The organism is Streptomyces sp. Xyl84 (genome assembly GCF_059731885.1).
On the sequence record NZ_AP029182.1, the window covers coordinates 2,287,107 to 2,344,777 of the forward strand.

The 57,671-nt window shown below is 73.7% G+C and carries 42 protein-coding genes and 2 pseudogenes (2 of these 44 cut by a window edge); 22 read left to right on the forward strand and 22 right to left on the reverse strand.

Features of this window, described 5'->3' with window-relative positions; translation table 11 throughout:
* Both AC6I72_RS09705 and AC6I72_RS09710 read right to left on the reverse strand, forming a co-directional pair.
* A pseudogene (locus tag AC6I72_RS09705) lies at positions 1-409 on the reverse strand (NADPH-dependent F420 reductase) (its annotated part extends 266 nt beyond the left edge of the window); the annotation flags it as partial.
* 197 nt (positions 410-606) lie between these two features.
* Positions 607-819, reverse strand: coding sequence for an EF-hand domain-containing protein (locus tag AC6I72_RS09710; RefSeq protein ID WP_366725544.1), 213 nt, complete (start codon positions 817-819; stop codon positions 607-609).
* Positions 820-977: 158 nt separating this feature from the next.
* Here AC6I72_RS09710 and AC6I72_RS09715 point away from each other — a divergent pair, with 158 nt between their 5' ends.
* A complete protein-coding gene (locus AC6I72_RS09715) occupies positions 978-1,652 on the forward strand; it encodes a GNAT family N-acetyltransferase (protein WP_498000427.1) in 675 nt (224 codons plus the stop codon).
* Here AC6I72_RS09715 and AC6I72_RS09720 read toward each other — a convergent pair.
* The 6 genes from AC6I72_RS09720 to AC6I72_RS09745 all read right to left on the reverse strand — a co-directional run bounded on the left by AC6I72_RS09720 (position 1,619) and on the right by AC6I72_RS09745 (position 8,302).
* On the reverse strand, positions 1,619-2,821 hold the full coding sequence (locus AC6I72_RS09720) for a YncE family protein (RefSeq protein WP_498000428.1): 1,203 nt from the start codon (positions 2,819-2,821) through the stop codon (positions 1,619-1,621). The genes AC6I72_RS09715 and AC6I72_RS09720 overlap by 34 nt on opposite strands.
* A complete protein-coding gene (locus AC6I72_RS09725) occupies positions 2,821-3,657 on the reverse strand; it encodes a polysaccharide deacetylase family protein (RefSeq protein ID WP_498000429.1) in 837 nt (278 codons plus the stop codon). Before AC6I72_RS09725 ends, AC6I72_RS09720 begins: the two co-directional genes overlap by 1 nt.
* Positions 3,658-3,921: 264 nt before the next feature.
* Entirely contained in the window at positions 3,922-4,425 is a 504-nt protein-coding gene (locus AC6I72_RS09730; RefSeq protein WP_498000430.1) for an ATP-binding protein, read from the reverse strand.
* 241 nt (positions 4,426-4,666) lie between these two features.
* Positions 4,667-5,434, reverse strand: a complete 768-nt coding sequence (locus tag AC6I72_RS09735; protein WP_498000431.1) for an enoyl-CoA hydratase/isomerase family protein — start codon at positions 5,432-5,434, stop codon at positions 4,667-4,669.
* Positions 5,435-5,557: 123 nt separating this feature from the next.
* Positions 5,558-6,736, reverse strand: coding sequence for a L,D-transpeptidase (locus tag AC6I72_RS09740; RefSeq protein ID WP_498000432.1), 1,179 nt, complete (start codon positions 6,734-6,736; stop codon positions 5,558-5,560).
* Positions 6,737-7,081: 345 nt separating this feature from the next.
* Complete coding sequence (locus AC6I72_RS09745; protein ID WP_498000433.1) at positions 7,082-8,302, reverse strand: L,D-transpeptidase; 1,221 nt, start codon at positions 8,300-8,302, stop codon at positions 7,082-7,084.
* A 163-nt stretch (positions 8,303-8,465) separates the two neighbouring features.
* Here AC6I72_RS09745 and glgX point away from each other — a divergent pair, with 163 nt between their 5' ends.
* From glgX to AC6I72_RS09760, 3 genes are all read left to right on the forward strand, one after another.
* Positions 8,466-10,790, forward strand: coding sequence for a glycogen debranching protein GlgX (glgX, locus tag AC6I72_RS09750; RefSeq protein ID WP_498000434.1), 2,325 nt, complete (start codon positions 8,466-8,468; stop codon positions 10,788-10,790).
* 148 nt (positions 10,791-10,938) lie between these two features.
* Positions 10,939-11,505: a TetR/AcrR family transcriptional regulator gene (locus tag AC6I72_RS09755; RefSeq protein WP_498000435.1), complete on the forward strand. Its 567-nt coding sequence runs from the start codon at positions 10,939-10,941 to the stop codon at positions 11,503-11,505.
* Positions 11,506-11,639: 134 nt separating this feature from the next.
* Complete coding sequence (locus tag AC6I72_RS09760; protein WP_498000436.1) at positions 11,640-12,686, forward strand: medium chain dehydrogenase/reductase family protein; 1,047 nt, start codon at positions 11,640-11,642, stop codon at positions 12,684-12,686.
* Between the two features lie 18 nt (positions 12,687-12,704).
* Here AC6I72_RS09760 and AC6I72_RS09765 read toward each other — a convergent pair whose 3' ends face one another.
* The 4 genes from AC6I72_RS09765 to AC6I72_RS09780 form a co-directional block, all read right to left on the reverse strand.
* Positions 12,705-13,346: a response regulator gene (locus AC6I72_RS09765; protein WP_498000437.1), complete on the reverse strand. Its 642-nt coding sequence runs from the start codon at positions 13,344-13,346 to the stop codon at positions 12,705-12,707.
* Positions 13,336-14,604 carry a sensor histidine kinase gene (locus AC6I72_RS09770; RefSeq protein WP_498000438.1) on the reverse strand — a complete coding sequence of 423 codons (1,269 nt, stop codon included), beginning with the start codon at positions 14,602-14,604 and terminating at the stop codon, positions 13,336-13,338. Before AC6I72_RS09770 ends, AC6I72_RS09765 begins: the two co-directional genes overlap by 11 nt.
* Positions 14,605-14,666: 62 nt before the next feature.
* Positions 14,667-15,416 carry an ABC transporter permease gene (locus AC6I72_RS09775; protein WP_498000439.1) on the reverse strand — a complete coding sequence of 250 codons (750 nt, stop codon included), beginning with the start codon at positions 15,414-15,416 and terminating at the stop codon, positions 14,667-14,669.
* Positions 15,413-16,315 (reverse strand): ABC transporter ATP-binding protein, encoded by a 903-nt coding sequence (locus AC6I72_RS09780; protein ID WP_498000440.1) that lies wholly within the window; start codon positions 16,313-16,315, stop codon positions 15,413-15,415. The genes AC6I72_RS09775 and AC6I72_RS09780 overlap by 4 nt, the downstream gene beginning before the upstream one ends.
* 322 nt (positions 16,316-16,637) lie before the next feature.
* Between AC6I72_RS09780 and AC6I72_RS09785 the strand changes: the two genes are divergently transcribed.
* The 4 genes and pseudogenes from AC6I72_RS09785 to AC6I72_RS09800 form a co-directional block, all read left to right on the forward strand.
* A complete protein-coding gene (locus AC6I72_RS09785) occupies positions 16,638-18,710 on the forward strand; it encodes an ABC transporter ATP-binding protein (protein ID WP_498000441.1) in 2,073 nt (690 codons plus the stop codon).
* Entirely contained in the window at positions 18,707-20,575 is a 1,869-nt protein-coding gene (locus AC6I72_RS09790; RefSeq protein WP_498000442.1) for an ABC transporter ATP-binding protein, read from the forward strand. Before AC6I72_RS09785 ends, AC6I72_RS09790 begins: the two co-directional genes overlap by 4 nt.
* 20 nt (positions 20,576-20,595) lie before the next feature.
* Complete coding sequence (locus AC6I72_RS09795; RefSeq protein ID WP_498000443.1) at positions 20,596-22,374, forward strand: ABC transporter transmembrane domain-containing protein; 1,779 nt, start codon at positions 20,596-20,598, stop codon at positions 22,372-22,374.
* Positions 22,371-24,119: pseudogene (locus AC6I72_RS09800) on the forward strand (ABC transporter ATP-binding protein); the annotation flags it as partial. The gene AC6I72_RS09795 and the pseudogene AC6I72_RS09800, both read left to right, overlap by 4 nt.
* Before the next feature lie 221 nt (positions 24,120-24,340).
* Here AC6I72_RS09800 and AC6I72_RS09805 read toward each other — a convergent pair.
* Positions 24,341-25,636 (reverse strand): FAD-dependent monooxygenase, encoded by a 1,296-nt coding sequence (locus AC6I72_RS09805; RefSeq protein WP_498000444.1) that lies wholly within the window; start codon positions 25,634-25,636, stop codon positions 24,341-24,343.
* 98 nt (positions 25,637-25,734) lie between these two features.
* Here AC6I72_RS09805 and AC6I72_RS09810 point away from each other — a divergent pair, with 98 nt between their 5' ends.
* Positions 25,735-26,331 (forward strand): TetR/AcrR family transcriptional regulator, encoded by a 597-nt coding sequence (locus AC6I72_RS09810; protein ID WP_498000445.1) that lies wholly within the window; start codon positions 25,735-25,737, stop codon positions 26,329-26,331.
* Positions 26,332-26,365: 34 nt separating this feature from the next.
* Positions 26,366-27,028 carry a maltokinase N-terminal cap-like domain-containing protein gene (locus tag AC6I72_RS09815; protein WP_498000446.1) on the forward strand — a complete coding sequence of 221 codons (663 nt, stop codon included), beginning with the start codon at positions 26,366-26,368 and terminating at the stop codon, positions 27,026-27,028.
* A 151-nt stretch (positions 27,029-27,179) separates the two neighbouring features.
* Here the strand turns inward: AC6I72_RS09815 and AC6I72_RS09820 are convergent, their stop codons facing one another.
* Positions 27,180-27,407 (reverse strand): hypothetical protein, encoded by a 228-nt coding sequence (locus tag AC6I72_RS09820; RefSeq protein WP_498000447.1) that lies wholly within the window; start codon positions 27,405-27,407, stop codon positions 27,180-27,182.
* A gap of 228 nt (positions 27,408-27,635) precedes the next feature.
* On the opposite strand from AC6I72_RS09820, the gene AC6I72_RS09825 reads away from it, so the two are divergent.
* The 4 genes from AC6I72_RS09825 (at position 27,636) to AC6I72_RS09840 (ending at position 34,154) form a co-directional block, all read left to right on the forward strand.
* A complete protein-coding gene (locus tag AC6I72_RS09825; RefSeq protein ID WP_498000448.1) occupies positions 27,636-29,165 on the forward strand; it encodes a WD40 repeat domain-containing protein in 1,530 nt (509 codons plus the stop codon).
* 398 nt (positions 29,166-29,563) lie between these two features.
* Positions 29,564-31,612 (forward strand): M4 family metallopeptidase, encoded by a 2,049-nt coding sequence (locus tag AC6I72_RS09830; RefSeq protein ID WP_498000449.1) that lies wholly within the window; start codon positions 29,564-29,566, stop codon positions 31,610-31,612.
* Between the two features lie 283 nt (positions 31,613-31,895).
* Complete coding sequence (locus AC6I72_RS09835; protein ID WP_498000450.1) at positions 31,896-33,560, forward strand: M4 family metallopeptidase; 1,665 nt, start codon at positions 31,896-31,898, stop codon at positions 33,558-33,560.
* Positions 33,561-33,632: 72 nt separating this feature from the next.
* On the forward strand, positions 33,633-34,154 hold the full coding sequence (locus tag AC6I72_RS09840; protein WP_366725519.1) for a DUF1990 domain-containing protein: 522 nt from the start codon (positions 33,633-33,635) through the stop codon (positions 34,152-34,154).
* 104 nt (positions 34,155-34,258) lie between these two features.
* Here the strand turns inward: AC6I72_RS09840 and AC6I72_RS09845 are convergent, their stop codons facing one another.
* Positions 34,259-36,928 carry a glycosyltransferase family 1 protein gene (locus AC6I72_RS09845; protein ID WP_498000451.1) on the reverse strand — a complete coding sequence of 890 codons (2,670 nt, stop codon included), beginning with the start codon at positions 36,926-36,928 and terminating at the stop codon, positions 34,259-34,261.
* A gap of 315 nt (positions 36,929-37,243) precedes the next feature.
* On the opposite strand from AC6I72_RS09845, the gene AC6I72_RS09850 reads away from it, so the two are divergent.
* The 4 genes from AC6I72_RS09850 to glgB all read left to right on the forward strand — a co-directional run bounded on the left by AC6I72_RS09850 (position 37,244) and on the right by glgB (position 45,292).
* Entirely contained in the window at positions 37,244-39,391 is a 2,148-nt protein-coding gene (locus tag AC6I72_RS09850; RefSeq protein ID WP_498000452.1) for an alpha-1,4-glucan--maltose-1-phosphate maltosyltransferase, read from the forward strand.
* The gene (gene treS, locus AC6I72_RS09855; protein WP_498000453.1) at positions 39,388-41,091 is read left to right on the forward strand and encodes a maltose alpha-D-glucosyltransferase; all 1,704 of its coding nucleotides are present in this window, start codon (positions 39,388-39,390) and stop codon (positions 41,089-41,091) included. Before AC6I72_RS09850 ends, treS begins: the two co-directional genes overlap by 4 nt.
* Before the next feature lie 151 nt (positions 41,092-41,242).
* Entirely contained in the window at positions 41,243-42,652 is a 1,410-nt protein-coding gene (locus AC6I72_RS09860) for a maltokinase N-terminal cap-like domain-containing protein (protein WP_498000454.1), read from the forward strand.
* A 72-nt stretch (positions 42,653-42,724) separates the two neighbouring features.
* The gene (gene glgB, locus AC6I72_RS09865) at positions 42,725-45,292 is read left to right on the forward strand and encodes a 1,4-alpha-glucan branching enzyme (protein WP_498000455.1); all 2,568 of its coding nucleotides are present in this window, start codon (positions 42,725-42,727) and stop codon (positions 45,290-45,292) included.
* Positions 45,293-45,334: 42 nt separating this feature from the next.
* On the opposite strand, the gene AC6I72_RS09870 is transcribed toward glgB, so the two are convergent.
* The 5 genes from AC6I72_RS09870 to AC6I72_RS09890 form a co-directional block, all read right to left on the reverse strand.
* Positions 45,335-47,608, reverse strand: a complete 2,274-nt coding sequence (locus AC6I72_RS09870) for a HelD family protein (RefSeq protein WP_498000456.1) — start codon at positions 47,606-47,608, stop codon at positions 45,335-45,337.
* A 123-nt stretch (positions 47,609-47,731) separates the two neighbouring features.
* Positions 47,732-48,064 carry a thioredoxin gene (gene trxA, locus AC6I72_RS09875; RefSeq protein WP_498004635.1) on the reverse strand — a complete coding sequence of 111 codons (333 nt, stop codon included), beginning with the start codon at positions 48,062-48,064 and terminating at the stop codon, positions 47,732-47,734.
* A complete protein-coding gene (locus tag AC6I72_RS09880) occupies positions 48,064-48,492 on the reverse strand; it encodes a MerR family transcriptional regulator (RefSeq protein WP_498000457.1) in 429 nt (142 codons plus the stop codon). The genes trxA and AC6I72_RS09880 overlap by 1 nt, the downstream gene beginning before the upstream one ends.
* A gap of 69 nt (positions 48,493-48,561) precedes the next feature.
* Positions 48,562-49,326 (reverse strand): DUF2127 domain-containing protein, encoded by a 765-nt coding sequence (locus tag AC6I72_RS09885; RefSeq protein ID WP_037851709.1) that lies wholly within the window; start codon positions 49,324-49,326, stop codon positions 48,562-48,564.
* 212 nt (positions 49,327-49,538) lie between these two features.
* On the reverse strand, positions 49,539-51,224 hold the full coding sequence (locus AC6I72_RS09890) for an MFS transporter (RefSeq protein ID WP_498000458.1): 1,686 nt from the start codon (positions 51,222-51,224) through the stop codon (positions 49,539-49,541).
* A gap of 138 nt (positions 51,225-51,362) precedes the next feature.
* Here AC6I72_RS09890 and AC6I72_RS09895 point away from each other — a divergent pair, with 138 nt between their 5' ends.
* On the forward strand, positions 51,363-51,980 hold the full coding sequence (locus tag AC6I72_RS09895; protein WP_498000459.1) for a TetR/AcrR family transcriptional regulator: 618 nt from the start codon (positions 51,363-51,365) through the stop codon (positions 51,978-51,980).
* A 344-nt stretch (positions 51,981-52,324) separates the two neighbouring features.
* Here the strand turns inward: AC6I72_RS09895 and AC6I72_RS09900 are convergent, their stop codons facing one another.
* Complete coding sequence (locus tag AC6I72_RS09900) at positions 52,325-53,764, reverse strand: cation:dicarboxylate symporter family transporter (RefSeq protein WP_498004637.1); 1,440 nt, start codon at positions 53,762-53,764, stop codon at positions 52,325-52,327.
* Between the two features lie 121 nt (positions 53,765-53,885).
* On the opposite strand from AC6I72_RS09900, the gene AC6I72_RS09905 reads away from it, so the two are divergent.
* The 3 genes from AC6I72_RS09905 (at position 53,886) to AC6I72_RS09915 (ending at position 57,148) form a co-directional block, all read left to right on the forward strand.
* Positions 53,886-55,598, forward strand: coding sequence for an ATP-binding protein (locus tag AC6I72_RS09905; protein ID WP_498000460.1), 1,713 nt, complete (start codon positions 53,886-53,888; stop codon positions 55,596-55,598).
* A 125-nt stretch (positions 55,599-55,723) separates the two neighbouring features.
* Positions 55,724-56,341, forward strand: a complete 618-nt coding sequence (locus tag AC6I72_RS09910) for a response regulator (RefSeq protein WP_498004638.1) — start codon at positions 55,724-55,726, stop codon at positions 56,339-56,341.
* Between the two features lie 105 nt (positions 56,342-56,446).
* Positions 56,447-57,148: a helix-turn-helix domain-containing protein gene (locus AC6I72_RS09915; RefSeq protein ID WP_498000461.1), complete on the forward strand. Its 702-nt coding sequence runs from the start codon at positions 56,447-56,449 to the stop codon at positions 57,146-57,148.
* 119 nt (positions 57,149-57,267) lie between these two features.
* On the opposite strand, the gene AC6I72_RS09920 is transcribed toward AC6I72_RS09915, so the two are convergent.
* Positions 57,268-57,671, reverse strand: partial view of an ATP-dependent 6-phosphofructokinase gene (locus tag AC6I72_RS09920; RefSeq protein ID WP_498000462.1) — the end only. 622 nt of this gene lie beyond the right edge of the window; the window shows 404 of its 1,026 coding nt (coding positions 623-1,026); its start codon lies beyond the right edge, outside the window; the stop codon is at positions 57,268-57,270.

Here is a 57,671-nt window from a genome sequence, read left to right on the forward strand (position 1 = left end):
CGTAGGTGCCGTTGAAGGCCTTGACCACGGGGTGGCCCAGGTGCTGCGAGGTCCAGCGGCTCTCGGTCAGGCCCTCGTCCTCGATGGCGGCGATCCTGCCGTCGCGCTGGGGGTAGTAGTTGCCGGTGTCGATCACGACCGCGCCGTCCGCCGCTTCCTCCAGCAGGCCGGAGGGCAGGTCCGGGACCGCCTTGAGCGGGACGGTGACCACGACGACCTCGGCGCCGCGCGCCGCCTCCTCGACCCGCACGGGCGTCGCGCCGGTCTCCTCGGCCAGCGCGGTGAGGGTCTGCGGGCCGCGCGAGTTCGCGACGGCCACCTGGTGGCCGAGGGCGGTGAGCCGCCGGGTGAGGTTGCCGCCGATGTTGCCCGCGCCGATGATGCCGATCTTCATCTCAGTTCGCCTCGCTCTTCCGGAGGTCCGGAGGTCGGTGCCGGTGGTGTCGTGTCCGTGCCGTACAGCGTGTGCAAGGCACCTCCAACCCCGGTCCGGCGCGGGCTATTCCGGGCGTGCGCCGAACGGGTGGACGGCGCGGCGCGGGGGCCGGGCGGGACACGGAGAAGGGGCGCCCGGTGGCAGGCCACCGGACGCCCCTCGCGCGGGCGTCACTTGTTCAGGTAGTCCCAGAACTCGTCGAAGGACAGCACCTTGTCGCCGTCGAGGTCCCGCTGCTTGATGATCGCCTCCGCCACCGTGTCGGTGACGTTCCAGTCGCCTCCCTGCGCGAGGGCGGACTTGAACTCGGCAGCGGTGATGTATCCGTCACCGTCCGCATCGATCCGCTTGAACTGCTCGCGTGCCTCGTCGATGTCCGCCACCGATCCGCCCCTCTGTGTCGCTTCAGGTCTGTCTTGCTGTCGTACTGACGCAGGTCAGATTAACGGGCCGTGCCCCCGGTGCGGTCATCGCCCGGGTCTGCGAGGCTGCGCCCGGGGCCGGTGCGGCCCGGGGACACGGACGGGCGGAGGCGGATGCGGTGACGGACACCTTGCGGGGCATTCTGGAGGCGGCGGCACGCGACGTGTTCCCGGCGCCCGACGGCCGTACGACCGTGGTGGCGCAGCCCTGCGGCCGGGACGCGGGGGTCGTTGCCTTCACCGCGCACTCGGTGGTGTTCACGGACGAGGACCCCCGCTGGGTGCACGAGACGCTGCGCGGGATCGGCTGCGACCCCCTGGCGGCGCCGCTGAACCCGCGTTTCCTGGCCGCGTTCATGGACCGTACGGGCCGGACGCACGACACGGTCGACACGCTCTGCGTCGCCGCCCCGCTGCCGGGGCCGCCGCCGCTCGCCCTGGAGGAGATCACCGGCGGCGCGCACGCCCGGGTGGCGTACGCGCGGGGCCGGCGCGACGGCGTGCGCGCGTGGGCGGCCGACGGCGGTGTGCTGGTGCTCGGGCACGGTGTCGCCGGGCGCCTGGAGGCGGCGGTCGAGGTGGACGAGGACGTACGGCACCGGGGGCTGGGGCGGGCGCTCGCGCTGGCCGCCCGGCACCTCGCCGGGCAGAGCGTGTGGGCGCAGGTGGCGCCGGGGAACGCCCGCAGCGCGCGGGCGTTCCTGGCGGCCGGTTACCGGCCCGTGGGGGCGGAGGCGCTGCTGCTCGGTGCCGGGGGCGTTCAGCGGAAGACGCCGGTGTGGCCGAGCGAGTAGCGGCCCGGCTGCGGGTAGACGGCGAGGCCGTGCGGGCCGCTGCCGACCTTGATGCGGGCGAGCTGCCGGCCGGTGCCGGTGTCGATGGCGTACACCTCGGAGTTGTAGCGGCCCGACAGCCAGAGCACCTTGCCGTCGGCGGAGACACCGCCCATGTCGGGGCTGCCGCCGTGCGGCAGGCGCCATTTCCCGGTCAGCTTGTGCTGGGCGAAGTCGTAGACCGAGATGGTGCCCTCCCCCCGGTTGGAGACGTACATCCGGCGCGAGTCGCGGCTGACGTAGAGGCCGTGGGCGCCCTTGCCGGTGTACAGGAACTCCGGCTTGCCGAACGTGCCGCCGTCCAGGATCCACAGGCCGTTGGCCACCATGTCGGCCACGTAGAACCGCTTGCCGTCCGGTGACATCTTCACGTCCTGCGGCATGGCCCCGCGGAAGGCGAGCTTCTGCTGTCCGACGACCTTCATCGCCGCCGTGTCGACCTTGAGGAGTTCGCCGCTGAACTCGCAGGAGACGATGAAGTAGCGGCCGTCGGCCGAGAAGTCGGCGTGGTTGACCCCGGCGCAGCCGACCGGGACGGTCTTGACCCGCTCCATGGTGTGCGCGTCGCGGAAGACGAGCTGGCGGTCCTTGGAGGCCATCACGACGGCGTACCTGCCGTCCGGCGTGAAGTACAGGTTGTACGGGTCGTGCACGTCGACCGGCTTGCCGGCCTTGCCGGTCCTCGGGTCGATGGGGGTCAGCGAGTTGCCGAGGTCGTTGTTGACCCACAGCGTCTTCAGGTCCCACGACGGCACGACGTGCTGCGGCTGGCGGCCGACCGGGATGGTCTCCATGACCTTGTAGGTCCCGGGGTCGATGACCGTGACCGTGTTGGAGTTGGTGTTGGGGACGTAGACCCGTGAGGGGAAGTCCTTGACGGTGTCGGAGAGCCGGCCCGGGCGGTCGGCGGCGTAGACGTCCTTCGGGTCGAGGACGGGCGGCATGCCGGGCAGGGCGTCGAGGGCCTGCTGCCGGGGCCGGGCGGGCGCCTTGCTGGCGAGGGCCTCGCCGGTGGGGTGCGGGGCGAGGCCCCCGCCGCTGCACGCGGACAGCACGGCCAGTGCTGCGCAGGCCGCGCCGGCGGCGAGGATCCGGGCCGGGCGGGAGACGGACGTAGGACTGGGACGCATCAGCTCAGCAGCTCCGTGGTGGTGACCGCGCGCAGACCGCGGCGGTCGAGTTCGGCGAGGAGGGCGGGAAGGGCGGTGGCCGTGCCGGGGTAGCCGAAGTGCAGGCTCACCACGGAACCGTCGCGGACCCGGTCCAGCACGGTGCGGGTGACCGCGGCGGCACCGGGCGAGGTGTAGTCGAGCGAGTCGACGTCGTAGGAGAGCACGTGCGGGTAGCCCGCGGTGCGCGCGAGCCGTTCGACCAGCGGGGAGGCGGCGAGCGCGCGGGACGGCCGGAACCAGGTGCCGATCGATCCGGTGAGCCGCTTCAGACGGTCCGCGCAGGCGGTGATCTCGGCCTGGGCCTCGGCCTCCGGCATGTCGTTGACGGACAGATGGTGCTGGGTGTGGTTGCCGAGGTCGTGGCCGCCGTCGAGGATCCGGCGGGCCATCTCCGGGTGGGCGTCGAGCCAGGTGCCGACGGCGAGCACGGTCACCCGGGCCCCGTGTTCCTCGGCCGTGCCGAGCACGGTGCGGGCGAGCGCCGGATCGCCCTGGCCGTGGAAGGTGAGGGCGACGCGGGGCTTGTCGCGCGGGCCGTGGCTGATCTGGGCGGGCTGCCCCGGGAAGGAGCGGGGGGCGGGGGCGGCCCGGGGCGCGGCGGAGGTGTGCGCGGCGGGCCGCGAGGAGCCGGAACCGGCTCCGGCGGAGGCGGAGGCCCCGGGCGGGGCGTCGGACGCGGCGGAGTGCGGGGCGGTACCGGTGGACGCGCACCCGGTGGCGAGCGCGCCCCCGGCGACGAGTCCGGCACCGGCCCGCAGCACGCCACGACGGTCGGTGGTGGTCACCCGCACCATTTAAGGGGCGCAAAGTAAGAAAACGGGCGATCCACACGGATACCCACCGGGTGAGCGTCAGTCAGGCGGCCGCGACGGACCGCGAGTCGGGGCGGGGCGGAGCCCGGGAGTGGTCGCGGTGACGTCGGAGCAGGACCGGCCGGACGGCGGGTATCTGACACCGGGGCAGGACCGGCCGGACCGGCCGGAGGACGCCATCTGACGCCGGGGCAGGACTGGCCGGACGGCAGGCACCGGGGGCCCGGCCCGGGGGTGCCCGCCGGCTCAGCGGTCCGCGGCCCTCATCTCGAACCAGGTCGTCTTGCCGCGCGGGAGCAGGTCCACGCCCCAGCGGTCGGAGAGCTTGTCGACGAGGAACAGGCCCCGGCCGCTGAGGTCGAGGTCCTGGACGGGCATCAGGCACGGCAGGCCGCGGGAGGGGTCGCGGACCTCGATGCGGATGCGGCCGGTGCGGCGGCGCATGCGGAGGCCGACGACGCGGGCGCCGGTGTGCCGTACGGCGTTGCCCACGAGTTCCGAGACGAGCAGGACCGCGTCCTCGGTGAGTTTCGGGGACAGCCCCCACTGGCGCAGGACGACGACCTGCACCAGCCGGCGCGCACTGGCGGCGGACTCGGGGCGGGACGGCAGCTGCACCTCCGACTCGGTCGGATTTCCGTACAACTCCACGGCGACCAGGGCCAGTTCGTCCTCGACCGCGGGCGACCAGCGCGGTACGGCCGCATGTCCCTGTCCCCGCGGCTGCTCGATGCCCTCCAGCCCCGCCATGCCCCCATCATGGCCGTCCGCGGCGCCCTCCGGGGCCGTTCCGGCGGAATGCGCCCCTTGAACGCCTCCGTCCCGCATCCCGAAATGGCATATGCCACAGGCATTTCGGATACGGCTGCGGCCGGGCCGACCTGCACGGACGGCCCGGCCGGCGGCGGACGCCCGCCGCCTTCGCTCCGCACGCTCCGGCATGCCCCGAGGCTTCCCTGAACGCCCCATCGAGCGACCCGCGAGCGGGGCCTCAGACGAACTCGGCCTTCCCGGGGCCCTCCTCCACGAAGCTGCGCATGCCGCGCTCGCGGTCCTCGGTGGCGAACAGCCCCGCGAACCAGTTCCGCTCGACGGCGAGCCCGGTGTCGATGTCCGTCTCCAGACCGGTGTCGATCGCCTCCTTGGCCGCGCGCAGCGCGATCGCCGGCCCCTGGGCGAGCCTCGCCGCCCACGCGTGCGCCGCCTCGTAGACCTCGGCGGCCGGGACCACCCGGTCCACCAGGCCGAGCGCGAGGGCCTCGTCGGCCTTGACCTGGCGGCCGGTGTAGATGAGGTCCTTGGCCTTGGAGGGGCCGATCAGCCGGGACAGCCTCTGGGTGCCGCCCGCGCCCGGGATGAGGCCGAGCAGGATCTCCGGCTGGCCCAGCTTGGCGTTGTCGGCGGCGATCCGGTAGTCCGCGCAGAGCGCCAGTTCGCAGCCGCCGCCCAGCGCGTAGCCGGTGACCGCGGCGACCACCGGCTTGGGGATGCGGGCCACGGCGGTGAAGGAGTCCTGCAGCGCGCGGGCCCGCAGCACCATCGCCGCGTGGTCCATCACCTGCATCTCCTTGATGTCCGCGCCCGCCGCGAACACCTTCTCGCCGCCGTAGATCACCACCGCGCGCACGTCCGCGCGGCGCGTGGCCTCCTCGGCGAGTTCCTTGAGCCGGTCCTGCGTGGCGACGTCGAGCGCGTTCATGGGCGGGCGGTCCAGGCGCAGCGTGCCGACGCCCTCGGCGACTTCCAGAGATACGGTCATGCCCCGCAGGTTAGCGGTCGTTCACGCGGGAGGCAGCACCGGTGTGCGCCGGCCCGCACCGGCGCGCGCGCCCGCGGACGGCAGGTGCCGCGCCCCCGCCGAGGGGGCGCGGGGTGCCCGTCCTTACGACGTCCACTCCTGCCAGGACAAGTTCCAGCCGTTGAGGCCGTTGTCCGGGGCGACGGTCTTCTCGTGGGAGTTCTTGACGAGGACCACGTCGCCGATCATCGAGTGGTTGAAGAACCAGGCGGCCGGCGTGGAGCTGTCGTAGCCGCCGCGCACGTCGCGCAGGCCGATGCAGCCGTGGCTGGCGTTGTAGTTGCCGAAGGCGTCGCCGCCCCAGTAGTTGCCGTGGGCGAAGGTCCCGGAGGTGGTCAGCCGGATGGCGTGCGGGACGTCCTTGATGTCGTACTCGCCGCCGTAGCCGACGGTCTCGCCGTTCATCCGGGTCACCGAGAGCTTCTCGCTGATGACCATCCGGCCGTTCCAGGTGTCGTAGCCGGGCTTGCCGGTGGTGACCGGGAGGGTCTTGACCGTCTTCCCGTCCTGCGTGACCTTCATCGTGTGCTTCTTGGCGTCCACGACGGACACCTGGTTGCGGCCGATGGTGAAGGAGACGGTCTTGCTCTGCTTGCCGTAGACGCCGGGGCGGCCCTCGACGCCGTCGAGGCTGAGCTTGACGGTGACCTTGGTGCCGGCCTTCCAGTAGTGCTCCGGGCGGAAGTCGAGCCGGTCGTTGCCGAACCAGTGGCCCTCGACGTCGACGGCCGGTTCGGTCTTGATCTCGATGGCCTTCTCGACGGCGTCCGGGTGCGTGATGCCCCGGGTGAAGTTGACGGAGAACGGCATTCCGACCCCGACGGTGGAGCCGTCCTCGGGCGTGAAGCTGCCGATGAAGGTGTTCTTCGGCGTCAGCGTGGTGAAGCTGGAGTCCTGGGCCGCCTGGCGGCCGTCGGAGTCCTTGGCGACGGCGTGGACCGTGTACCTGGTCGAGGCGGCCAGGTGGGTGGACGGCGTCCAGGTGGTGCCGCCGCCGGTTATCTTCCCCGGTATCTCCGCGCCCTTGGCGTCCTTGACGACGACCTGGGTGAGCGTGCCCTTGCTCGCGCCGACCTTCAGGGCGCCGCTGGTGTCGACGGAGGTCGCACCGTCCTTCGGGGCGATGGTGAGGACCGCCTGCGACTGCTTGCTCCCGGCGGCGCCGGAGTCCTTGCCCTTGCCCTGCCCGCCCTCGGTGCCGGAGTCGCCCCCGCCGCAGGCGCTGACCGCGAGGACCAGCGCGCCGGAGACCAGCGCCAGCATCCCCCTGGTCCCCCGGCGTCCCCCCGGGCCCCGCCGCCGGCCCGACCCCACCGACGCCCCCGATATCGGCCGCATGTTCAACTCTGTCTCCTCCCCCGGGCCGGTCAGCCAGCCCCGAGCCCCAGCGCTCACCGCGCACACTCGCGCATAGTAACCACAAGGTCAGGGGCCAGATGTCAGTCAATTGTCACTGTTGCGTCCCAAGTTCGGCAGCCACGGGAAACGGTCGTCGGCCGGCCTCGTCCCCGCCTCCGCCGGCTCCTTCGCCCCACCCCGGCCGGCGGCCTCCGTCCCCTCCGGTGGACGGCTCGGCCCGGCGGGCGGCTCCGCCCCGGCCCGTCCGGGTCACTTGACCGCGCCGCCCGCCTTCCAGTCGTCCCAGTTCATGTTCCAGCCGCCGAGCCCGTTGTCCGGCTCCACGGTCCCGTCCTCGCTGTGGACGATCTCCACCACGTCACCGACGAGGCTGCGGTCGAAGAACCAGCCCGCGGGGGTGTCGGAGCCGCCGCCCTTGACGTCCTTCAGGCCCACGCAGCCGTGGCTGACGTTGGCCCGCCCGAACGGCTCCGGCACCGACCAGTAGTTGCCGTGCAGGAAGGTGCCGGAGGCGGTGAGCCGCATGGCGTGCGGGACGTCGGGGATGTCGTACTCGCCGCCGAATCCGACCGTCCGGCTGTTCATCCGGGTGACCTCCTGCATCTCCATCACCACCATCTTCCCGTTGTAGGTGGTGTGCTGGGGCGCCCCTGCGGTGATGGGGACGGTCGCCAGCAGCTCGCCGTCGCGGCGCACCTGCATGGTGTGCTCGGCGGCGTCGACCAGGGAGACCTGGCTGCGGCCGACGGTGAAGGAGAAGGACTTGTGCTGGAGCCCGTAGACACCGGGGGCCGCCTGGACGTCCCTCAGCCGCAGGTCGACGGTGACCCGGGTGCCCGGCGTCCAGTAGTGCTCGGGCCGGAAGTCCAGCCGGTCCCTGCCGAACCAGTGCGGCCGGATCTCCACCGGCGGCCGCGAGGTGACCCGGACGGCGCGCTGGACGGCGGCGCGGTCGGCGATCTCCCGGCTGAACGCCAGGGAGACGATCATCCCGGTGCCGACCACCGCCCGGTCCTCGGGGGTGACGTAGCCGATGAAGCGCTCCTCGGGGACGTAGGTGGTGAAGCCGGCGTGCCGGGCCCAGCGGTGCCCCTCGCCGTCGACGGCCACGGCGTCGACCGTGTACCGGGCGGCGAGGGCGAGCCTGTCGTCGTCGGGCCGCCAGGTCCGGCCGTCGCGGGAGAGGCGGCCGGTGACCTGTGTGTCCTGCGCGTCCTGGGACCGGACGACCCTGACGGACTCCAGGTGCCCGGTGCCGGCCCGCACCCGCAGTCGCGTGCCCGGCCGCACGCCCTGGCTTCCGTCGTCCGGCGAGATCCGGACCGCGTTCGCCGCCGCCGCGGGTCCGCCGGGAGCCCCGCCCGGCCCTCCGGTGGTGCAGCCGGTGGCCCCGGCCAGCAGGCCTGCCCATGTCAGTACGGCGGCCAGCGCGGCCCCCGCGCGCCGTGCGCGCCGTTGTACGTGCCTCACGAGCTGCCCAACGACCGGCCCGCCCCCGGGAAACGTGAGTGCGAGCCGAGCGCTGGGCAGAACAGTGAGGAGGAGCACGCGCCCGGAAGCCGCGCCGGGAGGAAGCCGCGGAGACGGACCGGAGCCGAACGAGCCGCACCAGCCGAAAAAAGGGGCCGACCAGGTGTCCAGCGCAGCCGAGCAGGAGGCGGTGGCGGGCGGGCGCGCCACCGGGAACGGGCGCACGGGTGACGCCGGGCGCACCGGTGCCGACGGGCACTCCGGTGACGCCGGGCGCGCCGGTGAGGGCGTGCGTCCGTCCGGGGTCGTGACCGGGGCGCGGCGCGCCGCTCCGCCGCCCGCCGAGCCCGTGTGGCCCGGCGCGCCCACCCCTCTGGGCGCCCGCTTCCGGGTGGGCCCGGACGGGGTGGCGGGGACGAACTTCGCCCTGTGGGCGGGCGGCGCGGAGGCGGTCGACGTCTGTCTGTTCGACGAGGCCGGCCGGGAGACCCGGGCCCGCCTGACCGAGCTGACGCACGAGATCTGGCACGGCTTCGTCCCCGGCGTGCTGCCGGGCCGGCGCTACGGCTTCCGGGTGCACGGCCGCTGGGACCCGTGGACCGGCGCCCGCTGGAACCCGGCGAAGCTGCTGCTCGACCCGTACGCGCGCGCGGTGGACGGCGAGTTCGCGCTGCCCCCGGAGGTCTACGGGCACGTACGGGACTGGCCGGAGCAGCACGTCGCCGACACCGTGCGCGACGACCGCGACTCGGCGCCCTTCGTCCCCAAGGGGGTGGTCGTCCAGGACGACGACGACTGGTCGGACGACCGGCGCCCCAAGACGCCCTGGGCGGACTCCGTCATCTACGAGCTGCACGTGCGCGGCTTCACCAAGCTGCACCCGGGCATCCCCGAGGAGCTGCGGGGCACCTACGCCGGTCTCGCCCACCCGGCGGCGATCGAGCACCTGGTGAAGCTGGGGGTGACGGCGGTGGAGCTGCTGCCGGTGCACCAGTTCGCCCACGAGGACCACCTGCTGCGCCGCGGCCTGCGCAACCACTGGGGCTACAACTCGATCGGCTACTTCGCCCCGCACGCCGCCTACGCCGCCTCCGGCACCGCCGGGCAGCAGGTGGGCGAGTTCAAGCGGATGGTGCGCGCGCTGCACGCGGCCGGCATCGAGGTCGTCCTGGACGTGGTCTACAACCACACCGCCGAGGCGAACGAGTACGGTCCCACCCTGTCCCTGAAGGGCATCGACAACCAGCGCTACTACCGTCTCGCGCCCGACGCCCGCCGGTACGCCGACTACACCGGCTGCGGCAACACCCTGAACGTCGTCCAGCCGCACGTATTGCGGCTGATCACCGACTCGCTGCGCTACTGGGTGACCGAGATGGGCGTGGACGGCTTCCGCTTCGACCTGGCGGCGGCGCTGGCCCGTTCGCTGCACGACGTCGACATGCTCTCCCCGTTCCTCGCCGTCATCGCGCAGGACCCGGTGCTGCGCCGGGTCAAACTGATCGCCGAGCCGTGGGACATCGGTTCGGGCGGCTACCAGGTGGGTGCCTTCCCGCCGCTGTGGGCGGAGTGGAACGACCGCTACCGCGACGCCGTACGGGACTTCTGGCGCCACGCGCTGCCGGACGTGCGGGAGATGGGCTACCGGCTGTCCGGCTCCAGCGACCTGTACGCCTGGGGCGGGCGCCGCCCCTACGCGTCCGTCAACTTCGTCACCGCGCACGACGGCTTCACCCTGCGCGACCTGGTGAGTTACGACCGCAAGCACAACGAGGCCAACGGCGAGGGCAACCGGGACGGCTCGGACGACAACCGCTCCTGGAACTGCGGCGCGGAGGGCGAGAGCGACGACGAGCGGATCCGGGCGCTGCGGCGCAGGCAGCTGCGCAACCTGCTGACCACGCTGCTGCTGTCCACGGGCGTGCCGATGCTGGTCGCGGGCGACGAGCTGGGCCGCACCCAGCGCGGCAACAACAACGCCTACTGCCAGGACAACGAGATCGGCTGGCTGGACTGGAGCCTGCTCGACGACCCGGGCTGGAAGGCGCTGTCCGAGCTGACGTCCCGGCTGATCGCGCTGCGCCACCGGCACCCCGTGCTGCGCCGCCGGGCGTTCTTCTCCGGGCTCGCGCACTCGGCGGACGGGCTGCGGGACCTGGCCTGGTTCACCGCGCGCGGCACCGAGATGACGGAGGGCGACTGGTACGCGCCCGCCGCCACGCTGGGCATGTACCTGTCCGGCAGGGACATCCCGGGCCGGGACGAGCGCGGCGCACCGGTCCTCGACGACAGCTTCCTGGCCGTGCTGCACGCCGGGGAGGCGCCGGTGGACTTCGTCCTGCCGGGGCCGCCGTGGGCGGAGCGCTACGAGGTGGTGGTGGACACCGGCCGCGAGGACCAGGCCGGGGAGCCCGGCGGAACCCACCCGGCGGGGACCGTGGTCACCGTGCCGGGGCGCACGGTGCTGCTGCTGAGGGTGGCCGGCTGAGATCCGCCGGCCGCGGGCGGTGCGGGTGCCGTCGCGGGGTGCGGGTGAGCGGCCGACGGGTGGCGGGATCACGGCCGTTCACGGCTGTTCACCGTGGTTGACGGATTGACCGGTTGACGGCCGAAAGTATGAGTGGTTGACTACACACATGAAGACGGAACGCCCCCGCCAGTTGTCCACCGCCGAAGAGCGCCGCGAGACGGTCCTGGACACCGCCGTCGGCACCTTCGCGGCCAAGGGTTACTTCGGCACCACCACGAACGAGGTGGCCAGGGCGGCCGGCATCTCCCAGGCGTACGTCTACCGGCTCTTCCCCACCAAGGAGGCCCTGTTCACGGCGGTCGTCGAGCGCTGCTTCGTGCGGGTGCGGGCGGCCCTGGAGGAGGGCGCCGCCCAGGCCGCGGACAGCACACCGGAGGCGGTCCTGTCCGCCATGGGGGACGCCTACGCCAGGCTGATCAGCGACAACGACCTCATGCTGGTCCAGCTGCACGCCCAGGCGGCGGCGGTCTCCGAGCCCGCCGTCCGGGAGGCCGTGCGCGCGGGTTACGCCCGTACGGTCGAGTACGTCCGCGGCACCTCGGGGGGCGGCGAGGAGCAGGTCCAGCGCTTCTTCGCCGTCGGCATGCTGTGCCACCTGCTGGTGTCGCTCGACGCCGACTCCGTCGACGCGCCCTGGACGCGGACGCTGGCCACGGGCATCCGGCACCACTGACACCCGCCCCACCCTCACCCCACCCCTCGCCCCCTCCACGGGCGGCCGACGGGCCCGTCACCGGCCCGGCAGCCGCCCTTTTCCGGAACCATTCAGTGAGTGGTCAACCACTCATATCGAGACGGAGAACAGCCATGCGTGTGACCGAGATAGTCCTCCCCGCCCCCGGGGAGCCGGAGACCCTGCGGACCCGGGTGCGCGACCTGCCGGAGCCGGGGCCCGGCCAGGCCCTGGTCCGCGTCGAGGCCAGCGGCGTGACCTTCGCGGAGCAGCAGATGCGCCGCGGCACGTACTACGACATGCCGCCCTTCCCCTTCGTCCCCGGCTACGACCTCGTCGGCGTCGTGGAGGCGGTCGGCGAGCCCGTACCGGGGCAGCCGTCCCCCGCCCCGGGGCAGCGGGTCGCCGCGCTGACCAAGACCGGCGGCTGGGCCGACCACGCGCTGCTGGAGGCCGCCGACCTCGTCCCGGTCCCCGACGGCGTGAGTGCGGCCGAGGCGGAGACGCTGGTGACCAACGGCGCCACCGCCTGGCGCATGCTGCACCGCGGCGCGCGCGTGCGGCCGGGCGAGACCGTCGTGGTGCACGGCGCCAACGGCGGGGTCGGCAGCGTCCTGGTCCAGCTCGCCCGCGCCCACGGGGTGCGGGTCATCGGCACCGCCTCCGCCCGCAACCAGGAAGCCGTCCGCGCGATGGGCGCCCTCCCCGTCGACTACCGCCGCGACGTGCCCGCCCAGGTCCGCGCCCTCGCCCCGCACGGCGTGGCCGCCGTCTTCGACCACGTCGGCGGCCCGGGCATCAAGGACTCCTGGCGGATGCTCGCCCGCGGCGGCACCCTCGTCTCCTACGGCAGCGCCGCCACCCGCGACGCGCCCGGGAACGGCAGGATCCCGGTCCTCGCGCTGGTGGGCCGGCTGCTCCTGTGGAACGCGCTGCCCAACGGCCGCCGCGCCCACTTCTTCAACCTGTGGGCCGGCCGGGCCAGGCGCCCCGAGCGCTTCCGGGCGCTGCTGCGCGAGGATCTCGCGCAGGTCTTCGCGCTGCTCCGCTCCGGGGCCCTGACGGCCAGGATCGACCGCGTCTACCCGCTCGACCAGGCCGCCGAGGCCCTGCGGTACGCCGAGTCCGGGTCCGTGGTCGGCAAGGTCGTCATCGCGCCGGGCGCCCCCGCCGTCGGCTGACCCGTGCCTGGGGGCCGGTCAGCCGAGGATCCCCCGGTCGTAGGCCGCCGCGACGGCCGCCGCCCGGTCCTTGACGCCGAGCTTGGCGTACAGGTGGGTGAGGTGGGTCTTCACCGTGGCCTCGCTGATGAACAGCTCCCGGGCGATCTCCCGGTTGGAGGTGCCGCGGGCGACCAGGACCAGCACCTCGCGCTCGCGGGCGGAGAGCGGTTCGCTGCCCGCGGCGGGGGCGCGGACCGCGGAGACCAGGCGGGAGGCGACGGCCGGGGAGAGCACCGTACGGCCCTCGGCGGCGGCCCGCACCGCGGTGAACAGCTCCTCGCGCGGGGCGTCCTTGAGCAGGTAACCGGTGGCGCCCGCCTCGATCGCGGGCAGCGTGTCGGAGTCGGTGTCGAACGTCGTCAGCACGAGCACCTTGGCGCGGGCACCGCGGCGGGTCAGCTCCCGGATCGCGTCGACGCCCGAGCCGCCCGGCATCCGCAGGTCCATGAGGACGACGTCCGGGTCGAGCGCGGCGGCCTTCTCCACCGCCTCCGCACCGCCGGACGCCTCGCCGAGCACGGTGAAACCGGGGGCGGCCTCGAACATGCCGCGCAGACCGTCCCGTACGACGGGATGGTCGTCGACGATCAGCAGGGAGACGGGCGTGTCATCGGTCATCGCCCACCAAAGGTACGCGAGCCGAGACCGCGGTACCGTGGCCGGGCTCGGACTCGACCGTCAGGGAGCCCGCGATGCGTTCGGCGCGGGCGCGCATGCCGTCCAGGCCGAACCCGCCGGCGCGGGTGCGGGCGGGCACGGCGAGCGGGTCGAAGCCCCGGCCGTCGTCGCGGATGTCCAGCAGGACCACGTCGCCCATGAAGGACAGGGTGACGCCGACCCGGGAGCAGCGGGCGTGCCGGGCGGCGTTGGACAGGGCCTCCTGGGCGATGCGCAGCAGTGTCGCCGAGACCTCGTCGTGCAGCGGCAGGGCGGTGCCGGTCACGGTGAAGTCGGCCCGGGTCCCGGTGCGTTCGCCCCACTGGGCGACGGTGCTCTTCAGCGCCTCGGGCAGCCCGGCGTCCGCCAGGTCCACCGGGGCGAGGTTGTGCACCGAGCGGCGGGCCTCGCCCAGGCTGTGCCGGGCCAGGTCCATGGCGCGGCCCACGTGCTCGCGGGCCGTCGCCTCGTCCGGTGCGGCGGACACCACCTGGAGCTGGGCGATGATGCCGGTCAGCCCCTGGGCGAGGGTGTCGTGGATCTCGGCGGCCAGGCGCCGGCGCTCGTCGGCGACACCGGCCTCGCGGGCCTGGAGGAGGAGCTGGGCGTGCAGCGCGGCGTTCTCGTCGAGGGCCTGCTGCAACGCCGTGTTGGTGCGCTCCAGTTCGCAGATGCTGGCGGCCTGGGTGCGGGCGCGGGCCTGCTCCTGGTCGGCGTACCGGGTGAACACGAGGACCAGGCCGGCGTTGGCGCCGAGCACCACGACGAAGCCGAACCAGAGGACCAGGCCGTGCGGCGGCATCCCGCCGATCTCGCTGCCGGCCATGGTGACGGCGGTCAGGCACAGGCCGGGCAGCACCAGCCGGCGCGGCAGTTGCCGGGCCGCGGTGTAGTAGCCGGCGACGGCGTAGAAGGCGAAGAACGGGTTGAGCCAGGTCAGGACGAAGCCCAGGGTCCAGCGCGCGAAGTAGAAGCAGGCGCTGGCCCGCCCCGGCATCGGCCGCTCGCGGGCCCAGCGCGTCCATCCCGCCTGGAGGACCAGCGCGACGAGCACCAGGACGACGGCGACGGCGATCTCGCGCCGGCTCATGCCGACCGCGACGGCCGAGCCGGCCGCCGTGAGCACGGCCACGACGAGCAGGGCGTAGGGCCCCCAGGTGTCGAAGGAGGCCCGCGGCTGCTTCCACTCGGCGGTCGTCGTGGCTGTGGGGTCCGGCATGGCCCCAGTGTCCGGCACGGCCCCTCTCTCGGGCACGGCCCCGGTGTCGGGCATGAGGGAGGTCACTCCCAGCGGAACCAGCGGGCGGCGCCGGCGGTGAGCAGCACCGTCCACGCCACCAGCACGCCCAGGTGGGTCCAGCCCGGCCAGTGACCGGCGGCGGCCTGGTTCAGGGCCTGCGCGGCGGCCCCGAAGGGCGTGTACCCGACGATCCGGGCGAGCACGTGGGGCATGGACTGCACCGGCACCCACAGGCCCGCGCAGAACATCATCGGGAAGAGGACGGCGCCCCCGATCGCGCCGGCGATCTTCGTGGTGCGCGACAGCGCGGAGACGACGGAGCCCAGCGCGAGGGCGGCGCAGACGGCCAGCAGCAGCGCGAGCGCGTAGCCGAAGGGCTGCTCGGGCAGGCGTACGCCGAAGGCGAGGCGGCCGACGGACAGGGCGAGCAGCGCCGACACCAGCGCGGCACCCGCGAAGAGCACCATGTGCGCCGAGAGCAGGACGAGCGGCCGGACCGGAGTGGCGGACATCCGGCGCAGGATGCCGCGCTCGCGGTAGCCGGTGAGGACCTGCGGCATGGCCTGCAGCCCGCCGAGGATCATGCCGAGCAGCACCGCGACGGGCACGTAGACGTCGATGAGCCGCAGCCCGCCGAGCCCGCTGTCGTGCTCCCTGAAGGACGGGACGGATCCGAGGATCGCCAGCAGCAGGGCGGGGAACAGCAGGATCCAGAAGATCGCGCCGGGCTCGCGGCGGAACAGGCGGATCTCGGTGCGCAGCACGGCCGGGTTCACCAGGGCGCTGCTCATACGGCGGCCTCCGTCAGGTCCAGGAACGCGTCGTCGAGCGTGGCGTCGGCGACGCGGAGTTGGTGGGCGGTGATGTGGTGGCGGGCGAGCAGGGTGATGACGGCGTTGACGGTGGTGTCGGTGCCGGACAGCGTGATCCGGCCGTCCTTGGACGTCACCGACGCCAGGTCGGGCAGCGCGTTCAGCTCACGCTCGTCCAGCGGCGCGGACGGGGTGAAGCTGATGACGGTGGCGCCCGCCGAACGCCGGATCAGCCCCTGCGGGGTGTCCAGGGCGGCGATCCGGCCCTGGTCGATCACGGCGATCCGGTCGCACAGCCGCTGCGCCTCCTCCATGAAGTGCGTCACCAGCAGGACGGTGACGCCGCCCGCCCGGACGTCCTCGATGAGCTGCCAGGTGTCGCGGCGGGCGCGCGGGTCGAGCCCGGTGGTCAGCTCGTCCAGGACGACGACCCGGGGGTTGCCGACCAGGGCGAGCGCGATGAACAGGCGCTGCTTCTGGCCGCCGGACAGCTTGGCGAAGCGGGTGGTGAGCCTGCCGGTGAGGCCGAGGCGCTCGGCGAGCGGGCGCCAGTCGGCCGGATGCGGATAGAAGGAGGCGTACAGCTCCAGCGCCTCGCGGACGGTGAGCTTGGGCTGCAGCTCGCTCTGCTGGAGCTGCGCCCCGAGGACACGGGCGACCTCCTCGTGGTCGGTGACCGGGTCGAGCCCGGTGACCCGGACCCGGCCCGCGTCGGGCACCCGCAGGCCCTCGACGCACTCCACCGTGGTGGTCTTGCCGGCGCCGTTCGGGCCGAGGACGCCGAAGATCTCACCCTCCTCGACGGCGAAGGAGACGCCGTCGACGACGGCCCGGCCGGCGTAGGACTTGCGCAGTTCGCTGACTTCGATGACGGACATGGCACCAGGGTCCCGGCCGGCGGCATCCGCGCACATCGCCCGACGCGCTCGAAGCGGCATCAGCCGATCGGCCGATGCGGCGCTACGACCGGACGACGGGCGGGGTCCGCCGACCGGGCGAAGGCGGAGGCCGGGGGCGGGCCGGTGCACGGGCGCGCGAGGGGCGCGCAGGGGTGGTGCGCCGGCCGGGGCCCGGGTGGAGGTGCGGCGCAGGGCGGGCGGTACCGGCGGGACGGGGGCGCGGCGGAGGGCGGCCCCGGCAGGGCGGGGTCGGCCAAAACTCGGTGGGCGATGTCAGTGCCGGTCCGTAGTCTCCGCAGTGATGTCCACTACACCTACGCCTCCTACCGCCCGGACCCCTGCCGCCCCCGCCCGCCCCGGCGAGCCGTCCCGGCCCGCCGGCCCCGCCGCCCCGGCCGCCGGACGGTCGGCCGTCAGGACGCTGCTGCGCCTGTGGCCGTACGTACGCCCGGTGCGCACGCGGCTGTCCGCCGCCGCGTTCGTGGCGATCGTCGCCTCCTGCGTGGGGCTGGTGATCCCGCTGGTCCTGAAGTGGCTGGTGGACGGGCCGGTCGCCGACGGGGACCAGGGCGGTGTGTGGCTGGGCGCGCTGTACCTGCTGCTGCTCGGCATCGCCGAAGCCCTGCTGTTCGGGCTGCGCAGGTGGCTGGTGGCCCGCCCGCTGGCGAACGTCGAGGCCGGGATGCGGGCCGGCCTGTACGGGCACCTGCAACGGCTGCCGGTCGCCTTCCACGACCGCTGGGCGTCGGGCCAGTTGCTGTCCCGGGGCACGACCGACCTGATGCTGCTGCGTCAGTTCCTCGCCTTCCCACTGACGTTCCTGCTGGTCAACGGTGTGACGATCCTGGTGGGCATCGTCATCATGCTGCTCCAGGACTGGACGCTGGGCCTGGTGATGCTGGCGCCCGCCGTGCCGCTGATCGCCCTGAGCGCCCTCTTCGAGACGCGGTACGCGCACGTGGCGCGGCTGGCGCAGGACCAGGTCGGCGACCTGACGACGGTGGTCGAGGAGAGCGTGCTCGGCATCCGCATCATCAAGGGGTTCGGACGGCACCGCAGCCAGGCGCGGGCGTTCCGCGAGCTGTCGGCCACCCTGCGCGGCACCGAACTGCGCAAGGCCCGGCTGCTGGCGACCATCTGGGCGGTCATCATGTGCCTGCCCGAAGTGGCCATCGGGGCCACGCTGGTGGTGGGCGCCGTGCAGGTGGCGGACGGCGGGCTGTCGGCGGGCACGCTGGTCGCCTTCCTGTCCACGGCGCTCGCCCTGCGCTGGCCGGTGGAGTCGATCGGCTTCCTGCTCGCGATGAGCCAGGAGGCGGCGACCGCCACCGAGCGGTACTTCGAGGTGATGGACGCGGAACCGGAGTCCACCGGGCCGGACACCGTGACGCCGGACGCTCGCCCCGCGGCCGGCAGCGGCGGCGACAGCGCCCTCACGGCCGTGAGGGCGGACGGAGACACCGGCGCCGCGAGGGCGGACGGAGACACCGGCGCCGCGAGGGCGGACGGAGACACCGGCGCCGCGAGGGCGGACGGAGGCACCGCCACGGCCGGCGGCACCGGCACCGTGGCGGACGGCGGGAAGGCGGACGGCGGCCCCGGCGAGCCCGTCCCGGGCGGGCTCCGCTTCGAGAACGTCCGCTTCCGCTACCCCGACGCCCCGCCCGGCTCCCCGCCCCTGCTCGACCGTGTCGACCTGCACATCCGTCCCGGCGAGTCGATGGCCCTGGTCGGCGCCACCGGGAGCGGCAAGACGACCCTGACGGCGCTCGTGCCCCGCCTGCACGAGGTGACCTCCGGCCGGATCACGCTGGACGGCACCGACATCCGCGCGATGGACCGGCGGACCCTGCGCACCCTCGTCGCCGTCGCCTTCGAGGAACCCACCCTGTTCTCCGCGAGCGTCGGCGACAACGTTCTCATGGGCGCCGGCGAAGACGCGGACGCCGGTGAGCTGGACCGCGCGCTCGCCGTGGCGCAGGCCAGGTTCGCGCACGCCCTCCCGCAGGGCACCGCCACACAGGTCGGCGAGCAGGGCCTGAGCCTGTCCGGCGGCCAGCGCCAGCGCCTGGCGCTGGCCCGCGCGGTCGTCGGCCGGCCCCGGTTCCTCGTCCTGGACGACCCGCTGTCCGCCCTCGACGTGCACACCGAGGCCGCCGTGGAGGCCGCGCTGCGCCAGGTGCTCGCCGACACCACGGCCCTGATCGTCGCCCACCGCCCCTCCACGGTGCTGCTGGCCGACCGCGTCGCCCTGCTCTCCGGCGGCCGGATCACCGCCGTGGGCACCCACCACGAACTGCTGCGCACCAACGCCGAGTACGCCCGCCTGATGTCCGGCGGCGGCCCCCGCGACGAGGAGGACGACGACCGATGACGGCCCCCACGACGTCCGTCCCCGCCCCCGGCGAGGAGGACGACCTGCCCCGGACGGGCACCGCCGGTGACACCGGTGACCCCTTCGACCGGGACGTGCTGCCCACTCCCCCGGGCGCCACGTCCACACTGCTGCGCTCGCTGCTGGCGCCCATGAAGGCGCGCGTGGCCGTCACCACGCTCGTGCTGCTGCTCCAGCAGGCGGCCGTGCAGGCGGGCCCGCTGCTGGTGGCGTACGCCATCGACACGGCCGTCCCGGCCTTCCGGGGCCACGACCACGGGCCGCTGGTCGCGGTCGCGGTCGGCTACCTGCTGTGCGCGCTGGCCTCGGGCGCCCTGCAGTGGGTGTTCATCGTGGCCGCCGCCCGGGTCAACCAGGACGTGCTGCTGGACCTGCGCGGCCGGATCTTCCGGCACGCGCAGGCGCTGAGCGTGGACTTCCACGAGCGCTACACCTCGGGCCGGCTCATCTCCCGCTCCACCACGGACGTGGAGTCGCTGCGCGAACTGCTCAACGAGGGTCTGCAGGAACTGATCACCGTCGTCCTGTCCTTCGTCTCCATCTCGGCGATGCTGCTCTGGCTCGACGCCGGTCTCGGCGCGGTCGCGGTGGCCTCGTTCGTGCCGCTGTACCTGCTGGTGCGGCTCTACCAGCGGCGCGTGGGGCGGGTGTACCGGGAGCGGTCCACGGCGATCGCGGCGGTGATCGTGAAGTTCGTGGAGACGATGAACGGCATCCGGCCGGTGCGGGCCTTCCGCCGGGAGCGGGCCAACGACGCCGCCTTCGCCGCCCTCAACCGGCGCCACGAGCGGGCCAACGGTGACGCGCTCCTGGAGATGGCCCGCTATGTCGTCGGCTCCCGGCTGGTGGCGAACACGGCGGTCGCGGCGATCGTCCTGTGGGGTGCCTGGCGGGTCACGGACGGCTCGCTGGAACTGGGGGTGCTGGCGGCGGCGGTGCTGTACCTGCGCCGGCTGTACGACCCCATCGACCGGCTCGGCATGTTCCTGAACTCCTACCAGTCGGCGGCGGCCTCCCTGGAGAAGATCGCGGGGCTGCTCGCGCAGACCCCGTCGGTGCCCGAGCCGCCGGTGCCGCGTCCGCTGCCGCCCCGCAGGTCCGCCCTCCCCGGCCGTGAGGTGGTCTTCGACGGCGTCCGCTTCGCCTACCGCACCGGCGGGGAGGTGCTGCCCCGCTTCGGCCTGACGCTCCCGGCCGGGCAGACCGTCGCGGTGGTGGGCTCCACCGGCGCGGGCAAGTCGACCCTGGCCAAGCTGCTGGCCCGCTTCTACGACCCGAGCGAGGGCCGGGTGCTGCTGGACGGCGTGGACCTGCGCGAGCTGGCCGTGCCCGAACTGCGGCGCGGGGTCGTCATGGTGACGCAGGAGGCCTTCCTGTTCTCCGGGACGGTCGCCGAGAACATCGCCATCGGCCGCCCCGAGGCGAGCCGCGAGGAGATCGAGCGGGCCGCGAAGGCGATCGGCGCCCACGACTTCATCAGCGCCCTGCCCGACGGGTACGACACGGACGTGCGCAAGCGCGGCGGCCGCATCTCGGCGGGCCAGCGACAACTGGTCGCCTTCGCACGCGCGTTGCTCGCCGACCCGGCGGTGCTGATCCTGGACGAGGCGACCAGTTCGCTGGACATCCCCGGCGAGCAGGCCGTGCAGCGCGCGATGGCGACGGTCCTGCGGGGCCGTACGGCGGTGGTCATCGCCCACCGTCTGTCCACGGTGGAGATCGCCGACCGGGTGCTGGTGATGGAGCACGGCCGGATCGTCGAGGACGGCACCCCGTCCGAACTCGTCGCGGGCACCGGCCGCTTCGCGCACCTGCACCGCGCCTGGCGCGACAGCCTGGCCTGAACGACTGCGAGGGGGGACCCTTGATCGACGCGTACGCGGACCCGGGCGCGCCCGACACCCGGGGCGGCTGGTGGTACCTGTGGTGGCTGGTGGCCCGGCAGCCGGGCCGCTCGGTCGCGGGCGCGGTGCTGGCCAGCGTCTGGATGGTGCTGCTCGCGGCGACGCCGTACCTGATGTCGCGTGCGGTCGACGACGGGCTCCAGACCGACGACACGGGCGCGCTGGCCCTGTGGTCGGGCGCGCTCTTCGCGGTCGGCGCCTTCAACGCCTGGCTGAGCATCCTGCGCCACCGCACGATGACCCGGGTGCGCATGGACGCCAACTTCCGCACGGTCAAGGTCGTCGTGGACCACGTGGTGAAGCTGGGCGCCGCGCTGCCGCGCCGCACCGCCGCCGGGGAGGTCGTCACCATCGGCGTCGGCGACGTGCAGACCATCAGCCAGTGCCTGACCGTGGTCGGCCCCGGGGTGGGCGCGGCCGTCGTCTACGTGGCGGTGGCGGTGGTGCTGCTGTCGGTGTCCGTGCCGCTGGCCGCGGTCGTGCTGCTGGGGGCGCCGGTGACCGCGCTGCTGGTGGGGCCGCTGACCCGGCGGCTGCAGCGGGCCGAGGGCGAGTACCGGGAGCGGCAGGGCGTGCTGACCGCGCGGATCGGCGACCTCGCGGGCGGGCTGCGGGTGCTCAACGGGCTCGGCGGCAAGGGGCTGTTCGCGGACGCGTTCCGGCAGGACTCGGGGCGGCTGCGGGCGCAGGGGTACCGGGTGGGCGCGGTGACCAGCTGGCTGCAGGCGCTCGGCACGGGCCTGCCGGTGCTGTTCCTCGCCGTCGTCACCTGGCTGGGGGCCCGGCTGGCCGCCCAGGGGCGGATCACCGTGGGCGAGCTGGTGTCGGTGTACGGGTACGTCGCCGTCCTGGTGACCCCGGTGTCCTTCTTCGTCGAGTCGGGCTACCAGCTCAGCCGGGGCGTGGTGGCCGCGCGCCGGGTGGTGCGGCTGCTGCGACTGGAACCCGAGGAGGACAGCGGCACCCTGCCGCCGCCCGCGCGGCCCGCGGCGCTGCACGACCCGGAGTCGGACGTGCGGGTGGAGCCGGGACGGCTGACCGCGCTGGTCTGCGCCCGTCCCGCGGACGCGGCGGCGATCGTCGACCGCCTGGGCCGCTACGAGCCGTCGGCGGCGACCTGGGACGGCGTACGGCTGGACGCGTACGCGCTCGCCGGCGTGCGGGAGCACATCCTGGTCGCGGACGGCGAGGCGGACCTGTTCGCGGGCTCCTTGCGGGAGGTGGTGTCCGGCGCCCGGGACCGGGATGCGGACGAGGTGGCCGGGGCGCTGCGGGCGGCCGCCGCCGAGGACGTCGTGCAGGGGCGGGCCGGCGGCCTGGACGCGGCCGTGACCGCGCAGGGCCGCAGCCTGTCCGGGGGGCAGCGCCAGCGGGTGCGGCTGGCGCGGGCGCTGCTGGCCCGTCCGCGGGTGCTGCTCGCCGTGGAGCCGACCTCCGCGCTGGACGCGCACACCGAGGCCGTGGTGGCGAAGCGGCTGCGGCAGGCCCGCGCCGGCCGGACGACGCTCGTCACCACCACCTCCCCGCTGGTCCTGGACCACGCGGACACCGTGCACTACCTCGTCGACGGCAGGGTCGCGGCGACGGGCGGCCACCGCGAACTCCTCGCCACGCAGCCGGCGTACCGGGCGCTGGTGGCACGGGACGCGGAGGGGAGCACGCGGCGGACCGCGCCCGCGGCGGCCGGGAAGAACACGGAGCCGCCCGTGCGGGGAACTGCTCAGGAGGCCCTGCGATGACGGCGGACGACGCCGCCGGCGGGCTGCCGGTCGCCGGGCGGACGCGGGTCCGGCGGGCCGCGCTGCGGCTGGTCCGGGCCGACGGGCGGGCGTTCGCGGCCGTCCTGGTCCTGAACGTGCTGGCCGCCGCGGCGGGACTCGCCGGTCCCTGGCTGCTCGGCCGGATCATCGACCACGTCCGCGCGGGCGGCGGGACCGCCGGCGTGGACCGGCCGGCCGTGGGCATCCTGGTGGCCGCACTGGCACAGCTGCTGCTGGCGCGCTGGGCCCGGTACGCCGGGCACCGCTTCGGCGAGCGCACTCTCGCACGGGTGCGCGAGGAGTTCGTGGACCGGGCGCTGGCCCTGCCCGCCTCGGTGGTGGAGCGGGCCGGCACCGGCGACCTGACCACGCGCGGCACCGCGGACGTGGCCGCGGTCGGCACCACGCTGCGCACCGTGGGCCCCGAACTGCTGGTCAGCACCGTCCAGGCGCTGTTCGTGCTGGTCGCCGTCTTCCTGCTGGACCCGCTGCTCGGCGCCGTCGGGGTCCTGGCGCTGGCCCCGGTCGGGGGCGCGTTGCGCTGGTACCTGCGGCGGGCCCGGGACGGCTACCTCCGTGAGGGCGCGGCCAACTCCGCCGTGGCCGAGGTCCTGGCGGCCACCGCCTCCGGTGCCCGTACGGTCGAGGCGTACCGGCTGGCCGGGCGGCGGGTCGCGGCGAGCCGCGAGGCACTGGACGCCTCCCGGCGCGCCCGGCTGTACACGCTGTTCCTGCGGAGCGTGTTCTTCCCGGCGGTCGAGGTGTCGTACGTGCTGCCCGTGGCCGGGGTGCTGCTGGTCGGCGGGGCGCTGCACGCGCGGGGCGCGGTGACGGTGGGCGCGGTGGTGGCCGCCGCCCTGTACCTGCGGCAGTTCACCGAGCCGCTGGACCAGATCCTGATGCACGTCGAGCTGCTGCAGAGCAGCGGCGCCTCCTTCGCCCGCGTCGAGGGCCTGGCCGGGGCCCCGCGGTCCGCCGCGGACCGGGCACCCGCCCCCGCGGACGACCGCATCGACGTGACCGGGGCCCGCTACGCCTACGAGAACGGCGGCGAGGTGCTGCGCGGGGTCGACCTGACCGTGCGGCCCGGGGAGCGGCTGGCCGTGGTGGGCCCGTCCGGTGCGGGCAAGACCACGCTGAGCAGGCTGCTGGCGGGCGTGGACGCGCCGAGCGCGGGGTCGGTGACCGTGGGCGGGGTGCCGGTCGCCGCGCTGGAACCGGAGCTGCTGCGCCGCCAGGTCGTCCTGGTCACCCAGGAGCACCATGTGTTCCTGGGCACGGTCCGCGACAACCTGCGCATCGCCGAACCGGCCGCGTCGGACGGGCAGTTGTGGTCGGCGCTGGGTGCCGTGGGCGCCGACGCCTGGGTGCGGGAGCTGCCGGACGGCCTGGACACCGGGCTGGGCACGGGCGCCCACCCGGTCGACGGGGCCCGGGCCCAGCAGCTCGCCCTGGCCCGGGTGGTGCTGGCCGATCCGCACACCCTGATCCTCGACGAGGCCACCGCGCTGCTCGACCCCTCGACCGCCCGCCACGCCGAACGCGCGCTGGCCGCCGTCCTCCGGGGCCGTACGGTCATCGCCGTCGCCCACCGCCTGCACACCGCGCACGACGCCGACCGGGTGGCCGTGATGGAGGACGGCCTGCTCACCGAACTGGGCACCCACGAGGAGCTGGTGGCGTCGGGCGGGGCGTACGCGGCGCTGTGGCACACGTGGCACGGCGACGAAAGCCCAGCGGTGAGCGGAGGCGAGGGCCCGGAGGTGGACGGGGACGAGGGCTGGGAGGCGGTGGCGGACGAGGACCGGGAGGCGGTCACGGACAGGAGCCGGGAGGCGGCCGGGGACGAAGGCCGGGAGGCGGGCGCGGACGACACCTCGCAGGCGGTCGCGGACGAAGGCCGGGAGGTGGTCGGGGGCGGGGCCGGGGGCTGACCGGCCGGTCGTCAGGGCAGCTTCGGCGGGGTCCAGTCGGCGTGCCGGAGGATGGCCCGCATCGTGGCGCCGGACGGTGCCAGCCGGAGGCCGGCGTTGCGGACGGCGACGGCCGGCGGCCACCTGAGCTGCTGGCCCATCCGGCCGGCCTGGCGGGCGGCGCGGGCCACGGACTGGCTGCGCGGGCGGCGCTCGGCGTCGTAGCGGGCCAGCGCCGCTTCGAGGGCCGGTCCGGCGGCGAGCGCGGCGGCGAGGGTGACCGCGTCCTCCAGGGCCTGGCAGGCGCCCTGACCGAGGTGGGGGGTCATGGCGTGGGCGGCGTCGCCCAGGAGGACGATGCGGCCGACGGCGTAGGCGGGCAGCGGGACGGTCAGTTCGTGGATGTCGTGGTGCAGGACGGCGCCGGGGCGGGTGGCCGCGAGCAGCGCGGGGACCGGGTCGTGCCAGCCGGCGAAGCGGCGGCGCAGCGCGGCGAGCGGGTCGGCGGGGCGCACCCCGGGCGGTGAGCTGAGCACGGCGTGCCACTCCGCGCGGCCGTCCCGGAAGGCGATGTGCCCGAACTCGGCTCCCCGGCCCCAGGTCAGTTCGAAGTCGGTGCGCAGGTCCACCGGGTGCTCGGTGACGGCGCGCAGGACGGTGGACCCGCTGTAGGCGGGGCCGGGGTGGTGCGGGAACAGCGCCCGGCGCAGGCGGCTGCCGACGCCGTCGGCGGCGACGACGAGGTCGGCGCCGAGGACGTCACCGGGCCCGGCCGCGGGACCGGAGGCGGCATGGGGGGCGGCCGCGGGACCGGAGGCGGCATCAGGCCCGGCCGCCGGGCCGGAGGCGGCATCGGGGGCGGCATCGCGGCCGGAGGCGGCATCGGCGCCGGCGGCGCCCCCGTGCAGCAGGACCCGCACCCGCCCGTCGCCGGTGTCCTCCACGGACGTCACTTCCGCCCCGGTCCGCAGGCACTGCGGCGGGAGGGCGGCGCGCAGGGCACGGTGCAGGGCGGCGCGCGGGATGCCGACGATGGGCGTGCCCAGCTCCCGTTCCAGGGCGGCGCCGTCCATCCTGGACAGCCACCGGCCGCCGGGGGTGCGGGTCCCGCCGGTGTACTGCGGCCGGGCGGCCGCGCGCACCGCCTCGCCGACGCCGAGGGCGTCCAGGGCGCGCATGCCGTTGGCGTGCAGGGAGATGCCCGCCCCGGCGTCGGCGAGCACCGGTGCGCGTTCGGCGACCACGACCTCCCAGCCGACCGCGCGCAGACCGATCGCCGCGGCCAGCCCGCCGATGCCCCCGCCCACCACCACCGCAGTGCCGCCCATACCGGCCCCTTCCGTAGGTCACACATCCCGGATCTTCTACGTCTGTAGAAGATCCGCGCCGAGCGTACGCCCCCTCTCTACAGGTGTAGAAATAGGGGGTGCCCACACCCACCGACCGCCGTACCGCCCTCGCCGACGCGGCCATCGCCGTCCTCGCGTGCCAGGGCATGCGCGGACTGACCCACCGCGCCGTCGACCGGTCGGCGGACCTGCCCCCCGGCACCACCTCCGCCTACTTCCGCACGCGCCGGGCCCTGCTCACCGCTCTGGTCCGGCGTCTGGTCGCGCTGGACCAGGCGGAACTCCAGGAGGCGGGCCGGCGGACACCGGTGCCGCGCGACCCGGAGGAGCTGGCGGCGGGCATCGCCGCCCTGTCCGCACAGCGGCTGACGGGAGAAGGCCGGACGCGCTCCCTGGCCCGCTACGCGTGCGCGATCGAGAGCGTGCACCACCCCGAGCTGCGGGAGATCCTCACCCCGCGCGAGAACGCGGGACGGGAGACCGTACGCGCCTTCCTGACCGCCCGCGGCGTCCCGGAAGCGGACGCCGACGCACGCACGGTCACCCTGCTGACCTGTGTGGACGGTCTGGTCTTCGACCGGCTGGTGAACGGCGGGACGGTGTCGCCCGCGGACGTGCGGGGCCTGGTCGCGGGCGCGCTGCGGCGGGACGCGCCGGACGACGCGGGGCGGTGAGGGACCGCGTGGGGCCGGGAGCAGAATGGCTCACATGGCCGTCATCCACCGCACCACCGTCAAGCCCACCAAACTCGAACTGCTCACCGCCTGGCTGCCCTCCCGCACCTGGTACGCGGGCGCGTCCGGACCGGAGTTGACCAAGGCGGGCGGCTTCCGCCTGGACGACCCTGACGGCGAGGTCGGCATCGAGTTCATGGTCGTCAACGACACCGCCGGTCCCCGCCCCGCCACCTACCTGGTGCCCCTCACCTACCGCGCCGCCCCTCTCGACGGCGCGGAACACGCCCTGGTCGGCACCATGGAGCACGGCGTGCTGGGTCCGCGCTGGGCCTACGACGGCTGCCACGACCCGGTGCTCACCGGCCAGTTGGCCGCCCTGATCGACGGCCGGGCCGAGGCTCAGGCGCAGAGCGTCAGCGACACCCCGGACCGCGAGATCGTCCGCTCGTACGCCGGTACGCACCCGGCCCCCACCGCGTTCTCCGCGGTCACCGACACGCCGCGGGCCACGGAACTGACCGCTGCCGACGGCACCGTGCTCCTCCTGCACCGGGTCCTGACGCCCGCCCGGGAGGACGGCCCGCCGCTCGCGCCCCCGGCGGCCACCGGCCACGTCGCGGGCCCCTGGCAGCAGCCGGACGGCACCCGCGCCCAGGGAGTCTTCGCCGTCCTGCGCGCAGGCGCCCGGGCCTGAGAGCTCCGAACGACATGCGAGCCGGGCGCCCGTCCGGTTCTGAGGTCCCAGTCTCCCGGGCGCCCCGCAGGAGCGCCCACCGGCCCGGCGGCGGCGGGCGCTCGCGACGCCGCGGGCGCGCAGGGAGCGCGGGCCCTTCGCAGGATCCGGCTCACCGGATGAGGGTGCGCAGGACGGGCACGCTCGCGCCTGAACTCGTCAGCCCGGCCAGGACGGCGGCGGCGACCGGGGCACCGGTGTGCGCGGTGAGGAACCCGACGACCAGGCCGATCACGATCGCCGTGAGCAGGACGACGGTGGTGTGCAGGGAGAGGAACGGCGGGGCGGCGGGCTCGTCCGGGGAGGAACCGGACGGCTGAGGTGTCCGAGTCGTGGTCATGTCCCGACTGTGCTCCGTCCGGCGGGGCGCGCACGGTCCGCCGAACAAGTCCGGAGGAACCCGAGCGCGGGGGCGGCACCGCCGTACGGCCGCCGTACGGCGCCGTGCGCCGCCGAACGCGTACCGCCGTACGGCACCGTTCGGGAGCGTTCCGCCAAGTTCGGTGCCGTACGGCCCCCGTGCCCCTAACCTGGCTCGTCACCACGCGACACCAGGGGGAGGGCGGTCATGGAGCAGGCGCAGGAGCCGCACACTGCCGGGGAGCTGCTGCGGGAACAGGCCCGGCTGCTGAACGAGCTGAAGGTGCGGGCGGGCGATCCGTCGCTGCGGACCATCGCGCGGCGGGCCGCCCGGCTCTTCGCCGACGAGCGCGCCTCCCTGCCGCCCGCCACGCAGAGTTCCCTCTTCAACGGCGGCTACAGCGGCCTGGACCGGCTGATCTGGCTCGTGCGGACCCTGCTGTCCTGGGACCGGTACGGCAGGGAGTGCGAGCCGCCGGACCCCACGGCGGCCGAGCTGGACGCGTGGCGCGCGCGGTGGGCGGCCGTCACGGAGGCGCGCGCGGCACTCAGGCAGGGCAGGCAGTCCGGACGGGACCGCGACCGCCCCCGGCAGCCGGACTCCGCCGCGGGACCGGCGCCGGCCGAGGTTCCCCCTCCGTCCTCGTCCCCGTCGTCGCCTCCCTCCCCGTCCCCGCCCCCGTCCCCGTCGTCGCCTCCGTCCTCATCGCCCTCTGAGCGCCCGGCCTCCTCCACCTCCCCGGCTTCCTCCACGAAGCCCCTCGGATGCCTCGCGACCCGCGCCGTGGCGCACGCCATCGAGCGGGGACACCCCATGGGCCTGCCCCCGCTGGAGGCGAGCGACCTGGTCGCCGCGGTGGCGTTCTCGCCGGACGGCACCCTCCTCGCCGTCGGCAGCCACGACGGCACCGTGCACCTGTGGGACCCCGCCGCCCGCAGGCCCCTGGCCGAGCTGCCGACCGGCCGCCGGGGACCCGCGACCGCGCTGGCCTTCTCCCCCGACGGCAAGCTCCTGGCCGTCGGCGGCCACGGCACGGCCGTCGGGCTGTGGGACCCCGCGACGGGCGCGCCCGCCGGAGAGCCTCTGCTCGGTCACCACGGCGCGGTGCACGCGGTGGCCTTCTCCGCGGACGGCGCGCTGCTCGCCACCGGCGCCGAGGACGGCACGGTCCGGCTGTGGGACCCGGCCACCCGCGAGCCCGTGGGAGACCCGCTCACCGGCCACCGCGAGCAGGTCAACGCGATGGCGTTCGCTCCCGACGGCACACTTCTGGCCACCGCCTCCCGGGACATGACGGCCCGGCTGTGGGATCCGGCCACCCGCGAGCCGGCCGGCGCACCCCTGCGGCACCAGGGCGCCGTGGTCACGGTCGCGTTCTCCCCCGACGGCACCCTGCTGGCCACCGGCAGCCGCGACCGGGCGGCACGGCTGTGGAACCCCGCCACCCAGGAGCCCGCCGGCGAGCCGCTGCACCTGCTCGGAGCGGTCTTCGCGCTCGCGTTCTCCCCGGACGGCACCGTGCTGGCCACCGGCACCGGCGACCGGACGGCACGGTTGTGGGACCCGCGGACGAGACGGCCCGTGGGACAGCCCCTCGCCGGCCACCAGGGCGCGGTCTTCGCACTCGCGTTCTCCCCGGACGGCACGCTGCTGGCCACCGGCGCCGGCGACCGGACGGTCCGGCTGTGGATGACCCCGGCGGCGGCCCGCCTCATGGCCGCGGCGCACACCGGCTGAGCCCCGGGCGTCCGGTTCGTATACCGAACATGAACTTCCGGACAACGGACGTTTTCCGGCCAACTTGATGACGCGCTCCTGACAAGCGCCGCGTACTCCTGCCAATCTTCCCCTCGGCCGTTCACAGTCACCCCACAGCACCCCCACCGTTCCGCGGACCGTGGGCCGGCCCGCATCCCGTACGCCGGCACGTCGCAGCCCGTCGCACGTCAGTACGTGGCACGTCAGCTCGTCGGCACGTCAGCCCGTCGCACGTCAGCTCGTCGGCTCGTCGTACGCCAGCACCTCGCACGTCCGCACCTGGTTCCGCGTTCTCGCAGTTCTGCCCGGACGGCTCACCCCGCGTCCGGATCTCCCCCCTGGCCGCGCGACCCGTGGCCACGCAGAAGGAGTCAGTGTTGAGTAGCAGCAGCTCTCGCAGACGCACCTCCCACACCACCCACCGCCGGGCCGCGGGCATCGCCCTGGCCGGTGTCGCCGCGCTGATCGCCACGGCCGCCCAGTCGGGCGCCGCCAGTGCGGCCCCCGCGCAGGCGCCGCAGGCCGGCCGGCTCAACCCGGCCCACGTCGCCGTGAAGCTCACGCCCTCACAGCGGGCCGAGCTGATCCGCGACGCCGACGGCAGCAAGGCCCGCACGGCGAAGGATTTGGGCCTCGGCGCCCAGGAGCAGCTGGTCGTCAAGGACGTCGTCAAGGACGCCGACGGCACCGTGCACACCCGCTACGAGCGGACCTACGCGGGTCTGCCGGTCCTCGGCGGCGACCTGGTCGTCGACACCGCGAAGTCGGGGAAGACCGAGCGGGTGCTCAAGGCCACCGGCGCGGCCGTCAAGGTCCGCAGCCTGACCCCGGGCGTGTCGAAGGCGACGGCCGAGAAGCAGGCGGTGCAGCGGGCCCGGACGCTCGGCAGCACCAAGGCCTCGGTGGACCAGTCCTCGCGCAAGGTGATCTGGGCGGCGAACGGCACGCCGGTGCTGGCGTACGAGACGGTGATCGGCGGCTTCCAGGACGACGGGACCCCGAACCAGCTGCACGTCGTCACCGACGCGAACACGGGCAAGGAGCTGTACCGGTACCAGGGCGTCGAGACCGGCGTCGGCAACACCCAGTACAGCGGCCAGGTCGCGCTGACGACGACCCAGTCGGGTTCGACGTACACGCTGAACGACGGGGCGCGCGGCGGCCACAAGACGTACAACCTCAACCGCGGCACGTCCGGCACCGGCACCCTGTTCTCGCAGTCCAGTGACACCTGGGGCAACGGGACGACGTCGAACGCGGCCACCGCCGCCGCCGACGCCCACTACGGCGCCGCGGTCACCTGGGACTTCTACAAGAACACCTTCGGCCGCAACGGCATCCGCGACGACGGCGCGGCGGCCTACTCCCGGGTCCACTACGGCAACTCGTACGTGAACGCCTTCTGGGACGACAGCTGCTTCTGCATGACCTACGGCGACGGCTCGGGCAACGCCGACCCGCTGACCGCGCTCGACGTGGCCGGGCACGAGATGAGCCACGGCGTCACCTCCAACACCGCGGGGCTCAACTACAGCGGCGAGTCCGGCGGCCTGAACGAGGCCACCTCGGACATCTTCGGCACGGGTGTCGAGTGGTACGCCAACAACGCCACCGACAAGGGCGACTACCTCATCGGTGAGAAGATCGACATCAACGGCGACGGCACCCCGCTGCGCTACATGGACAAGCCCAGCAAGGACGGCGCCTCCGCCGACTCCTGGTACTCGGGCGTGGGCAGCAAGGACGTGCACTACTCGTCCGGCATCGCCAACCACTTCTTCTACCTGCTGAGCGAGGGCAGCGGCGCCAAGGTCGTCAACGGCGTCAGCTACGACTCGCCCACCGCGGACGGGCTGCCCGTCACCGGCATCGGCCGGGACAAGGCGCTGCAGATCTGGTACAAGGCGCTGACGACGAAGTTCACGTCCACCACCAACTACGCCGCGGCCCGCACCGGCACGCTCGCGGCGGCCGGTGAGCTGTACGGCACCTCCAGCGCCGAGTACAAGGCCGTGCAGGACGCCTGGGCGGCGGTCGCGGTCGGTTCGCGCTCCGGCGGCGGCGACCCGGGCGGCGGCGGCACCTCGTTCGAGAACACCTCGAACGTGAACATCCCGGACTACGGTTCGGCGGTCACCTCGTCCATCACGGTCACCGGGCGCAGCGGCAACGCGCCCTCCAACCTCCAGGTCTCGGTGGACATCGTCCACACCTGGAGCGGTGACCTCCAGATCGACCTGGTCGCCCCCAACGGGTCGACGTACCGCCTCAAGAGCAGCGGCTACGACCCGACGCCCGACGTGCACGCGACCTACACGGTCAACGCCTCCTCGTCGGCCGCCAACGGGACCTGGAAGCTGCGCGTCCAGGACCAGGGCCCGCAGGACACCGGCTACATCGACGGCTGGAAGCTGACCTTCCCGTAGAGCCGGCGCGGGGCCGCCCGGCGAGGACCTCGGGTCGTCGCCGGGGGCCCGACTCCCCCGAGGACAGGGCGCCGTTCCGGAGGCGGAACACCCGGGGCGGCGCCCGTTCACACTGCCGAAACACGAATCGGACAGTCAACTTTCGGCCAACATCACCTCGGGGTCCTGACATGTACGCGTCCTTGATGTCACTCTCTCTCCACCCGCCGCACGAGCACAGCAACCGACCTCCCGTCCGGCCGGCACCCCCACGCCGGCCGGGCCCCCCACATAAGGAGCTTGTGTGACTCCCCGCCCTCTGCGTCACAAGCGCACCACGCTGGCCCTCGCCACCGCCGTCGCCGCCGGAGCACTCCTCAGCACCGGCCTGACCAGCGTCGCCTCGGCCCAGACCCCGGCCGGCACCGCGGACCGGACCACCCTCGCCGCCGCGCCCACCTCGCTCACCGCCGCCGCCCGCACCTCCCTGCTCCAGCAGGCGCAGGCCGGCTCGGCCGGCACCGCCCGGCAGATAGGCCTCGGCGCCCAGGAGAAGCTGGTCGCCAAGGACGTCGTCAAGGACGCCGACGGCACGGTGCACACCCGCTACGAGCGCACCTACGCCGGCCTGCCGGTCCTCGGCGGCGACCTGATCGTCCACACCTCCAAGGCCGGGAAGACCGAAGGCGTCACCAAGGCCACCGGCGCGGCCATCAAGGTCGCCTCGCTCACCCCGAAGGTCGCCGCCGCCAAGGCCGAGGCGCAGGCCGTGTCCCTCGCCAAGGACGCCGGTTCCGCGCAGACCGCCGCCGACCAGGCCCCGCGCAAGGTCATCTGGGCGGGCAGCGGCAAGCCCGTCCTCGCCTACGAGACCGTCGTCGGCGGCCTCCAGGACGACGGCACCCCCAACGAGCTGCACGTCATCACCGACGCCGCCACCGGCAAGAAGCTCTACGAGTACCAGGGCATCGAGAACGCGACCGGCTCCGGCAAGACGCTGTACTCGGGCACCGTCAGCCTGACCACCAACCTGTCGGGCTCGACGTACCAGCTGTACGACACCACGCGCGGCGGTCACAAGACGTACAACCTGGCCCGCAAGACCAGCGGCACCGGCACCCTGTTCACCGACGCGGACAACGTGTGGGGCACCGGCACCGCCTCCAGCTCCTCCTCCGACCAGACGGCCGCGGCCGACGCCGCCTACGGCGCGCAGGAGACCTGGGACTTCTACAAGAACACCTTCGGCCGCAACGGCATCAAGAACAACGGCGTGGGCGCCTACTCCCGCGTCCACTACAGCAGCAACTACGTCAACGCGTTCTGGGACGACAGCTGCTTCTGCATGACCTACGGCGACGGCTCGGGCAACACCCACCCGCTGACCGCGCTGGACGTCGCCGGGCACGAGATGAGCCACGGCGTCACCTCCAACACCGCGGGGCTCAACTACTCGGGCGAGTCGGGCGGCCTGAACGAGGCCACCTCCGACATCTTCGGCACCGGCGTCGAGTGGTACGCCAACAACGCCACCGACAAGGGCGACTACCTCATCGGTGAGAAGATCAACATCAACGGCGACGGCACCCCGCTGCGCTACATGGACAAGCCCAGCAAGGACGGCGCCTCCGCCGACTACTGGTCCTCCACGGTCGGCAACAAGGACGTGCACTACTCGTCCGGCGTCGCCAACCACTTCTTCTACCTGCTGGCCGAGGGCAGCGGCGCGAAGACGATCAACGGCGTGAGCTACAACTCGCCGACGTCCAACGGCTCCACGGTCACCGGCATCGGCCGGGACAAGGCGCTGCAGATCTGGTACAAGGCGCTGACCACGTACATGACGTCGACCACCAACTACAAGGCCGCCCGCACGGCGACCCTGAACGCGGCGTCGGCCCTGTACGGCTCCTCCAGCGCCGAGTACCAGGCGGTCGCGGCGGCCTGGTCCGGGGTCAACGTGAACTGATCCGGCGGCGCGACGCGACGGGCGGCACCCGGGAGGACCACTCCCCCGGGTGCCGCCCTACGCTTGGGTCCCATGTCTTCGGAGGACTTCACCTACGAGGAGGTCGGCGCGACCCGCGAGCGGGGCCACTGCCCGCCCGGCTTCCACCCCCTGCACGTGCGCACCCGCATCGGCGAGGGCGAGGCGGTCTTCCGGCGCGCCGCCGAGGCCGTCCTCACCTGGGAACTGCACCGCGCGGTGGGTGTCGGCATCGACACGGCCGCGGCCCGCGCCGCCCCCGGCGCCGACGTCACCGTCACCCTGGCCGGGATGATCAAGGCCCCCTGCCGGATCGTCTGGACCCTCGAGGAGCCCCGCCGCGCCGGCTGGGCCTACGGCACCCTGCCCGGCCACCCCGAGACCGGCGAGGAGTCCTTCGTCGTGGACCGCACCGGCGACGGCACGGTCTGGCTGACCGTGACCGCCTTCAGCCGCCCCGCCAAGTGGTACGCCCGCGCGGGCGGCCCGGCGGCCCGCGGCTTCCAGCACGCCTACGCCCGCCGCTGCGGCACGGTGCTGCGCCGCCTGTGCGCCGGCCTGGGCGACGGCACCTGACCCGGCGGCGCGCCGTCCCGCCCGGCCGGCGGCGCGGCCCCGCCGCCGGCCCACCACAGTGACGGGCAACCCTCTGCCGGCCCGCCCGTGCCCCGCCCGGGCGGTCAGCGCAGCAGCACCCCCGCCCCGTCGCCCGCGTCCTGAGCCGGTACGGTCACCAGGCCCAGCTCGGCGTGCGAGGCGAGCAGGCGGTGGTCGGGCAGGATGCGGACCGTGTAGCCGTAGGGCCCGGTGCGGTCCAGGGAGAGCGGACCCTCGTACACCCAGCGGCCGTCCGGATCGGGGGCGCCCGCCGGTTTCAGCGGGACCGCGGTGGCGTCCGTGATGCGGTCCTCCTCGTCGACCCGCCCCGAGACGGCCTGCACCTGGACGTCCTCCGGACCCAGCCCGCCCAGCCCGACCCGTACCCGCAGGCCCAGCGTGGAGCCGAGTTCGGCGGTGGCCGTCGACGGCGGCCCGTCCGTGCGCCCGGCCGGCGGGCAGGACGTCTCCACGTGGTCCACCGTCACCTCGTGCCAGGCCGCCCGCACCCGCGCCTTCCAGGCCGCCAGCTCCCGCGCCGCGTCCGCGTCCAGGGCGCGGTGGGCGTGCGCGGCCGGGGTGTACAGGCGCTCCACGTACTCCCGGACCATCCGCCCGGCCAGCACCTTCGGGCCCAGCAGGGTCAGGGTCCTGCGGACCATCTCGATCCAGCGGTCGGGCAGCCCGGCCCGGCCCCGCTCGTAGAAGCGGGGCGTGATGCGCCGCTCCAGCAGCTCGTACAGCGCCGCCGCCTCCACGTCGTCGCGGTGGTCGGCCTCCTCGCCCGCCGTCACCGGGCCCGCGGCGCCGCCGTCCGCGGTCGGGACCGCCCAGCCGAAGTCGGGCTGGTACCACTCGTCCCACCAGCCGTCCAGCACCGAGAGGTTGAGGCAGCCGTTGAGGGCCGCCTTCATGCCGGAGGTGCCGCACGCCTCCAGCGGGCGCAGCGGGTTGTTCAGCCACACGTCGCAGCCCTGGTAGAGCTTCTGCGCCATCGCCATGCCGTAGTCCGGCAGGAAGACGATCCGGTGGCGTACGCGCGGGTCGTCGGCGAAGCGGACCAGTTCCTGGACGAGCCGCTTGCCGCCGTCGTCCGCCGGGTGCGCCTTGCCCGCGACCACGATCTGCACCGGCCGCTCGGGGTGCAGCAGCAGGTCCATCAGCCGGTCCCGGTCGCGCAGCATCAGCGTCAGCCGCTTGTACGACGGGACCCGGCGCGCGAACCCGATGGTGAGCACCTCGGGGTCCAGGACGCCGTCGACCCAGCCCAGCTCGGCCGGGCCCGCGCCGCGCTGGCGCCACGCTGCCGCCACCCGCCGGCGCACCTCGGTGACCAGCTGCTCGCGCAGCTCGCGGCGCAGCTCCCAGATGTCCTCGTCGGGGATGTCGGCCACCGAGTCCCAGCGGTCGGAGCCGCCCACGGACAGCGCGTCCTCGGCGCGCTGCGCGCCGATCTGCCGGGCGCCGAGCCGGAACACCTCCGGGGCCACCCAGGTCGGGGCGTGCACGCCGTTGGTGACCGAGGTGATCGGCACCTCCTCGGGGCCGAAGCCCGGCCACAGCCCGGCGAACATCTCCCGGCTGACCCTGCCGTGCAGCAGGGACACCCCGTTGGCGCGCTGGGCGAGCCTGAGCCCCATCACCGCCATGTTGAACAGGTTGGGCTCGCCGCCCGGGTAGGTCTCCATGCCCAGCCGCAGGATGCGCTCGACGTCGATGCCGGGCAGCTCGGCGTCGGGTCCGAAGTGGCGGGCGACCAGTTCCCGGTCGAAGCGGTCGATGCCGGCCGGGACGGGCGTGTGGGTGGTGAAGACCGTCCCCGCGCGCACCGCCTCCAGGGCCGCGTCGAAGTCGAGACCCCGCTCGCCCAGCTCGGCGATCCGCTCCAGGCCGAGGAACCCCGCGTGTCCCTCGTTCGTGTGGAAGACCTCCGGCTCGGGGTGCCCGGTGAGCCGGCAGTACGTCCGCACCGCACGCACCCCTCCTATGCCCAGCAGCATCTCCTGCAGCAGCCGGTGCTCGCTGCCTCCCCCGTACAGCCGGTCGGTCACCTGGCGCTCGCCGAGGTCGTTCTCCTCGACGTCGGAGTCCAGCATCAGCAGCGGGATCCGGCCAACCTGGGCCAGCCAGATCCGGGCGTGCAGGGCCTTGCCGCGGGGCAGCGCGAGCGACACCCTGGCAGGGCTGCCGTCGGCCTCGCGCACCTGGGTGACGGGCAGCTCGTTGGGGTCGAGGACCGGATAGTGCTCCTGCTGCCAGCCGTCCCGGGACAGGGACTGCCGGAAGTAGCCGTGCCGGTACAGCAGCCCGACGCCGATCAGGGGAACGCCCAGGTCACTGGCGGCCTTGAGGTGGTCGCCCGCGAGGATGCCGAGGCCGCCGGAGTACTGCGGCAGGGCGGCGGTGACGCCGAACTCGGGCGAGAAGTAGGCGACGCCCGCGGGCAGCCCGGCGGGCTGCGCCTGGTACCAGCGGTCGCCGGTCACGTAGTCGTGCAGGTCGTCGGCGGCGGCGGTCAGCCGGCGCAGGAAGCGGCGGTCGGCCGCCAGCTCGGCCAGCCGGGCCGGGGAGACGCCGCCCAGCAGGCGGACCGGGTCGCCGCCGGCGGCGGCCCACTGCTCCGGGTCGGCGGACTGGAAGAGGTCACGCGTCTCCGCATGCCACGACCAGCGCAGATTGCGGGCCAGCTCGCTGAGGGGTCGTAGGGGCTCAGGGAGAACGGGACGGACGGTGAACCGACGGATCGCCTTCACATTCCACCTCGGCGCGTTCGCTGATGGACGCACGGCACGGTGCGCTTCGCCGGCAGGACGCACGGCACTGTGCGCCCCGTCACACAGCACCGTACCCGCGGGGGCGCGGGTGCCGCTGGGGGCTGCACCGCCGGGTGGACCAAGACAAGGCCAACTTTGTGTGTGGACATACACGCGAGTAGTTAACAAAGTCCCGGATTGCTCACCCGAAGAGGGTGGGAAGGCTCCTGCGGTACACCCCACAGTGGAACCCCGCAGGACCAACCTCCCCACGGATATCCGCCCACACCCTCGTTGACGCGGACAGGAGCGGTCATGCCCGCCACGCACCACCACTCGGCACCACCCCCGGCCCACGGCACCAAGGGCACGCGCCGGCCACGCGCCGGGGCCCCGACCGACCCGGCCGCCCGGCCGGGCGACGCGGCAGCGCCCGGCGCGGCCGCCCCGCCCCCGGGGCCCTCTCGGGCGCCGGAGGCCACCGCCGTCGGCCGGATCCCCGTCCTCGACGTCCGGCCGCTCGTCCAGCACGGCCGCAGGCCCGCCAAGGCGGTGACCGGTGAGTCGTTCGAGATCTCGGCCACCGTGTTCCGCGAGGGCCACGACGCCGTCGCGGCGAACGTGGTCCTGCGCGATCCCGGGGGCCGCCCGGGCCCGTGGACGCCGATGCGGGAGCTGGCGCCGGGCACCGACCGCTGGGGCGCCACGGTGACCGCCGGGGAGCCGGGCCGCTGGACGTACACCGTCGAGGCCTGGGCGGACCCGGTCACCACCTGGCGCCGGCACGCGCGGATCAAGATCCCGGCGGGCCTCGACACCGAGCTGGTGCTGGCGGAGGGCGCCCTGCTGTACGGGCGGGCCGCCGCCGGCGTGCCCGAGGGGCCGCAGCGGGAGACGGTGCTCGCGGCCGAGGCGGCGCTGCGGGACCCGGACCGGCCGGCCGCTTCCCGGCTGGCGGCGGCGCTGACGCCGGAGGTGGACGCGGTCCTGGCCCGCCACCCGCTGCGCGAGCTGGTCACCGCCGGCGACCCGCTGCCCCTCCAGGTCGAACGCGAACGCGCCCTCTACGGCGCCTGGTACGAGTTCTTCCCCCGCTCCGAAGGCACCCCCCAACAGCCCCACGGCACCTTCCGCACCGCCGAACGCCGCCTGCCCGCCATCGCCGCCATGGGCTTCGACGTCGTCTACCTCCCCCCCATCCACCCCATCGGCACCACCCACCGCAAAGGCCGCAACAACACCCTCACCGCCACCCCCGACGACGTCGGCGTGCCCTGGGCGATCGGCTCCCCCGAAGGCGGCCACGACACCGTCCACCCCGCCCTGGGCACCCTGGCGGACTTCGACCACTTCGTGCACCGGGCCGGCGAACTCGGTCTGGAGATCGCCCTCGACCTCGCCCTGCAGTGCTCCCCCGACCACCCCTGGGTCCACAAACACCCCCAGTGGTTCCACCACCGCCCCGACGGCACCATCGCCCACGCCGAGAACCCGCCCAAGAAGTACCAGGACATCTACCCCCTCGCCTTCGACGCCGACATGGACGGACTGGTCACCGAGACCCTGCGCGTCCTGCGGCACTGGATGGACCACGGCGTGCGCATCTTCCGCGTCGACAACCCCCACACCAAACCCGTCGTCTTCTGGGAACGCGTCATCGGCGAGATCAACACCACCGACCCCGACGTCGTCTTCCTCGCCGAGGCCTTCACCCGCCCCGCGATGATGCACACCCTCGCCCAGGTCGGCTTCCAGCAGTCCTACACCTACTTCACCTGGCGCAACACCAAACAGGAACTCACCGACTACCTCACCGAACTCACCGGCGAGGCGGCCGCCTACATGCGGCCCAACCTGTTCACCAACACCCCCGACATCCTGCACGCCTACCTCCAGCACGGCGGCCGCCCCGCCTTCGAGGTCCGCGCCGTCCTCGCCGCCACCCTCTCCCCGGCCTGGGGCATCTACAGCGGCTACGAACTCTGCGAGAACACCCCCCTCAAAGAAGGCGCCGAGGAATACCTCGACTCCGAGAAATACCAGCTCAAACCCCGCGACTGGACCACCGCCGAACGCGAGGGCCGCACCATCACCCCCCTCATCACCCGCCTCAACGACATCCGCCGCCGCAGCCCTGCCCTGCACCAACTGCGCGACCTGCACTTCCACCACGCCGACAAGGACGAGGTGATCGTCTACTCCAAGCGCAGCGGATCGAACACGGTGGTGGTGGTCGCCAACCTCGACCCGCACCACACCCAGGAGGCCACGGTCTCGTTGGACATGCCGCAACTCGGCCTGGAATGGCACGAGTCGGTGCCGGTGCGCGACGAGCTGACCGGCGAGACCTATCACTGGGGCAGGGCCAACTATGTGCGACTCGAACCGGGCCACAGGCCCGCGCACATCCTCACCGTCCTGCGACCGTCCACCCCGCAGATCGGAGGGTCACCCACAACATGATCGTCAACGAGCCCGTCCCGGACACCTTCGAGGACACCCCTGCCAAGGACCGCGACCCGGAGTGGTTCAAACGTGCCGTCTTCTACGAGGTCCTGGTCCGTTCCTTCCAGGACAGCAACGGTGACGGCATCGGCGACCTCAAGGGCCTGACCGCCAAACTGGACTACCTCCAGTGGCTCGGCGTGGACTGCCTGTGGCTGCCGCCGTTCTTCAAATCCCCGCTCAGAGACGGCGGTTACGACGTCTCCGACTACACCGCCGTACTGCCCGACTTCGGCGACCTCGCCGACTTCGTCGAATTCGTCGACGCCGCCCACCAGCGCGGCATGCGCGTCATCATCGACTTCGTCATGAACCACACCAGCGACCAGCACCCGTGGTTCCAGGAATCGCGCAAGGACCCCGACGGACCCTACGGCGACTACTACGTCTGGGCCGACGACGACAAGCAGTACCAGGACGCCCGCATCATCTTCGTCGACACCGAGGCGTCGAACTGGACGTACGACCCGGTACGCAAGCAGTACTACTGGCACCGCTTCTTCTCGCACCAGCCGGACCTGAACTACGAGAACCCGGCCGTGCAGGAGGAGATGATCTCCGCGCTGAAGTTCTGGCTGGACCTCGGCATCGACGGGTTCCGCCTGGACGCGGTGCCGTACCTGTACCAGCAGGAGGGCACCAACTGCGAGAACCTGCCCGCGACCCACCAGTTCCTCAAGCGGGTGCGCAAGGAGATCGACACCCAGTACCCGGACACGGTGCTGCTGGCCGAGGCGAACCAGTGGCCGGAGGACGTCGTCGACTACTTCGGCGACTACAGCGCCGGCGGCGACGAGTGCCACATGGCCTTCCACTTCCCCGTCATGCCGCGCATCTTCATGGCCGTGCGCAGGGAATCGCGCTACCCGGTCTCCGAGATCCTCGCCAAGACCCCGGCCATCCCCGCCAACTGCCAGTGGGGCATCTTCCTGCGCAACCACGACGAACTGACCCTGGAGATGGTCACCGACGAAGAGCGCGACTACATGTACGCGGAGTACGCCAAGGACCCGCGCATGCGCGCCAACATCGGCATCCGCCGCCGCCTCGCACCCCTGCTCGACAACGACCGCAACCAGATCGAGCTCTTCACCGCCCTGCTCCTGTCCCTGCCCGGCAGCCCGATCCTCTACTACGGCGACGAGATCGGCATGGGCGACAACATCTGGCTCGGCGACCGCGACGCCGTACGCACCCCCATGCAGTGGACCCCCGACCGCAACGCCGGCTTCTCCTCCAGCGACCCCGGCCGCCTCTACCTCCCCACGATCATGGACCCGGTCTACGGCTACCAGGTCACCAACGTCGAGGCCTCCATGTCCTCCCCCTCGTCGCTGCTGCACTGGACCCGCCGCATGATCGAGATCCGCAAGCAGAACCCCGCCTTCGGCCTCGGCACCTACACCGAACTCCCCTCCTCGAACGCGGCCGTCCTCGCCTTCCTGCGCGAGTACGACGACGACCTGGTGCTGTGCGTGCACAACTTCTCCCGCTTCGCCCAGCCGACCGAGCTGGACCTCAGCTCGTTCATCGGGCGGCATCCCGTCGAGCTGTTCGGCGGGGTGCGCTTCCCGGCCATCGGGGAGCTGCCGTACCTGCTGACCCTGGCGGGCCACGGCTTCTACTGGTTCCGGCTCCGCAGGGACGCCGCTGCTTAGGGCTCCGGACAAAAGCGGCGCCCGTCTCGCGGCGTCCCTCTTGTCCGCAGCTCGGAGCGTGCCGGCGGGCGGGACGGTTTCCCCGCCCCGCCCGTGGGCACGCGTGAGACACACCCGACCAGCGATTGGACGCGACGCCATGTCGGAAGCCATGTCGCAAGCCGTCACACGCTCTGTCACCGCCGGCAGCGCCGGTCTCCTCGCGTCCCTGGACCCGCTGCTGCGCGAGTGGCTGCCCCGCCAGCGCTGGTTCGCGGGCAAGGGCCGCCCGGTCACGGGATTCTCCCTGGTCGCGGCCACCGAGCTGCTCCCCTCCGACGCCAAGCTGGGCCTGCACCACCTGCTCGTCCGCGCCCACCAGCCGCTCTCCCCCGTGCCGGGCAGCGGTGTCCCGCACCCCGGGGACTGCTACCAGCTGCTCATAGGCGTGCGCGAGGCGCTGCCCCCGAGACTGGCGCCCGCGCTGATCGGTCACGTCCACGACGGCCCGCTCGCCGGGCGCACCGTGTACGACGCCCTGCACGACCCCCGGCCCGCCGAGGTGCTCCTGGAGGCCCTGCGCACCCAGGCGCGCATCGGCGGGCTGCGTTTCGAGCGGCGCGAGGAGATACGCCCCGACCTGGTGCCGCGCATGGTGACCGCCGAGCAGTCCAACTCGTCGGTGATCTACGGAGACACGTTCATCCTGAAACTGCTGCGCCGGGTCCTGCCCGGCGTGAACCCCGATCTCGAACTGCCGCTGGCGCTGGCCCGCGAGGGCTGCCCCCGGGTGCCGGCACCGGCCGCCTGGATGACCGCGGAGGTGGGGGACACGGGCGACGACTCCTACGTCCTCGGGGTGCTCCAGCCCTTCGTGCGGGGAGCGTCGGACGGCTGGGAACTGGCCCTGCGCGAGCTGGCCAAGGGCGAGGACTTCACCGCCGAGGCGCGGGCGCTGGGCCGTGCCACCGCCGAGGTGCACACGGCGCTGGCCCGCGCGCTGCCCACGGTCAGCCTGGCCCACCTCCAGCTCCAGTCGCTGGTCGACGGCATGGCCGAACGGCTGGAGGCGGCGGCCCAGGCGGTGCCCGCGCTCCGGCCGTACGCCCCCGGCCTGCACTCCGCCTACGAGGCGCTGGCCGGCCTGGCCGCCGAGGGCCACACCTGGACCGCCCAGCGCATCCACGGCGACCTGCACCTGGGGCAGTGCCTGCGCTCCCCCTCCGGTCAGTGGTCGCTGATCGACTTCGAGGGCGAACCGGCCAGGCCGCTCGCCGAGCGGCGGATGGCCCAGCCCGTGGTGCGGGACGTCGCCGGAATGCTGCGTTCCTTCGACTACGCGGCGCACTCGGCGGGCGGCCCGCCCGCGCCCCGGTGGGCGGCCGCCTGCCGGGCCGCGTACTGCACCGGGTACGCCGAGGCCGGGGGCCGCGACCCGCGCACCGACCCCGTGCTGCTGCGGGCCTACGAGACCGACAAGGCGGTGTACGAGGTCCTGTACGAGGCCCGGCACCGCCCGGACTGGCTGCCCGTGCCGCTGGCGGCGGTGCGCCGCCTGGCCATGGGCGCCCAGCCCGTCTGACCCGGCCGCCCGCCGGGGGCACCACCGTCCGCCACCGTCCTGCCCCGATCCTTCGCCGAGGAGGCCCCGCCCGTGACTGCCCGTCCCCCCTCCAGTGGTCCGGACCCGAAGCAGCCGCCCGAGGCCGCCGCGAAGAAGGCCCCCGCCGAGAAGACCCCGGCCAAGAAGGCCCCGGCCAAGAAGACGGCAGCCGAGAAAGCGGCAGCCAGGACCGCGGCCGAGAAAGCGGCGGCCGAGAAGACAGCATCCGAGAAGACGACAGCCAGAACCGCGACCAAGAAGACCGCGACCAAGAAGGCAGCGGCCGAGAAAGCGGCGCCCGCGAAGACCCCGGCCCGGAAGACGACGGCGAAGACGACGGCGGTGAAGAAGGCGACGGCCGAAAAGGCGGTGGCGAAGAGGACCGCGGCCGAGGAAACCGCACCGCGGAAGACCGCCGCGCCCCCGCCGGAGGTCTCCCCCGCCCTCGCCATGGCGGACCGCGAGCGGCTGCTCGCCGGTACGCACCACGACCCGCACTCCGTGCTCGGCGCGCACCCCGTGCCCGGGGGTGTCGCCGTGCGGGTGTTCCGGCCGTACGCCCTCGGCGTCGCCGTCCTCGCCGGCGACCTCCAGGTGGAGCTGCGGCACGACGGTGAGGGCTTCTTCTCGGGACTGCTGCCGCTGCGGGACGTACCGGAGTACCGGCTGGAGGTGGCGTACGAGGGCACGGTGCAGCGCACCGAGGACGCGTACCGTTTCCTGCCCGCCCTCGGCGAGCTGGACCTGCACCTGATCGGCGAGGGCCGGCACGAGGAGCTGTGGCGGGCGCTCGGCGCGCACCCGACGACGCACCAGGGGGTGGCCGGGACCCGCTTCGCGGTGTGGGCGCCCGACGCGCGCGGCGTGCGGGTGGCCGGTGGCTTCAACTTCTGGGACGGCACCGCGTACCCGATGCGCTCGCTGGGCGGCACGGGCGTGTGGGAGCTGTTCGTGCCCGGCATCGGCGAGGGCGAGCTGTACAAGTTCGAGATCACCCGGCCGGACGGTTCCAGGACGCTGCGCGCCGATCCGCTGGCCCGCCGCACCGAGGTGCCGCCGGCCACCTCGTCCGTCGTGCACGCCTCGCACCACGAGTGGAGCGACCAGGAGTGGCTGGCCCGGCGGGCGCGGCGGCCCGCGCACGAGGCGCCGCTCTCGGTGTACGAGGTCCACCTGCCCTCCTGGCGGCCGGGCCTGACCTACCGCGACCTGGCCGAGCAGCTGCCCGCGTACGTCAAGGACCTGGGCTTCACGCACGTGGAGCTGATGCCGGTCGCCGAGCACCCCTTCGGCGGCTCCTGGGGCTACCAGGTCACCGGCTTCTACGCGCCCACCGCGCGCCTGGGCACCCCGGACGACTTCAAGTACCTGGTGGACGCGCTGCACCGGGCGGGCATCGGCGTGATCATGGACTGGGTGCCGGCGCACTTCCCGCGCGACGCGTGGGCACTGGCCGAGTTCGACGGGCGCCCGCTGTACGAGCACTCCGACCCGCTGCGCGCGGCCCACCCCGACTGGGGCACCCTGGAGTTCGACTTCGGCCGCCGCGAGGTGCGCAACTTCCTGGTCGCCAACGCCGTCTACTGGTGCGAGGAGTTCCACATCGACGGGCTGCGCGTGGACGCGGTGGCCTCCATGCTCTACCTGGACTACTCGCGCGAGCCCGGCCGGTGGACGCCGAACGAGCACGGCGGGCGGGAGAACCTGGACGCGGTCGCCTTCCTCCAGGAGATGAACGCCACCGTGTACCGGCGGGTGCCGGGCGTGGTGACCATCGCTGAGGAGTCCACGGCCTGGGACGGGGTCACCCGGGCCACCCACCACCGGGGTCCGAGCGGCTTCGGCGGCCTGGGTTTCGGGCTGAAGTGGAACATGGGCTGGATGCACGACTCGCTCCAGTACATGAGCCACGAACCCGTGCACCGCGCCTACCACCACGGCGAGATGACGTTCTCCATGGTGTACGCGTACAGCGAGAACTACGTGCTGCCGATCTCCCACGACGAGGTGGTGCACGGCAAGGGCTCGCTGGTCTCGAAGATGCCCGGCGACTGGTGGCAGCAGCGCGCGAACCTGCGCGCCTACCTGGCCTTCATGTGGTCCCACCCCGGCAAGCAACTCCTGTTCATGGGACAGGAGTTCGCCCAGGGCTCGGAGTGGTCGGAGGTGCGCGGCCCGGACTGGTGGCTGCTCGACCCGTCCTACGGCGCCGCCGCCGACCACCGGGGGGTGCTGGACCTGGTCCGCGACCTCAACTCCGTCTACCGCGCCACCCCCGCCCTGTGGGAGCGGGACGTCCATCCCGACGGGTTCGAGTGGATCGTGGGGGACGCGGCCGACGACAACGTCCTGGCGTTCCTGCGCCGCGACGCGGACGGCACCCCGCTGCTGGCGGTGTCGAACTTCGCCCCGGTCGTCCGCCACGACTACCGCCTGGGCGTCCCCGACGACGTGCCCGCCTGGCGGGAGGCGGTCAACACGGACGCGGCCCGCTACGGCGGCAGCGACGTCGTCCGCCCCGACCCGGTCAAGCCGGACCCCCAGGGGTGGCACGGCCGCCCGGCGAGCATCCGGCTGACCCTGCCACCCCTGGCGACGGTGTGGCTGCGCCCGGCGTGAGGGGCCCCGCGCCCGGCGGCCCCGTCACGCCGCGGACGCCCGTCACCGCGTGAACGCCTCCGCCAGCGCCGGCGGCAGCGCCCCCGTGTGCAGCACGCCCAGCCGCTGGGTCGCCCGGGTCAGGGCCACGTACAGGTCGCTCGTGCCGTAGCGGGCCGGCTCGACGACCAGTACGGAGTCGAACTCCAGGCCCTTGGCCTGGCGCGGGTCGAGCAGGACGACCGTGTGCGTCAGGTCGGGCTCCGCGCCCGCGGTGACCCCGTCCAGCCGGGCGGCCAGGCGGCGGTGCAGGTCGCGCGGGGCGATGACGGCGAGCCGGCCCTCCTCGGGGGTGAGTTCGGCGACGGCCTTCCCGACCGCGCCGGGCAGGTCGTCGGTGGCGCGGACCCAGGGCCGTACGCCCGTGGAACGCACCGAGCTGGGCGGCTCGAAGCCGGGATGCTCGGCGCGGACCACGGCCGCCGCCACGTCCATGATCTCGGCGGGCGTGCGGTAGTTGACGCCGAGCCGGGTGTGCTCGAAGCGGTCCTCGACGTACGGCCGGAGGATGTCCTCCCAGGAGCCGACACCGGCCGCCTCGGCCGTCTGCGCGGGGTCGCCCACCAGGGTCATGGAACGGGTCGGGCTGCGCCGCATCAGCAGCCGCCACGCCATCGGCGACAGCTCCTGCGCCTCGTCGACGATGATGTGCCCGAACGCCCAGGTGCGGTCGGCCGCCGCACGCTCGGCGGCGCTGCGGTGGTCGTCCTCCTCCTGGCGTTCGGCGAACCGCTCGGCGTCGATGATGTCGTGCGCGGACAGGACCTCGGAGTCCTCCTCGTGCTTGTCGTCGAACTCGTAGGTCCGCGAGGCGTACGACACGTCGAGCACGCCCTGCGCGTACGCCACCTGCGTCTCGCGCTCGCGTTCGGCGCGGGCGCGGGCGAGGCGGTCGTCCTCGCCGAGCAGTTCGGCGGCCTCGTCGAGCAGCGGCACGTCGGCGACGGTCCAGGCCCGGGTGACCGGGCGGCGGACGGCGTCGGCGTCCTCCTCGGACACGTACCCCTCCGGTGCGGCCAGGAAGTCCGCGACCAGCCGCTGCGGGGTCAGCCGCGGCCACAGCCGGTCGACGGCGGACCAGACCTCGGGGTTCTCGGCGAGTTCGTCGCGGATCTGGGTGATGTCGCTCGCGTCGAGGAGGTTGGAGCCGTCGTAGGGGTCGGTGCCGATGCGCTCGGCGACCATGTCGGTGAGGGTGTTGAGGATGTGGCCCTCGAAGTGCTCGCGGGCCGCGTTGTGCGGCAGCTTCGCGGCGCGCGTGCGCTCGCGGGCGACCCGCACGAGACCGTCGTCGAGCATCAGGACCTCGCGGTCGTGCTCGATGGCGATGACCGGGTCGGGCAGCGCCTGGCGGTCGCGTACGACGGCGGCGAGCACGTCGGCCATGTCGGCGCGGCCCTTGACGGCAGCCGCCTCGGGGGTGTCCTGGGCGGTCGCCCGCACGCCGGGGAACAGCTCGCCGACGGTCGCGAGCAGCACGCCCGTCTCACCGAGCGAGGGCAGTACCTCGCCGATGTAGCCGAGGAACGCCGGGTTCGGGCCGACGATCAGCACGGCCCTGCGGGCGAGCAGTTCCCGGTGCTCGTAGAGCAGGTAGGCGGCCCGGTGCAGTGCGACGGCGGTCTTGCCGGTGCCGGGGCCGCCCTCGACCACCAGCACGCCGCGGTGCGGGGCGCGGATGATGCGGTCCTGGTCGGCCTGGATGGTGCGCACGATGTCGCCCATCCGGCCGGTGCGCGCGGAGTTCAGGGCGGCGAGCAGCACGGCGTCGCCGGCCGGGTCCTCGTGGCCGGTGCGGGTGGCGTCACCGAGGTCGAGGATCTCGTCGTGCAGGGCGGTGACCCGGCGGCCCTCGCCGGCGATGTGCCGTCGGCGGCGCAGGCCCATCGGGGTGTGCCCGGTGGCCAGGTAGAACGGGCGGGCCACGGCGGCCCGCCAGTCGATCAGGACGGGCGTGCGCTCGGCGTCGTCGGCCCGCAGTCCGACCCGGCCGATGTGATGGGTGACGCCGTCGGTCAGGTCGATCCGCCCGAAGCAGAGCGAGCCGTCCACGGAATTCAGCGCGGCGAGCAGCCCCGAGCGCTCGGCGACGAGGATGTCCCGCTCCAGCCGGGCCTGCATGGGCGTGTTGCCCTGGGCGAGGGCGTCCGTGACGGCGGCCTCGGTGTCACCGCGCAGCGCGTCGACGCGTGCGTACAGCCCGTCGATGAATTCCTGTTCCTGTCGCAATTCATCGTCGGAGAATCCGGTGTTTGACAATTCCGCTCCCGCCCGCATATACTGTGGTCACTGGACTTCTCCGCGACCACATTCTTCGTGAAGTCGCGAACCACCGAATATACGCAAAGAAATCCCCCGGACGCAATTGCCCGGGGGATTTCTTTCGTCGGGGCGGCTGGGTCACAGCACGTCGGACAGCTCCTCCAGCAGCCGCCGCCTGGGCCGCGCGCCGACCATGGACCGCACCGGCTCGCCGTCCTTGAAGACCATGAGGGTGGGCGTGCCCAGCACGCCGTACCTGATCGTCGTCGCCGGGTTGCGGTCCACGTCCAGCTGGACGATCTTCAGCCGCTCGCCCTGCTCGGCGGCGACGGCCGCGAGGACCGGCGCGAGCTGCCGGCACGGCCCGCACCACTCGGCCGTGAACTGCACCAGCACGGGCAGGTCCGACCCGAGGACCTCCGTCGCGAAGTCGTCGTCGCCCACGTCCCCGACACCTTCCACCTGCTTGATCACCGCTCGTGCCCTCCCAGCTCGCACACGGGTTCCGGGCCCCCCGGAACCAGCGACTCGGCGGCCAGCTCCTGCCGCGCCCGCTCCGCACGCGCCAACTGGCCGGCGACCTGCGCGCGCACCGCCCGCAGCTCCCCGATCAGCGCGTCCAGCTCGTCCAGCTTGCGCCGGTAGACCAGGAGCGAGGCCGGGCAGGAGTCGCCCTCCGGGTGCCCGGCGCGCAGGCACTCCACGAAGGGCCGCGTCTCCTCCAGGTCGAACCCGAAGTCCCGCAGCGTCCTGATCTGCCGCAGCAGCCGCAGGTCCCGCTCGTCGTAGGTGCGGTGGCCCTGGGCGTCCCGCCGCGCGGGCAGCAGCCCGCGCGACTCGTAGTACCGCAGCGCCCGCGTGGTGGTCCCGGCCCGTTCGGCCAGCTCGCCGATTCGCATGACCTCGACGGTACGGGTTGACGTCGGCGTCAAGGCAAGGACGGACGGGCGGAGGGGCGGACGGCCCGCTCAGACCGGGACGCCCGCCGAGTGCTCCACCTCCAGCAGGGAGGCGCTGTGGCGTTCCTCCTCGAAGGCCCTGCGTCCGCCGCGCAGGCCGAAGAGGCGCTTGGCGAGGGCGATGTAGAGGACGGCGAGGATGTTGAGGGTCAGGGTGGCGATCTTCACCGCGCTGACGTGCTCGGTGAGTTCGTAGACCTCCAGCGGGAGGAAGGCGGCGGTGGCGACCACCGTCAGGTACTCCGCCCAGCGCTTGGCGTACCAGAGGCCGACGGCCTCGACGATCTCGATCAGCGCGTAGGCCAGCAGCAGCCCGGCCACCAGCAGCAGGGTGGAGTGCTTGTAGCCGAAGGTCTTCTGGATGGTGCCGACGACCGGCGAGTGGTCGAGGTCGTAGTGGAAGTGCCGGAAGACGGGGCGGAAGACGTCCAGGTACTCGTTGAAGAGGCGGCGCACCGCGTCCTGGCTGTTGCTGAACCGCCAGACCGCGACGGCGACCAGGACGATGAACACCCCGCGCACGACCCGCTCCAGGGCCAGGAAGCGCAGGATGAACAGGTCCCGCAGCACCTTGCCGCGCGGCACCAGCGGCGCGTCGGCGGCCGGCCCCGAGCCGTGCGGCTCGCCGAGCACGAAGTCACCGCAGCGCAGGCAGCGCCAGACCTCGCCGAGGGCGGTGTCGGCGTGCAGCCGGATGCGCAGCCGGGGGTCGTCGGGCGCGTACGTCACATGGCCCTTGCGCGCGCAGGTGCGCCGGTCCCAGTCGATCGCCATCCCCCGTTGCCTCCGTCTGTGTCTGTGTGCCGCTGCGTCCGTGCGTCCGCGCGGTCTTTGTGTCCGCGCCGTTGCGCGGCCGTGCCGCGCCGGTCGATCCGGCACGGCACGGCACGGTAGTGCATCGCGGTGAGAGCTGCGAACGAAAGGGGAGGCCGCGAGCCGGGCGCCCCTTTTGTTCACAGCTCCTGGAGACGCCGGCCAGGGGCGTTTCAGTTCACGGCGCTGCCGGCCGGCTCCCTGGTCTCGTCCGCCGCCTCCGTCGTACGGCCGGTGCCGCGCGGCAGCAGCAGGGCCACCGCGAGGGTGCCGACGCCGAGGACGACGGCGCCCACCAGGCTGGTGTGGGAGACGGCGTCGGCGAAGGAGGAGCCGACGGCGTCCTTCATCTGCCGGGCGCCCTGGGCGAGCTGCCCGGCCTGGGCCTTCAGCTGGGCGGCCTGGTGGGGGTCGGTCGTCTGCGCGGCCTGCGCGGCGAGGTGCCGGGCCTTGTCGCCGATGCCCTGGGCGACGGCGTATCCGGCACCCACCGAGTCCTGGGCGGTGGCCAGCGCGCTCGCCGGGAGCTTGCTGCCCGTGGTGGCGTCGGCGAGGTGACCGGAGTACGAGGTCGACAGGAGGGATCCGAGGATCGCGATGCCGAGCGAGCCGCCCAGTTCGATCGAGGTGTCGTTGACGGCGCCGCCGACCCCCAGCTCGGGCTCCGGGAAGGCACCCATGATCGCGTCGGTGCAGGGCGAGAGGGCGAGGCCGATGGCCAGGCCGAGGACGATCAGCGGCGCCACGAACGAGCCGTAGGAGGACGAGCCGTCGACCTGGGTGAGCAGGGCCAGGGCGACGGTGCCGCCGACCATGCCCGCGGTGACGGTCCACTTCATGCCGACGCGCGGGGTGAGGTAGCCGGTCAGGGCCGACCCGGCGAAGACCGCGCCGGCCAGCGGCAGCATGCGCACGCCGGTGGCGAGGGCGTCGTAGCCGAGGACGAACTGGAGGTGCTGGGTGAGGTAGTAGAAGGCGCCGAAGACGGCCAGGAAGAACAGGGCGACGGCGAGGTTGGAACCGGCGAAGCGGCGGCTGGTGAAGCGGCGCACGTCGAGGATGGGGCGCGGGTGGCGCAGTTCCCACAGGACGAAGGCCAGCAGGCCGGCGCCCGCGACGACGGCGGCGGTGACCGCCTTGACGTCCCAGCCGAAGTGAGGCCCCTCGATGATCATGTAGACCAGCGAGCCGGTCCACAGCACGGACAGCAGACCGCCGACGTAGTCGATGCGGTGGTCGCCGTCCTCGGGCCGGGCCGCCCTGGACGGCGGGACGAGGACGAAGGCGGCGACCAGAGCGACGGCGGCGATCGGCACGTTGATCAGGAAGGTCGAGGCCCAGCCGTGGTTCCTGAGCAGCGCGCCGGCGACGACCGGGCCCGCGGCGATGGCGAGGCCCGCGGTGGCGGTCCACAGGGTGATGGCCTTGGCGCGTTCGGCGCGCGGGAAGGTCGCGGCCAGCAGGGACAGCGTGGCCGGCATGATCAGGGCGGCGCCGACGCCCATGACGGCGCGGGCGGCGATGACGGTCGCGGCGCTGCCGGCCAGCGAGCCGAAGACCGCCCCGCCGCCGAAGACGATCAGTCCGAGGACGAGGGCGCCGCGCCGGCTGTACTTGTCGCCTATCGCGCCGAGCAGCAGCATCAGCGCCGCGTAGGGGACGGTGTAGCCGTCGATCACCCATTGCAGGTCGGCGCCGGACAGGCCCAGGTCGCGGGTCATGTCGGGCGCGGCGACGGTGAGGGCGGTGTTGGCCATCACGATGATCAGCAGGCTCAGGCAGAGCACCAGGAGCGCCCACCAGCGCCGGGCGTAGGGGCGGTCCGTCCTCTCGACCGGTTCGGTCATGACGAGTCGCATGGCAGGGGTCGCCTTCCTCGGGTGCGCGTCGGAACGTGGAACGTGCGCGTGGAGCTACTTGCACAGCGGTGTGCATTTGCACAACCATGTGCAATGTACGTCGTTGCACAGTGCTGTGCAAGTCGCGAGGAAGGCACAATGGCAGCCATGACCACGGGTAACACCACGCGCGCGGACGCAAACCGGCGTCGCATCCTCGACGTCGCCCTCGCCGAGCTGCTGCGCGACCCCGACGCGTCCATGGACCAGATCGCGCGCGCCGCGGGTGTCGTACGGCGCACGGTGTACGGGCACTTCCCCAGCCGCGAGGCCCTGATCAGCACGCTCGTCGACGACGCCGTGCAGGTGCTGGCCGACGCGCACGCGCGGGGGCGCGAGGGCGTCGAGGACCCGGCGGAGGCGCTGGCGCGTTCGGTGCTGGCGATCTGGCCGATCGCGGACCGCTACCGGCTGCTGGTGGCGCTCGCCCAGCGCACCGTGACCATGGAGGGCATCCGGGAGCGTCTGGCCCCGGTCCGCAGCAGTTGCGCGGACCTGCTCCAGCGCGGGGTCGAGCGGGGTGCGTTCAGCTCCCCGCTGCCCGCGCCCGCGCTCGCCCACGTGCACGAGCAGATCCTGTTCGCGCTGATGGAGGCCGTCAACGACGGGCTGCTGGACGCCCGCGAGGCCGGCTCCTCGGCCGCCGTCACGGTGCTCACGTCGGCCGGGGTGCCGGCCTCACTGGCGGGGGCACTGGTGTCGAAGCTCGGCGGCTGAACGGAAAGGCCCCCGGCGGGCGGGACGCGAAGAGCCGAGCGGCCGGGCCCACGGGGGAGAGCCTCGGCCGCTCGGCGGCTTCTTCTTCCGGGTGCCGGACGCCCGGCCCGGGTTCAGGCGGGGCCGGGCGTCCGGAGAGCGGGGACGGTCGCGGGCGGACGCCAAAGGCGTGGGGGACGCGGGAGGCGTGACGCGGGCGAGCGGCCGTGTGCGGGCGGGCCGGCCTGACGGGGCGGCCCTGGCGGTTCAGGGCCGGCGGGCCGGGCCTGGCGGTTCAGGGCCGGCGGGCCACGCCGGACGGTTCGGCGCTGGCGGGCCGGGCCTGCCGGTCGATGCCCGGCGGGTCAGGCCCTGGCGAGTTCCTTCTCGCCGTCCTCCCGCTGTTCCGGCAGGGCGGAGCCGGCCGGGCCGCTGTCGGAGTCGTCGAGCAGGGTGCGCTCGTCGAAGGGCAGGTCACCGGCGAGCACCCGGCGCACCCGGTCCTGGTCGACCTCGCCGGTCCACGTGCCGATCAGCAGGGTGGCGACGGCGTTGCCCGCGAAGTTGGTCAGGGCGCGGGCCTCGCTCATGAAGCGGTCGATGCCGACGATCAGGCCGACGCCGTCGACCAGCGCGGGCTTGTGGGACTGGAGGGCGCCGGCCAGGGTGGCGAGGCCCGCGCCGGTGACGCCCGCGGCGCCCTTGGAGGCGATCATCATGAACAGCAGCAGGGTGATCTGCTGGCCGATGGAGAGCGGCTGGTCCATGGCGTCCGCGATGAACAGCGAGGCCATGGTCAGGTAGATCATGGTGCCGTCGAGGTTGAAGGAGTAGCCGGTCGGCACGGTGATGCCGACGACCGGGCGGCTGACGCCCAGGTGCTCCATCTTGGCGATCAGCCGGGGCAGCGCGGACTCGGACGACGAGGTCGAGAGGATCAGCAGGAACTCGCGGCCCAGGTACTTCAGCAGGTGGAAGATGTTGACGCCGGCCACCAGGCGGGTCATGGCGCCGAGCACCACGATCACGAAGAGCAGACAGGTGGCGTAGAAGCCGAACATGATCGTGGCGAGGGCCTTCAGGGCGTCGATGCCCGTCTCGCCGACGACGGCGGCCATGGCGCCGAAGGCACCGATCGGCGCGGCCCACATGATCATGGAGAGGATGCGGAAGACCAGCCGCTGGATGTGTTCCACCCCGCGCAGCACCGGCTCGCCCTTGCGGCCCATGGCCTGCAGCGCGAACCCGACGAGCAGGGCGACCAGCAGGGTCTGGAGCACCTGGCCCTCGGTGAAGGACGACACCAGGGTGGTCGGGATGATCCCGAGCACGAAGTCGACCGGGCCCTCCTTGGCGGCGTCGGCCTGGGCGTGGCCCACGCCCTTGACCGCCTCGGTGAGGTGCATGCCGCTGCCGGGGTGGACGAGGTTGCCGATCACCAGGCCGATGGCGAGCGCGACGAACGACATCGCGACGAAGTAGCCGAGGGCGAGGCCGCCCACCTTGCCGACCTTCGCCGCCTTGCGCACCGAACCGACGCCGAGCACGATCGTGCAGAAGATGATCGGGGAGATCATCATCTTGATCAGGTTCACGAAGCCGGTGCCGAGCGGCTTCAGCTCCTTGGCGAAGTCCGGCGCGGCGAACCCGACGACGACGCCGAGGACCACCGCGGCGATCACCGCTATGTAGAGGTAGTGGGTGCGGTCCCGCTTGGCTGCGGGGCCGGGCCCGCTGGCGGGTGCGGCAGGTGCCGTATCGGCTGCGCTGGTCACGGCGGCCCTCCTTGACGACGTCGTCGGCATCACCGGCGTGCGGCTCACGTCCGGGGGATTTCGGGGATGCCGTGACTATCTCGTGCCGTGTGAGGGCGGTCACCCTTCCGTTCATTTAGTTCACGCCACCGCTCGGAGGCAGACTGACGGCATGCGCATACCCGCCCTCCCCAGACCACGCAGCCTGGCGGGCCAGCTCTTCGCCATGCAGGCCGTGCTGCTGGCGCTCGTCGTGGCCGGATACGCGCTGTTCACCTTCGTCAGCGACCGCGGTCAGGCGGAGAGCGCGGCCCGCCGCCAGACCACGGCGGTGGCCCGTTCCATCGCCGACTCCCCCTCCGTGCGCTCCGCGATCCACACCGCCGATCCCACCTCCCACCTCCAGCCGTACGCGCTCCAGGTCCAGCGGGACACGGGCGTCGACTTCGTGACGATCATGACCCCGCAGGGCATCCGCTGGACCCACCCGGACCCGGACGAGATCGGCCGCCCCTTCCTCGGCAACATCTCCCGTGCCCAGCGCGGCCGCTCCTTCACCGAGACCTACACCGGCACCCTCGGCCCCTCCGTCCGCGCGGTCACCCCCGTCGAGGAGAACGGCCGCGTCATCGGCCTGGTCAGCGCCGGCATCAAGGTCGAGGCGATCAGCCGGCGGGTCCAGGAGCAGGTCACGGCCCTGTTCGGGGTGGCGGCCGGCATCCTCGCGCTGGGCGCGGTCGCCACGTACGTCATCAACGCGCGGCTGCGCCGGCACACGCACGGCATGAACGCCGACGAGCTGAGCCGGATGCACGACTACCACCAGGCCACCCTGCACGCGGTGCGCGAAGGGCTGCTGATGCTGGACTCGCACCACCGGGTGGCCCTCATCAACGACGGCGGACGGGAACTGCTCGGCGTGGGCGGCGGGGCCGGCGAGGCGGAGCCGGTGGGCAGGCCGGTGACCGAGCTGGGCCTGCCGGCCCCGCTGACGGGCGCCCTGCTGGCCGCCGAACCGCGGGTGGACGAGGTCCACCTCACCGACGCCCGCGTCCTGGTGGTGAACACCTCCCCGGTCTCGGGCGGGCAGCGCCGGGGCACCGTGGTGACCCTGCGCGATGTGACGGAGCTCCAGTCGCTCATGGGCGAGCTGGACTCCGAGCGCGGTTTCACGCAGGCACTGCGGTCGCAGGCCCACGAGGCGGCGAACCGGCTGCACACGGTGGTGTCCCTGATCGAACTGGGCCGTGCCGAGGAGGCGGTGGAGTTCGCCACGGCGGAACTGGAGCTGGCCCAGGCCCTGACCGACCAGGTGGTCGCGGCGGTCGGCGAGCCGGTGCTGGCCGCGCTGCTGCTCGGCAAGACCGCGCAGGCCAACGAGCGGGGCGTGGAGCTGGTGGTGTCCGAGGACAGCGGCCTGGACGACGGACTGCTGCCCCGCTCCCTGCCCTCCCGCGACCTGGTGACGATCCTCGGCAACCTGATCGACAACGCGGTGGACGCGGCCCAGGGCGGCACGCGGGCGCGGGTGACGGTGACGGTGTGCGCGGCGGGCGCCGAACTGCTGCTGCGGGTCGCGGACAGCGGCCCGGGCGTCGACCCGGACCACGCGGACCTGGTCTTCCAGCGCGGCTTCTCGACCAAACCGGCCAAGCCGGCCGGCCGCGGCGGCCGGGGGCTCGGGCTCGCGCTGGCACGGCAGGCGGTGCTGCGGCACCAGGGGACACTGACGGTCACCGACGCGGCGGAGGGCGGCGCGGCCTTCGAGGCGCGGCTGCCGCTGGGCGGCCCCGCGGCCGCCCCCCGGCCCCGCCGGACGCCCGGTACGGCGCACGCCGGCACCGGCAGCAGCGACGGTACGAGGACGGCGGGGCGGAGCACATGACGGACGGCGGCACCGGCGGACGGTCCGAGGAGCAGCCTCGGGATCAAGGCGCGGGGCAGCGGGAGGGACGGCCCATCCGGGTCCTGGTGGTCGAGGACGACCCGGTCGCCGCCGACGCCCACGTGATGTACGTGGGCCGGGTCCCCGGGTTCGTCGCGGTGGGCAAGGCGCACACCGGTGCGCAGGCCCGGCGCGCGCTGGAGCGCACCCCGGTGGACCTGCTCCTGCTCGACCTGCACCTGCCGGACGTGCACGGCCTCCAGCTCGCCCGCTCCCTGCGGGCCGCCGGCCACCACGCGGACGTCATCGCGGTGACCTCGGCACGGGACCTCGCGGTGGTCCGCGAGGGCGTCTCGCTGGGCGTGGTCCAGTACGTCCTCAAACCGTTCACCTTCGCCACCCTGCGCGACCGGCTGGTCCGCTACGCCGAGTTCCACGCGGCGGTCGGTGAGGCCAGCGGCCAGGAAGAGGTCGACCGTGCCCTCGCCGCCCTGCGCGCCCCCGGCCCGGCCGCCCTCCCCAAGGGCCTGAGCGCCCCCACCCTGCAACGGGTGACGGGCGCCCTGCGGGAGGCCGCCGAGGGCCTCACGGCCGCCGGCGTCGCCGAGACGGTCGGCATCTCGCGCATCACGGCCCGCCGCTACCTGGAACACCTGGTGGACACCGGCCGCGCCGCCCGCCGCCCCCTGTACGGCCAGGTGGGCAGGCCGGAACTGGTGTACCGGTGGGGACCGGGGCGGTGAGGCGGGCCCGCCCCGGGCAGGCACGGCCCATGCAGCCGTAGGTTCGTACAACCCGTCATCCTGTGGGAACGGCCCGTAGTCACCGGCGCCGCGGGCTCCTAGCTTGTGCGGGTGCAGCCACCACCCTCCGCCCTCCCGTTCAACTCCCCCGCCGCCCGCCGGATCCGTGCCGCGCTCGGCATGGGGCCCGAGCACGTCGCCCACGGCATGCGGGTCTCCTACGGGCTGCCGTACGTCACCCCCGACCTGGTGGTCGCCTGGGAGCGCGGGGCCGCCTCGCCGTCGGGACCGGAGCTGACCGCGCTGGCGGGGGTGCTGTGGTGCGCGCCGGGCGAGCTGATCGGGCGGCCGCGCAGCCTGCGCGAGCACCGCATCGCCCGCGGTCTGCGGCCGGAGGACGTGGCCCGTGCCGTCGGTCTCGAACCGCCCCGCTACCTGCGGATGGAGGAGCGCGACGACTGGCGCGGCACCGAGCGGCAGTCGGCCGCGCTGGCCGACGTGCTCGCCCTGGCCCTGCCCGACTTCGTCGCCGTCACCGGGCGCGAGGAGCAGCTCGCCGAACTGCTGCGCAGCGCCGTCGGCACCCGCTGGCAGGGCTACGTCCGCCCGGTGGGCAAGGTGGTGCCCCTTCCGCGGCCGCTGCTGGAGAAGGTCCTCCAGCGGTTGCACCAGGACTACCAGGGGCAGATGGTCGCCTCGCTGAGCTGGGGCGGCACCAGCGCGGCCGGGGAGGCGGGCGACGCCGGCCGGGACTTCCTCGACCGGATCGTCGAGCACTTCTGGACGCGGGTCGAGGCGGCCCCGTAGGACGTCCGGGGAGAACGGAAGGCCCGGGGCCGCAGAGCCCGGAGCCGAAGGCCCCGGGCCGCGAAGCCCGGAGCCGGAGGGACGGGAAGGCCGGGCAGGGCGAGGAAGGGCGGGAAGGGCTAGAAGACCGACTCCGCCTCGTCCATGCGGTCCTTGGGCACCGTCTTCAGCTCGGTCACCGCCTCCGCGAGCGGCACCATCACGATGTCGGTGCCGCGCAGCGAGGTCATGTGGCCGAACTCGCCGCGGTGCGCGGCCTCCACCGCGTGCCAGCCGAAGCGGGTGGCGAGGACGCGGTCGTAGGCGGTGGGGACGCCGCCGCGCTGCACGTGGCCGAGGATGACCGGCTTGGCCTCCTTGCCGAGCCGCTTCTCCAGCTCGTACGCCAGGGCCGTGCCGATGCCCTGGAAGCGCTCGTGCCCGAACTTGTCGATGGCGCCCTTGCCGTAGTCCATGCTGCCCTCGGCCGGGTGGGCGCCCTCGGCGACGCAGACCACGGCGAACTTCTTGCCGCGGGCGAAGC

What these genes read in the sequence shown, in the direction of transcription:
- AC6I72_RS09770 (WP_498000438.1), bottom strand. Translation starts at nt 14,604, where the DNA reads ATGCCGGACCCCACAGCCACGACGACCGCCGAGTGGAAGCAGCCGCGG.
- AC6I72_RS09785 (WP_498000441.1), top strand. Translation starts at nt 16,638, where the DNA reads ATGTCCACTACACCTACGCCTCCTACCGCCCGGACCCCTGCCGCCCCC.
- treS (WP_498000453.1), top strand. Translation starts at nt 39,388, where the DNA reads ATGATCGTCAACGAGCCCGTCCCGGACACCTTCGAGGACACCCCTGCC.
- AC6I72_RS09910 (WP_498004638.1), top strand. Translation starts at nt 55,724, where the DNA reads ATGTACGTGGGCCGGGTCCCCGGGTTCGTCGCGGTGGGCAAGGCGCAC.
- AC6I72_RS09840 (WP_366725519.1), top strand. Translation starts at nt 33,633, where the DNA reads ATGTCTTCGGAGGACTTCACCTACGAGGAGGTCGGCGCGACCCGCGAG.
- AC6I72_RS09775 (WP_498000439.1), bottom strand. Translation starts at nt 15,416, where the DNA reads ATGAGCAGCGCCCTGGTGAACCCGGCCGTGCTGCGCACCGAGATCCGC.
- AC6I72_RS09870 (WP_498000456.1), bottom strand. Translation starts at nt 47,608, where the DNA reads ATGCGGGCGGGAGCGGAATTGTCAAACACCGGATTCTCCGACGATGAA.
- AC6I72_RS09820 (WP_498000447.1), bottom strand. Translation starts at nt 27,407, where the DNA reads ATGACCACGACTCGGACACCTCAGCCGTCCGGTTCCTCCCCGGACGAG.
- AC6I72_RS09720 (WP_498000428.1), bottom strand. Translation starts at nt 2,821, where the DNA reads ATGCGTCCCAGTCCTACGTCCGTCTCCCGCCCGGCCCGGATCCTCGCC.
- AC6I72_RS09735 (WP_498000431.1), bottom strand. Translation starts at nt 5,434, where the DNA reads ATGACCGTATCTCTGGAAGTCGCCGAGGGCGTCGGCACGCTGCGCCTG.
- AC6I72_RS09860 (WP_498000454.1), top strand. Translation starts at nt 41,243, where the DNA reads ATGTCGCAAGCCGTCACACGCTCTGTCACCGCCGGCAGCGCCGGTCTC.
- AC6I72_RS09725 (WP_498000429.1), bottom strand. Translation starts at nt 3,657, where the DNA reads ATGGTGCGGGTGACCACCACCGACCGTCGTGGCGTGCTGCGGGCCGGT.
- AC6I72_RS09730 (WP_498000430.1), bottom strand. Translation starts at nt 4,425, where the DNA reads ATGGCGGGGCTGGAGGGCATCGAGCAGCCGCGGGGACAGGGACATGCG.
- AC6I72_RS09780 (WP_498000440.1), bottom strand. Translation starts at nt 16,315, where the DNA reads ATGTCCGTCATCGAAGTCAGCGAACTGCGCAAGTCCTACGCCGGCCGG.
- AC6I72_RS09825 (WP_498000448.1), top strand. Translation starts at nt 27,636, where the DNA reads ATGGAGCAGGCGCAGGAGCCGCACACTGCCGGGGAGCTGCTGCGGGAA.
- AC6I72_RS09805 (WP_498000444.1), bottom strand. Translation starts at nt 25,636, where the DNA reads ATGGGCGGCACTGCGGTGGTGGTGGGCGGGGGCATCGGCGGGCTGGCC.
- AC6I72_RS09850 (WP_498000452.1), top strand. Translation starts at nt 37,244, where the DNA reads ATGCCCGCCACGCACCACCACTCGGCACCACCCCCGGCCCACGGCACC.
- AC6I72_RS09815 (WP_498000446.1), top strand. Translation starts at nt 26,366, where the DNA reads ATGGCCGTCATCCACCGCACCACCGTCAAGCCCACCAAACTCGAACTG.
- AC6I72_RS09895 (WP_498000459.1), top strand. Translation starts at nt 51,363, where the DNA reads ATGGCAGCCATGACCACGGGTAACACCACGCGCGCGGACGCAAACCGG.
- AC6I72_RS09900 (WP_498004637.1), bottom strand. Translation starts at nt 53,764, where the DNA reads ATGCCGACGACGTCGTCAAGGAGGGCCGCCGTGACCAGCGCAGCCGAT.
- AC6I72_RS09905 (WP_498000460.1), top strand. Translation starts at nt 53,886, where the DNA reads ATGCGCATACCCGCCCTCCCCAGACCACGCAGCCTGGCGGGCCAGCTC.
- AC6I72_RS09765 (WP_498000437.1), bottom strand. Translation starts at nt 13,346, where the DNA reads ATGACCGATGACACGCCCGTCTCCCTGCTGATCGTCGACGACCATCCC.
- AC6I72_RS09880 (WP_498000457.1), bottom strand. Translation starts at nt 48,492, where the DNA reads ATGCGAATCGGCGAGCTGGCCGAACGGGCCGGGACCACCACGCGGGCG.
- AC6I72_RS09790 (WP_498000442.1), top strand. Translation starts at nt 18,707, where the DNA reads ATGACGGCCCCCACGACGTCCGTCCCCGCCCCCGGCGAGGAGGACGAC.
- AC6I72_RS09755 (WP_498000435.1), top strand. Translation starts at nt 10,939, where the DNA reads ATGAAGACGGAACGCCCCCGCCAGTTGTCCACCGCCGAAGAGCGCCGC.
- AC6I72_RS09760 (WP_498000436.1), top strand. Translation starts at nt 11,640, where the DNA reads ATGCGTGTGACCGAGATAGTCCTCCCCGCCCCCGGGGAGCCGGAGACC.
- AC6I72_RS09885 (WP_037851709.1), bottom strand. Translation starts at nt 49,326, where the DNA reads ATGGCGATCGACTGGGACCGGCGCACCTGCGCGCGCAAGGGCCATGTG.
- AC6I72_RS09890 (WP_498000458.1), bottom strand. Translation starts at nt 51,224, where the DNA reads ATGCGACTCGTCATGACCGAACCGGTCGAGAGGACGGACCGCCCCTAC.
- AC6I72_RS09740 (WP_498000432.1), bottom strand. Translation starts at nt 6,736, where the DNA reads ATGCTGGCGCTGGTCTCCGGCGCGCTGGTCCTCGCGGTCAGCGCCTGC.